This window comes from Streptomyces radiopugnans (assembly GCF_900110735.1).
Classification (GTDB): Bacteria; Actinomycetota; Actinomycetes; order Streptomycetales; family Streptomycetaceae; genus Streptomyces; species Streptomyces radiopugnans.
In genome coordinates, this window is the sequence record NZ_FOET01000021.1 from 1 (window position 1) to 55,804 (window position 55,804).

Consider the following 55,804-nt stretch of genomic DNA (forward strand, 5'->3'; position numbering starts at 1 on the left):
ACTCGTAGGGCAGGTGCGACTGCGGCATGGCGGATCCTTGGGAAGCGGCGGAGATCGAACAGCGAGCGCCAGAACCACCGCGAGCACCGATGGGTGCTCCGCTCCCTGCGGGAGCGGAGAGGCGGTGCTACGCGGCCGCACGACTGGGAGGCTCGCCACGCACGGCAGCATCACCCCAGTCCCATGTCCGCCAACGGCCACCGCGCCACATGCCGAGACGCGCGTCCGCAGGATATCGCGCCCGAACCCGCCGCAACCGGTGGCCCCGTGCACAGCGGGCAGGACCTGTCCGGCCGGGGCCGGACACGGGGCCACGGCCGTGACCCGCGGCGCGGGCGGACCGGCGGGCAACGGCCGGGGATCCGCCGGCACCCGGGAGGTGCGCTCCCGGGCGCCGGCGCCGGTCAGCGGTTTCGGCAGCCGTGCCGGAACGCCTCTCCGCGAAGGCCCCCGCCGCTGCTAACGCTCCCCGTGCTCACCGCCGGATCCGGATGGCCGGGCTGCGGGCGTGGGCGCGGTGGGGCCGGGTGCCGGGGTGCGCGGCGCGGGGCGCAGACGGTGGATCACGGCTGCGATGACCACGAGCAGTACGGCCAGCCCCACCCACACCTGGGTCTGGGTGACGTTGAGTCCGGCGCCGGCGACACCGGGGGTGCGGCCTCCGTCCCGGCCGGTGGCGGCGACCACCAGCAGGCCGACGACGAAGGCCGCGGCGGCGACCCGTCCCGCCAGGTGCGCCGCCAGGGGCAGCGCGCCCGGTCGCCGCGAGGCGTCACGCAGTCGCAGGCGTTCACCGCTCCGGGCGGGAGCGAGCAACCGGACCAGCAGCAGGAGGGCGACGGGAAGCTGGAGCAGCCACACGGTGGTGCGGAAGACGCCGTCGTACCAGACGTTGGTGCCGTACAGCAGGGTGTGCCACACGCTCAGGACGTAGACGACGATGACGAAGCGGTGCAGGGCCCGCCACATCCGGGAACCGGTGGCCTGCCGCAGGTAGAAGGCCAGGCCGAGCGGGACGGCGAGGTAGAGGGCGAGCAGGCCGACCAGGATGGCGATCCGGCCGGTTCCCGAGGAGTAGACACCGGGGACGAAGACCTCGGCGAAGGAGGTCGCCACACGTCCCGCCCAGCCCGCCCCCTCCTCGTTCGTACGCACCAGCTCGGCGAAGAACAGGGCGGCGTGGGCGAACATCAGGCCGATGGTGGTGAGGCTGGTGGTGCGGTGCCAGCGCTCGATCCGCACCGGCTGCACCCGCAGCCATCCGGGACGGGCACTGGAGCGGATCAGGCCCAGCATGACGGTGATCCAGGCCCACAACAGGCCCGTCCAGCCGAACGCCTGGCATAACCAGTACATCCAGTACCGGCCGGCGTCCGCCAGGTCGGGCATCACCTGGAGTGTCATGGAGACGCCGGACTCCACGCGCGCGTACAGCCAGGCGAAGAGGCCCGCTGTGATCACCAGGGCGGCGGTGGCGTCGGGCAGAGCCGCCCGCAGGTCCGCCCGCAGCGCCGGCAGGTCGAACCGCTGATGTCGTTCCGCTCGGACCGGGGTCTTCACCATCGCAGGGACACCGCTTTCTCGTGGGGGAGGGGTGAACGGCCTGCCCGGCCGGGCGTCCGCACGTGGGGACACGGGTTTCGCCCACGGGCGCCCCGAGAGTAGCCAGAAGAGGCAGCCCCGGGAAGGCTCGCCGGCACGGCTCGCTTCTCGCCGCCGCCGCCCCCGTCACCTCCGTCGAGCACCGCGTCCGAAGGGGCCGGCCACCGCGTGCCCGTCGCGATCACGTCGCCCGGGTGCAGCGTCATGACGGAGGAGGTGTGGGCGATCAGTTCGCGGACGCCGAAGATCAGGTCGGCCGTACTGGTGCGCTGCCGGGTGATGCCGCCCACCTCGCAGCGCGGCCAGCAGTGGCCGGACCCCGCCGTCCAACAGGTCCACTTCGCGCAGATCCGCGCCCTCTTCGCCGACGCCACGGACGTCGACGGCGCACTGTTCGCGCTCGACCGCGCCTACCGGGAACACCGCTGATACCGACTGTCCGTCCGCCCGCCGGTGGGGACGGGGTACGGCGGGGCGGGTTCTCCGGCCGGGCGGGGAGCCGGGCGGCGCCGCGCCGGTTCCAGGCGGGGGCCGGTATCAACCCGCCGAGCGGGTGCCCTGGTTGATCGCGGCCGGGGAAGCGGCGGAGGTGATGCGGCCACCCTGCGACCACCAGGGCCCGAAAACGACGAGGGCCACTCCCGCCGTCCGGCGGAAGCGGCCCTGCGACCTGCGATATCGCTGGTCGGGACGACAGGATTTGAACCTGCGACCCCTTGACCCCCAGTCAAGTGCGCTACCAAGCTGCGCCACGTCCCGATGCTCTCCCGGTTCGGGATCTTGTCCCTCGCCGTTCGCGCACAGAAACCATACCGCATTCCGGGGGGTGCTCGCTCACCCCTCAGGGGGCGGCGACGGAAGATCACTCTCGCTCCCGACCGAGCCCTGGGTGGCGGTTCCATCACCCAGCGTGCGCAGTTGTGCGGTCGCAGACCCGGAGCGGCGTACGGGAAACCCACGCGGCGGACGGAGCCGGCGGCGGGGGAGGGACGGCGGCGGAAGGCCTGGCGGGCACCGGAGCGGGTTTGCCGGGACGCAGGCGGGAAACGCGGTTGCCCTGGTCGTTGGTCCCGAGGACTGGAGTCGCACGTGAGCCGTTCCCGGATTGTGATCGTCGGAGCCGGGTTCGCCGGTTACCAGACCGCCAGGACGCTGTCGCGGAAGCTCCGCGGGGCGGCCGAGATCGTGCTGGTGAACCCGAACGACTACTTCCTGTACCTGCCGCTGCTGCCCGAGGTGTCGGCCGGGCTCCTGGAGGCACGCCGGGTCTCGGTGTCGCTGGCCGGGACGCTGCCGAAGGTGCGGCTGGTGCTGGGAGAGGTCCACGGTGTGGACCTCGACGGGCGCTCGATCACCTACACCGACCCCGAGGGGACGGAGAAGAGCCTGGGCTACGACCGGCTCGTCCTCACCGTCGGAAGCGTGAACAAGCTGCTGCCCATCCCCGGGGTGGCCGAGCACGCGGTCGGGTTCCGGGGCATGCCGGAGGCGCTGTACCTGCGCGACCACATCAGCCGGCAGATCGCCCTCGCCGCCAACGCCGAGGATCCGGAGGAGTGCCGGGCGCGCACCACCTTCGTGGTCGTCGGCGCGGGCTACACCGGTACCGAGGTGGCCGCCCACGGCAAGATGTTCACCGACTCCCTCGCCCGCCAGCACGCCCGCAGCGCCGCAGGGATGCAGGCCGACGCCCGGCCCCGCTGGATGCTGCTCGACATCGCGGACCGGGTGCTGCCGGGCCTGGACGAGAAGCTGGCGCAGACCGCCGACCGGGTGCTGCGCAAGCGCGGCGTGGAGGTGCGGACGGGGACCTCGGTGAAGGAGGCCACCAAGGACGGAGTCCTCCTGAACACCGGGGAGTTCGTTCCCACCCGCTCGCTGATCTGGTGCGTCGGGGTGCGGCCCGATCCACTGGTGGAGCAGCTCGGTCTGCCGACCGAGAAGGGGCGGCTGATCGTCGACGAGTATCTGAACGTCCCCGGCCACCCCGACGTGTTCGCCTGCGGCGACGCCGCGGCGGTGCCGGACCTGACCAACCCGGGCCAGTACACGGCGATGACCGCCCAGCACGCGCACCGGCAGGGCAAGACGGCCGCGAACAACATCATGGCCTCCTACGGCGTCGGCACCCGCCGCCCGTACAAGCACAGCGACCTCGGCTTCGTCGTCGACCTGGGAGGGGTGCAGGCCGCGGCCAACCCCTTCGGCATCCCGCTGTCCGGCCCGATCGCCAACCTCGTCACCCGCGGCTACCACCTCGCCGCGATGCCGGGCAACCGGATCCGGGTGGCCGCCGACTGGGCGCTGGACGCCGTACTGCGGCGGCAGGCCGTCCAGCTCGGCGTGCTGGACGCATGGTCGGTGCCGCTGGACACAGCCTCGCCCGAGACGGCCCGGCTGCGCGGCTGACGGTCCCCCGTACGGCTCACGACGCGTCCGTGTCCGTGTCTGTGCCCGTGTCCGGTTCCGCGGGCCGCCGGGGGACCGGCGGCCCGTAGGGGCCGATCAGCTCGCGGTCCCACCACGCGCCGGTGGAGCGCAGTTCCCGCCAGGTGGTGAAGCGGTAGCGGTACAGCAGGGCCCGTACGTGGGCGGGCGGGGCGTCGGGGAAGGGGTTGGTGCGCAGCAGCCGCAGGGTGTCGGGGTCGTTCTCCAGCAGTCTGCGCAGCAGCCGGGTGAACCAGGGGGCCGCGTAGGAGGGTGAGAGCGCGGCGAACCACATCAGCCAGTCCAGCCGCAGGTGGTACGGCGCGTACTGGCGCGGCAGCCGGCGCACGTCCCCCGGCTTGCCCTTGAAGCCGTACTCCCGCCAGCGCGTGGCGTCGGTGATCCGCTCCTCGTCGGTGCCCTCGATCACCACCTCGTGGCGGACGCGCGTCACGCTGCCGAAGGCGCCGTAGGTGTTGACCAGGTGGAGCCGGTCGAAGGAGGCGTTCATCAGCTGGCGGCGCGAGAGCAGATTGCGCGCGGGCCGGTAGCTGAGCACCGCCACCAGCACGGTCACGGCGATGACGGCGGCACCGAACCACAGGGGCGTGGGGCCGTGGGCGGGCGCGCCGGCGACGGGGGAGCCGGCGACGGCGGAGAAGGCCAGCAGAACCGTCAGCCAGTTGAGCCAGGCGAAGTTGCCGGACGCCACCAGCCACAGCTGGGTGGCGACCACGGCCAGCCCGGCGAAGCTCGCCACCGGCTGAGGGAGGAACAGCAGGAAGGGGACGGCGAGCTGGGTGACGTGGTTGGCCGCCACCTCCAACCGGTGCAGCGGGCGCGGCAGGCGGTGGAAGAACCAGCTCAGCGGGCCCGGCATCGGCTGGGTCTCGTGGTGGTAGTCCAGGCAGGTCAGCCTGCGCCAGCACAGGTCGCCGCGCCACTTGATCAGCCCCGCGCCGAACTCCACCCGGAACAGCAGCCAGCGCAGCAGGACCAGGACGAGCAGCGGCGGGGCGACGTCCGCGTTGCCGAGGAAGACGGCCAGGAAGCCGGTCTCCAGCAGCAGCGACTCCCAGCCGAACGCGTACCAGGTCTGGCCGACGTTCACGATCGACAGGTACAGCACCCACAGCAGCGCCCACATCGCCATGGACACCGCCAGCGGCACCCGGTCGGCGGCGCCCAGCAGCACCGCCGCCGACAGCGCCGCGCCCAGCCAGGCCGCGGACGCGAAGAGGCGGTCGGAGTAGCGCAGGTGGAACAGGCTCGGTGAGGCGCGGAAGGACACCCGGCGCAGGAAGTCCGGGACCGGGGTCAGGCCGCGCTCGCCGATCAGCGCCCGGAACTGCAGCGCCGCCGAGACGAACGCGACGAGGTAGACGGCGGCCAGGCCTCGTTGGAGGACCAGGCGGCTCAGCCAGTAGTCGGGTGCCGCGAACCATTCCCACTCCATGGCGCAGATGGATACCACCGGGGCCCGCCGTCATGCGGCGGGCCCCGGTGGCGGGAGAGGCGGCCGTACGGGTGGCCGTGCGGCCGTACGCTCCCGCTCAGCGCTCCAGTACGAGGGCTTGGCCCTGGCCGACGCCGATGCACAGGGTGGCGAGACCGGTGCGGGCGCCGGTGGCGGCGAGGTGGTGGGCGACCGCGCCGGCCAGGCGGGCGCCGGAGGCGCCCAGGGGGTGGCCCAGGGCGATGGCGCCGCCGTGGGGGTTGACGACGGCCGGGTCCAGGTCGGGCCATTCGGCCAGGCAGCCCAGGACCTGGGCGGCGAAGGCCTCGTTGAGTTCGACGACGTCCAGGTCGGCGAAGGTGCGGCCGGCCTTGGCCAGGGCGTTGTGGACGGCCTGGACGGGGCCGAGGCCGAAGAGGTTGGGTTCCAGGGCGGTGGTGGCGGAGGCGCCGATGCGGGCCAGCGGCTCGCGCCCGGTGGCCTTCAGACCGGCCTCGTCGGTGAGCAGCAGGGCGGCGGCGCCGTCGTTGAGGGGGGAGGCGTTGCCGGCGGTGACGGTGCCGCCGTCGGGGCGGAAGGCGGGCTTGAGCTTGGCCAGCGCCTCCGGGGAGGTGGTGTCGCGGATGGACTCGTCGCGGGTCAGGTCGGTGCCGGGCACGGGCACGCTCTGGGCGCCGTGGACGCCGCCGGCCCAGGCGGCGGCGGCCTTGCGGTGGCTGGCCAGCGCGTAGGCGTCCTGGGCCTCGCGGGTGATGGCGTGCTTGTCGGCGACCTGCTCGGCGCCCTCGCCCAGGGAGACGGTCCACTCGGGGGGCATGGCGGGGTTGGTCATGCGCCAGCCCAGGGTGGTGGAGTACAGCTGCTGGTGGCCGGCGGGGAAGCCGCGCTCGGGTTTGGGCAGCACCCAGGGGGCGCGGGACATGGACTCCACGCCGCCGGCGATGGCGATGGAGGCGTCGCCGCAGGCGATGGCGCGGGCGGCGTGGAGGACGGCTTCGAGGCCGGAGGCGCACAGCCGGTTGACGGTGACGCCGGGGACGGTGGCGGGAAGGCCGGCCAGGAGGGTGGCCATGCGGGCGACGTTGCGGTTGTCCTCGCCGGCGCCGTTGGCGTTGCCGAGGACGACGTCGTCGATGCGGGCGGGGTCGAGGTCGGGGGTGCGGTCGACCAGGGCGCGGATGACGTGGGCGGCCAGGTCGTCGGGGCGCACTCCGGCCAGGGCGCCGCCGTACCGGCCGATCGGGGTGCGCACCGCATCGACGACATACACATCACGCAGGAGATCGTTGGCCATGGCATGGATCCTGGCAGGGCCGCACCCGGATGGCCAGAAGCGGTCGGCGGGCATGGCCGATCACACATCCGTCGCTCCGGAAGGGTGGGCACGGGCACCGTCGTCCGGCCCGCGGTCTCTCGCGGTCCCGGGACCGGCCGGGGTGGGGAGCCGGAACCGGGGCACCAGGCAGAGGAGCACGTTCCGGGCGGACGGGAGGGTGCTCGCCCGGGCCGTCCGGCCCATGGTGCGGCGGATACCGTTGACCAGGGCCGCGGCGGAACGTAGCTTTCCCGGGAAAGCGCTTTCTATAGCCTGTCGCTACGAGGGGACGGACATCCGCATGCCGCTGACCGATCTTCCGCTGGAGGAACTGCGCGCCTACCGGCCCGAGGTGGCCGAGCCAGGGGACTTCGACGCCTTCTGGTCCAAGACGCTCACCGCCGCCCGCGCGGCGGCGCCCGGGCCGGCGGAGTACCGGCGGGTCGAGGACGCCCCGCTGAGCACCGTGGAGGTGTTCGACGTCCGCTTCCCCGGCTGGGACGGCCAGCCCGTCGCGGCCTGGCTGATCCTGCCGCGCGGCGCGGACGGGCCGCTGCCCGCCGTGGTCAACTACATCGGCTACAGCGGCGGCCGCGGCCTGTACATCGAGCACCTGCTGTGGAGCGCGGCCGGCTACGCCACCCTCGTCGTCGACAGCCGGGGCCAGGGCCACGACACCCCCGACCCGGACCCGGACACCACCCCGCAGTACGTCGGCGGCTTCATGACCCGCGGTCTGGACGACCCCGCCCGCCACTACTACCGGCGGCTGATGACCGACTGCGTGCGCGCCGTGGACGCCGTGCGCGAGCATCCGGCGGTGGACCCGGAGCGGGTGGTGGTCGCGGGCGGCAGCCAGGGAGGCGGGCTGGCCCTGGCCGTGGCCGGGCTGGCGCCGGAGAAGGTGGCGGCGGCGCTGGTGGACGTGCCGTTCCTGTGCCACTTCCGGCGGGGCGCCGAACTGGCCGCGGCCGGCCCGTATCCGGAGATCGCCCACTACCTCGGAGTGCACCGGCGCATCGACCCCGAGTCCGTCTTCACCACGCTGAACTACTTCGACGGCCTGCACTTCGCGCGCCGCGCCACCGCTCCCGCGCTGTTCAGCGTGGGGCTGATGGACCCGGTCTGCCCGCCCTCGACGGTCTTCGCCGCCTACCACCGCTACGCGGGGGAGGACAAGGACATCAGGGTGTGGCACTTCGGCGACCACGCCGGGGGCCGCTCCTCGCAGCAGTGGGAGCAGTTGCTGTGGCTGCGCGGGCGCGGCCTGGCGTCCGCCTGACCCCGTAGGGAGGCCCCGGCGGCGCCCCGCGGCCCCGGCACCCCTGTTCCGGTGCCGGTGCGCCGGATCGGGGGCGCCGGGGGCGGGCGCGCGTCAGCCGCGCCCGCTCAGGATCGCGGTGATCCGCCGGGAGGCCTCGCGCGCCGCCGTCTTCGGGTCGGCGCCGCGCAGCACCTCCGTCTGGTACTTCTTGATCGGGTTGTCCGCCTCCAGGCGGCCCCACCGCGGCGAGTTGGGGGTGGCGCGCCCGTTGCGGGCGCCCTCGGCCATCGCCGCGGCGCCGGGGTCGTCCTTCAGCGCGTCGGCCAGCTCGGTGCTGTTGGGCACCACGCTCATCGTCCGGGCCAGCTTCCGCTGCCACTTCTCACCGGTCAGCAGCTTGACGAAGGAGTACGCCGCGGCCGGCTCGGCGGCCCGCTCCGGGATGATCAGCACGGAGCCGCCGGTGAAGACCGCGCCCGGTTCCTTCGCGTCCTTGCCGGGGATGGGGAAGAAACCGAGTTTGCCGGCCAGTGCGGGGTTCTTCTCGACGATCAGCTCGGCGGCGCCGGGCACGTCGATGATCTGGGCGATCTCGTTCCCGGCGAAGAACTCGCGCTGCTCCGGCTTGGACTCGTCGGAGTCGACGGGGCCCCGGCCGTGGGACTGGAGCTCCTTGTAGAACTCCATGCCGCGCAGTGCCTCGGGGGTGTCGAGCGTGCCGGCCCACCGGCCGCTGCGCTCGACGGCGAGGTCGCCGCCCTCGTCCCAGACGAAGCCCGCCAGCACGTACCAGTTCTGCCCCGGCAGGTAGATGCCCTGCCGTCCGGACCGGTTGAGCCGGGAGGTGACCTCGATCCACTCCTCACGGGTGGCGGGGGGCTTCGTGATCCCGGCCTGCTCGAAGAGGTCCTTGCGGTAGACGACGACGCGGTTGGCGGCGTAGAAGGGGACGCCGTACTGGTAGCCGTCGATCTTCCCGGGCTCCTCCAGACCGGGGACCCAGTGGTCGCCGCCGAGGTCGAAGACCCTGATGGTGAGGTCGGACACCCCGCCGGCCTCCACGTACTGGGCGACCTGGGTGTTGCCCACCTCGATCACGTCCGGTGCGTCGTCGGAGCCGAGGGCCGCGGTGACCTTCCTGTCGATCCCCGGCCAGTCCTGGACGGTGACCTCCACCTCCACGCCGGGATTGCGCCGCTCGAAGTCCCGGACGGCGGCGTCGGTGAGCTCCTCGGAGAGGCTGCCCCGCATCAGCCAGACGTCGAGGGTCCGCTCCTGTTCCCGGTCGCCGGTGTCGGCGAGGACGCCGCACCCGCTCAGCAGCAGTGCGGCGGACAGGGCGGACGCGAGGAGGCGGAAAGGGCGGCGGACTGGCATGGCTGTCCCCTGGGAGGTTGCCGACGGTACGGGCGTGGGGGGGAGCGTGGGGTCTGCACAGATTTGGCACAGACCAATTGGGGAGTCAAGGTCTAGTCCACAGAAGGGTCGAATAAACCGGTTCGGAAGGCCCTTCGTGATCGAAGGGTGACCGAAGTGCCGCACCCCGGCCGGTGGACGGGGGCGGGAGGGGGGTGATGCGGTGCGCATCCCTCTGCGGTTTAATTGCAAGCTGTTTGCAACAAGGACTGCTCGGCAACAAGGGTGTGGACCATGAGACTGCGGGTGATACGGACGGCCGCCGCCATGACGTTCGGCGCGGTGCTGGCCGGAGCGGCGGCATGCTCCGCGCCGTCCGACGGGAAGGGGGGCGCGGGCGGCGGTACGGGAGACTCCCTGGTGGTGGGCATCGCCCAGGAACCGGACACCCTCAGCCCCCTGCTCGGCTACGGCAAGGACGGCAACTCCAAGATCTTCGACGGCCTGCTGCGGCACGACGCCGACATGGAGCTGGAGCCCGCCCTCGCCGCGAAGCTCCCCGAGATCGGCGACGGCGGCCGGACCTACACCTACACCCTGCGCGAGGGGGTGACCTTCAGCGACGGCACCCCCTTCGACGCCGAGGACGTGGTCTTCACCTACGAGACCATCCTCGACGAGAAGACCAACAACCCCTCCAAGGGCGAGCTGGACGCCCTCGACAGCGTCACCGCGAAGGACGAGGACACCGTCGTCTTCCGTCTCAGGTACCCCTACGCCCCCTTCGCCGAGCGCACCGTGCTGCCCATCGCCTCCAAGGAGGCCGCCGCCGGACAGGACGTCAACACCGGCCCCTACAACACCGAGCCGGTCGGCACCGGCCCCTATGTCCTCACCGGCTGGAGCCGCGGCGAGAAGCTCACCTTCGAGGCCAACCCCGGCTACTGGGGCGGCGCTCCGGAGGTGGAGAGGCTCACCATGGCCGTCATCAAGGACGACGACGTACGCGCCACCCGGCTGCGCTCCGGCGACCTCGACGCCGCGGTCCTGCCGCCCGCCCTCGCCGACACCTTCGCGGGCGACGACGGCCGGCGCGTGATCCGGGCGAGGACCGCCGACTTCCGGGCCGTCACCCTCCCCACCGCGGGCCCCGTCACCGGCGATCGCGCGGTGCGCCGCGCTCTGGACACCGCCGTGGACCGCCAGGCGATCGTCGACAGCGTGCTCGGCGGCGCCGGCCGGGCCGCGTACGGCCCCGTTCCCACCGGCAGCCCCTGGTTCGCCGAGGGCACCGAGCGACGCCACGACCCGCGGAGGGCGAAGGAGATCCTGGAGGACGCCGGCTGGAAGGCCGGGGAGGACGGAGTGCGCCGCAGGGACGGCCGCCGCGCCGCCTTCACCCTCTGGTACCCCTCCGGCGACCGGCTCCGCCAGGAGCACGCCCTCGCCTACGCCGCCGACGCCGAGGAGATCGGCATCGACATCACCGTCGAGTCCGGCACCTGGGAGGTCATCGAGCCGCGCATGAAGGACGACGCAGTCCTCTCCGGCGGCGGCAGCCCGGCCGACCCCGACTTCGACCTCTACCCCCTGCTGCACTCCTCCCTGGCCCTGGACGGCTTCAACAACATGGCCGCCTACGACAACCCGGACGTCGACCGCGCCCTGGAGGAGGCCCGCCGCACGAACGACCGCGCCGCCCGCGCCGAGGCGTACGCCGCCGTCCAGCGCGAACTGGCCGAGAACCCCGGCTACACCTTCCTCACCCACATCGACCACGTGTACGTGATGGACGACGCCTGGCAGGGCGTCACCACCCAGGTCGAACCCCACGACCACGGCCTGGGCGCGGGCCCCTGGTGGAACGTCGAGGACTGGCGGCCCAAGAAGTGAGGACGGCGCTGCGCGCGGGGCCGCCCTGGGCCCCGCTGGCACGCCTGGCGGGACGGCGGGCGCTGGCCGCCGTCCCCGTCCTGGCCGCCGTGACCCTCGGCGTCTTCGCGCTGGCCGCCGCGTCCCCCTTCGACCCGGTGCGCCAGTACGCCGGGAGCGCCGGGCTGCGCGCCTCCCAGGACACCCTCGACCAGCTGCGCGAGAACCTCGCCCTGGACGGCCCGTTCACCGAGCAGTGGTGGCGCTGGCTCACCTCCGCCGCGACCGGGGACCTGGGGCAGTCGGTCTCGCTGCGCCAGCCGGTCGCCCAGGTCGTCGGCGAACGCCTGGGCTGGTCCGTGCTGCTGTGCGCGCTCGCGTTCGCCGCCGCGGTGGTGCTCGGCACCGTGCTCGGCACCGCCGCCGCGCGCCGCCGGGGCGGATGGCTCGACCGCTGCGTCACCGGCGGCTCCTACGTCCTCCAGGCCGCTCCGCCGTTCTGGCTCGGACTGCTGTCCGTCTGGCTCTTCGCCCTCCAGTTCGGCGTGCTGCCGGCCGGAGGACTCACCGACAGCGGCGAGGACACCGTCACCGCCGCCTCGCTGGCACGCCATCTGGCGCTGCCGGTGGCCGTGCTCGCCCTCTCCCAGCTGCCGTGGTTCGCCCTGTACGTACGGCAGGGCGTGGCCGACGCGCTCCACGAGGACCCGGTGCGCGGCGCCCGCGCCCGCGGCCTGCGCGAGCGGACGGTACTGCTGGGGCACGCCCTGCGCTCTGGACTGCTGCCGGTGCTCACCCTCGTCGGCACCCGCATACCCGAACTGATCACCGGTGCCCTGCTGGTGGAGACCGTCTTCAGCTGGCCCGGCATCGCCTCGGCCACCGTCCGCGCCGCCACCGCCGCGGACTTCCCGCTGCTGGCCGCCGTGACCGTCCTGGCCACCGCCGCCGTGCTCGCCGGGAACCTGCTGGCCGATCTGCTCTACGTACTGGCCGACCCCCGGATCGACCCGGAGGAGATGTGACCGCCCCCGCACAGGCCCCCGCCGAAGCCCCCGGCAAGGTTCCCGTCCCGGCCTCCGCTTCGCGGCGCGGCCCCGGACGCCCGTCCGGCGCCCGCGCCTGGCGCACCCGCGCCTCGGCCGCTCTCACCGCCGCCACCGTCCTTGCCGCGCTGCTGGTGCCGGTGGTCTTCCCGCTGGACCAGCAGGCCGTCGACCTCACGGCCAAACTCCAGCCCCCCTCCTGGGAGCACCCGTTCGGCACCGACGAACTGGGCCGCGACCTGCTGCTGCGCTGTGTCCACGGACTGCGCGTCTCACTGCTGGTCGGTGTGGTCGCGGCCCTGGCGGCCACGGTCGTCGGCATCGCCGTCGGCGGCCTGGCCGGGGCGCTGGGAGGGCGCACCGACCGGCTGGTGATGCGGGTCGTGGACGTCTTCGCCTCCGTGCCCCACCTGCTCCTGGGCATCTTCATCGTGGCGATGTTCCGGCCCGGCGTCTGGCCCGTCATCGCCTCCGTCGGCATCACCCACTGGCTCTCCACCGCCCGCATCGTCCGGGCCGAGACCCACTCCCTGCGCAACCGCCCGTACGTGGACGCCGCGATCTCGGGCGGCGCCTCGCGGTGGCGGGTGGCCGTACGCCACCTGCTGCCCGGCGTCCTGCCGCAGGCCGGACTCGCGGCCGTGCTGATGGTGCCGCACGCGATCTGGCACGAGTCCGCGCTGTCCTTCCTGGGCCTGGGCATCCCCGCCCACCAGGCCAGCCTCGGCACCATGACCGAGGCCGCGCGCGGCTCGCTGCTCGCCGGCGCCTGGTGGCCCACCCTCTGGCCCGGTCTGTTCATCATCGTCCCCACCCTCGCCATCGCCGGACTCGCCGGCGCCTGGCGCGAGCGGATCAACCCGCGCGTCCGATCGGAGCTGACGCTGTGACGGCCCGGCTGTCCGTACGGGAGCTGTCCGTGCGCTTCCCGCTGCGCGGCGGTCGCACCGTCGCCGCCGTGACGGACGTGTCCTTCGACCTCGCTCCCGGCGAGTGCCTGGCCCTGGTGGGGGAGAGCGGCTGCGGCAAGTCGGTGCTGGCCTCCGCGCTGCTGGGGCTGCTGCCCGGCAACGCCCGTGTGCGCGGCGCGGCCCGGCTGGACGGCCTGGACCTGCTCACCGCCGGGGAGGCGGTGCTGGCCCGCCGCGTGAGGGGCCGCCGCATCGCCCTCGTACCGCAGAGCCCCGCCTCGCACCTCACCCCGGTGCGTACCGTCCGCTCCCAGCTGGAGGAGACGGTGCGGGAGCTGACCGGTGCACGCGGGCCCAAGCTGCGCGGTGAGGCCGAACGGGCCGCCGAGCGTGCCGCGTTCCCCGCCGGCCACCTCGACCGGTACCCGCACCAGCTCTCCGGCGGCCTCGCCCAGCGAGCCGCGACCGCCCTCGCCCTCGTCGGCGGGGCCCCGCTGCTGATCGCCGACGAACCGACCACCGGCCTGGACCGCGACCTGGTGGACCGCACCGTGGACGAACTGCGCCGCCAGGTGGACGCGGGCCACGGTCTGCTGCTCATCACCCACGACCTGGCCGCCGCCGAGCGCATCGCCGACCGGGTGGCGGTGATGTACGCCGGACGCGTCGTCGAACTCACCGGCGCCGCGGGCTTCTTCGGCACACCAGGACCCCGGCACCCGTACGCCCGCGGCCTGCTGGAAGCCCTGCCCGAGCGGTCCTTCACCCCCGTCCCCGGCATGCCACCCGAACTGGACGCCCTGCCCGGCGGCTGCGCCTTCGCCCCGCGCTGCGACCGCGCCACCGGCGCCTGCGCCGCCGTGCCCGCCCTGACCGGCGCCCGCGCCGGGGCGGTGGCCTGCCACCACGCGCACTCCCACGCCCCGGAGGCCGCCGATGCCTGAACCGGCACCTGAGCCGACATGTGAAACGGCACCTGAAACGACACCTGAACCCGCTCTGGAACTGCGCGGCATCACCGCCGGATACGACCGCCGCGAACCCGTACTGCGCGAGGTGTCCCTGACCGTGGGCGACGGCGAGGCCGTCGGACTGCTCGGCCCCAGCGGCTGCGGCAAGTCCACCCTCGCCCGGGTCGCCGCCCTGCTGCACCGGCCGCAGGCGGGCACCGTACGACTGGCCGGACGGCCGGCGCACGGCTTCCACCACCGCGCCCCGCGCGAGCTGCGCACGACCGTCGGCGTCGTCTTCCAGCAGCCCCGTCTCGCCGCCGACCCCCGCCTGACCCTCGCCGACCTGATCGCCGAACCCCTGCGCGCCACCGGGCGCCGGGCCGAGGTCCGCGTGCGGCTGCCCGCACTGGCCGCCTCCGTCGGTCTCGGCGGTGATCTGCTCGCCCGCCGCCCCCACGAGGTCAGCGACGGCCAGCTCCAGCGCGCCTGCCTGGCCCGCGCGCTCGTCCTCCGCCCCCGTCTGCTGGTCTGCGACGAGATGACCGCGATGCTCGACGCCTCCACCACCGCCGCCCTCGTCGCCGCCGTGGAGGAGTACCGCCGCGAACACGGCACGGCGCTGCTCGCGGTCGGCCACGACCGGGTGCTGCTGGAGCGCTGGTGCGACAGGACGGTGGAGTTCAAGACCCTCCTGCCGCGGTGACGCACCGCGGGCAAGGAGGGCCGCCGGGAGCCGCGGCCGTACACCGCGGCGGCGTCACCCCAGGACCAGACCGACCGCCAGGGCGAGCATCACGACGCCGATCACCAGGTCCACCGCCCGCCAGGTGCGCGGGCTGTCGAGCACGCCCGACAGCACCCGGGCGCCGTAGCCGAGGGCGGAGAACCACACCACGCTGCCCGTCACCGCCCCGGTGGCGAACACCCACCGGGCGTCGGGGCCCTGCTGGTTGGCGAGGCTGCCCAGCAGCACCACGGTGTCGAGGTAGACATGGGGGTTCAGGAAGGTCAGGGCCAGGGTGGTGGTGATCACAGATCTCCGCGACCGGGCGGCCCCGGCTCTCAGGGAGGCGGGTTTCACAGCGGAGACGAAGGAGCGCACCGCCCACCACGCCAGGTAGGCGGCTCCCGCCCACCGCAGTACTTCCAGGGCGTCGGGGAAGCGGGACACCAGCGCCCCGATCCCGGCGGTGCCGCCGAGGATCAGCACCACATCGCCGGCCGTGCACAGCATTACCACCGCCCCCACGTGCTCCCGGCGGATGCCCTGCCGCAGAACGAACGCGTTCTGCGCGCCGATGGCGACGATCAAAGCCAGGCCGGCCGCCAGCCCGGCACCCCATATAGCCCACATGGCCCTGACGGTAGCCAGCCCTCCGTTTGCAGACAAATGAAGGGAACGACGGATGCATTAGATTTGCTTCATGAACTTCGAGCACCTCCGCGCCCTGGCCGCGATCATCGACGAGGGGACCTTCGAGGCCGCCGCGGACCTGCTCAAGATCAGTCCCTCGGCCGTCAGCCAGCGCATCAAGGCCCTGGAGAACTCCGTGGGGCAGGTGGTGGTGCGCCGGGGCGTGCCCTGCGCCCCCACCGAGGCCGGGGCGGTGCTGCTGCGCATGGCCCGCCAGGTGCAGGTCCTGGAGGCGGAGGCCCGGCACGCGCTGGGCAACGGGGTCTCCTCCCGGAGGGTGACACCGGTGGCCGTCAACGCGGACTCCCTGATCACCTGGTTCGTGCCCGTCCTCCACGACGCCGCCGGCTGGACGGACACCACACTGGACCTGCACGTGGAGGACCAGGACCACAGCAGCCGGCTCCTGCGCCAGGGGGACGTCATCGCAGCCGTCACCGCCGATCCCGCACCGGTCAACGGGTGCCGGGTCGAGCGGCTGGGCTTCATGCGCTACGTACCCGTGGCAACCCCCGCGCTGCACCGGCGCTTCACCACCGGAGCCGGCGTCGACTGGTCGGGCATGCCCATGCTGGAGTTCAACGCCAAGGACGACCTGCAGCGCCAGGTACTCCGCTCCCGAGGCGTCGACCGGCCCCCGCCCACGCACACCATCCCGTCCTCCGAAGGGTTCCTCGCGGCCCTGAGAGCCGGCCTGGGGTGGGGCATGATCCCGGAGATCCAGCTGGGGACGGAACTCGCCGACGGGACGCTGGTCCTGCTCGAGGAGCACGCCCATCGCGACGTCGCACTCCACTGGCAGACCTGGTCGCTGGAGTCCGAACGGCTGAACCGCATCACCGCGTCCGTCCGTGCGGCCAGCCGGCGGCGGTTGCGCACCACCGGGCGGGACGGGCGGGCGACCGCGCCGAAAAGGCCGTGACCGGCGGCACACCCGGCGGCACACCCGGCGCCGCACCGGGAAGGTGTGGCGACCGGGAGGGCGTGGCGGAAGCCCGACGCCTCACCGGCGCGGTGGGACACCTGCTCAGGGCCGTCCGCCCATGCCGTCGACCCGGCTCGCCGGCCCGGAAACCGGCTCAGGACACGGTCGTGACCACGGTGATCGTCGTGGCCACCGCGACCGCGGCCTGCACGTCGCGGATCGCCCGGCGGACGCTGTCGCCCACCCGGTTGCCCTCGGCGATCCCGGCCATACGCGGCTCGACCCGCTTGCGGGGCAGACCGGGGAACGCCTGCCGGTACAGCCCCGCCGCGTGCAGCAGGGCCACCAGGCCGGCGGTACGTTCGTCGGGGTCCGCGCCGCCGACGACCACGGACTCCAGGCGTTCGCGCACCTCCCGCTCCACCGGACCGTCCGCCTCCGGATAGCGCCGCACCGGGAAGAGGCCCAGGACGCGGACCCGCTCCTCGGTGACCAGACCGCGCCCGCACAGGCTCTCCACCGCCGCCCGGACGGACTTCGCCTGGTCCTTGGCCAGCCAGTCGGACGCCTTCTTCCGGTTCCCGCCCCCGGCCCAGCCGGCGATCCGCTCCAGGCGCCCGTCGAGCAGGGGGACGCCGGTCGGGTTGCGGTCGGCGACCTCCAGCCGTCCGTCGCGGACGGTCACCCGTCCCGCCAGCACCAGGTCCAGCAGGATGCCGCCCGCGACGCCCCAGCCCGTGGAGGACCAGTCCTTCGCCGCACCGGAGACGTCGTCCAGCGACAGCAGCATGATCTCCTCGCCCAGCGTGACACCCACCGGCGGCTCCCCGTTCTCCGTGTTCCCTGCCCGCGTCGTTCGCTCCTTCAACGCAGGACGCCCAAGCGCCCGGGTGGGGTTGCCCGGCAGGGCGCGGGAATCCCGTACGGCCGCGGTTGTTGGAAGGTACATGGTCAACGACGCGCTGCGCACCGTCCGGCTGTCGGTCCTGGACCGGTCCCTGACCAGGGAGGGGGAGGGCGCGGACGAGGCCCTGCGCGCCACCGTGCGCTTCGCCCGGGAGATCGAGGCGCTGGGCTACCACCGCTTCTGGGTGGCCGAGCACCACGGGGTCCCCGGTGTGGCCGGGTCCGCGCCGACCGTGCTCGCGGCGGCCGTCGCCTCGGCCACCACCGGCATCCGGGTCGGGACGGGCGGGGTGATGCTGCCCAACCACCGGCCGCTGGTGGTCGCCGAGCAGTTCGGGGTGCTGGAGTCGCTCTTCCCGGAGCGGATCGACATGGGGCTGGGCCGCTCGGTCGGCTTCACCGGCGCGGTGCGGCGGGCGCTGGGGGCGGAGAAGGAGGCCGCCGGCCGGTTCGGCGACGACCTGGACGAACTGCTGGGCTGGTTCACCGGCGACGGCGCGCAAGGGGTGCGGGCCGTGCCGTCCCGGGGGCTGAGGGTGCCGGTGTTCGTGCTGGCCACGGGCTCGGGGGCGCGGGCGGCGGCCGAGCGGGGGCTGCCGCTGGTGATCGCCCCGGCGCGCGGCGAGGAGCGGATGCTGCGCGCGATCGACGGCTACCGCGCGGCCTTCCGGCCCTCCGCCACGGCCCCGGAGCCGTACCGCAGGCCGTACGTGGTGGTCTCGGTGAGCGCGGCGGCGGGCGCCACCGCCGCCGAGGCGGAGGCGATGCACGCGCCGGAGGCGTGGGCGACGGTCGTCTCCCGCACCCGGGGCGTCTTCCCGCCGCTGGAGCCGGCGGAGAAGGTGCTGGGGAGGGAGATGAGCGAGCGCGAGCGCGCCCTGTTCGCCGAAGCCCGCGACTCGCGGATCGGCGGGACCGGGGAGGAGGCGGCCGGAGCGCTCGCCGGGCTGGCCCGGCGCAGCGGCGCCGACGAACTGCTGCTCACCCTTGGCACCCACGACCACGGGCGGCGCCTGGACTCCTACCGCCGGCTGGCCCGGTCGGCGGGCCTGACGGGCCCCGCGGGCCGGTGACCGGGGGCGCGGGGCCCGCCAGGCCCGCGCCCCGGGAACGGCTGGGGCGGCGCGTCGGCGCTACGTCCGCACGATGCCGCGTGCCACCCCCAGGTCCACCAGGTCCTGCGGGCGCAGCCGCAGGTCGCCGGCCGTCGCGCGGACGTGCTCCGGGCCGCGCTTGAGGATGGCCGCGGCCGACTCCGGGGCGATGACGGAGAAGTAGCAGTCCGGGGTGACCCAGGTGTTCTCCGGCGCCGCCAGCGCCAGGGCGCCGCCCGAGCCGCCCTCGCCGACCACCAGGGTCGTCACCGGAACCTGTGCCTCGGCCACCGCCGCGAAGAGGTCCGCGATGGCCGCGCCCGCGCCGGAGCGCTCCGCCGCCTCGTCGTTGGCCGCGCCCGGGGTGTCCACCAGGGTGAGCACCGGGATGCCCAGCCGGTCGGCCAGCCGGATCAGCCGGGTGGCGGTGCGGAAGCCCGCGGGCAGGGTCGCCGTGCCGCACTGGGCGGCGTAGGCGATCGTACGGCCGCCCCTGCGCCCGAAACCGCAGCGCATCCCCGGGTCGGTGCCGCCGCAGCGGTCGCCGGACATCTCCTCGCGGGTCTCGAAGTAGGCGTCCAGATAGGCGTCGGCGCGCGGTCGGCGCGGGGAGCGGGCCCGCTCCACCGCCTCCCAGCCCGTCTCCGGCAGGTCCGGCGTGCCGCCCGCGCCGCCCAGGGCACGCGGCGGTTCGGCGGGGGTGCGGGCGGTGCCGGGGGCGCTGCCGGGGGAGCAGAGCAGGGACAGCCAGCGGCCCAGGGTGCCGGGCAGCTCGTCCGGTGCCACGATCCGGTCGACCTGCCCGGCCGCCAGTTTCTCCTCGGCGCCGTACGCGGCCGGGTCGGCGCCCGGCGGGCGCACCCGGGAGCCGGCGAAGGCGACCTGGGCCCCCGGCAGGGCCAGCACCACGTCGGAGCCCGCGCCCAGCGTCGCCCAGCCGCCGCCGGTCGTCGGGTCCCGCACGACGGCGATCTGCGGCAGGCCCGCCGCCCGGGTCAGCGCCGACTGCCGTGCCACGCGCTGGAGTTGGACCAGGGCCCGCATGCCCTCCTGCATACGGCTGCCCCCGGTTGCCGTCAGGGACACCACCGGCAGCCGCGCCCGGCGGGCGTGCCGGTGGGCGGCCTCGATCCGGTCGCCGGTGCGCTGCCCGAGCGAGCCGCCGAGGAAGGCGAACTCGAAGGCGATCAGGACCGCGGGGACGCCGCCGACCGTGCCGGTGCCGCACACCACCGACTCGTGCTCGCCGGTGCGCTCGTGCGCGCGGGCGCGCGCCAGTCCGTAGCCCTCCCAGGCGATCGGCCCGTCACCGTAGGCCGCGTCGTCGCCCACGCCGCCTGTCCCGCCCTCGGCGCCGCCTGCCCCGGACAGCTCCGCGAAGCCGTCGGCCACCGCGTCGATCACCGCGCGGGCCGGCAGCCGCCCGCCCGGCCCCTCGGGTCCTCCTCCGGCCGGCCGCTCAGCCACGGCCCAGCTCCCGCTTCACGACCTTGCCCATGTCGTTGCGGGGCAGGGCGTCGGTGAAGCGCACGACCCGGGGCCGCTTGTGCGGGGTGAGCCGCCGTGCCACATGGTCGATCAGCTCCTGCTCGGCCGGCGGCCGCCCACCGGCCGGCACCACCCACGCCACGATCCGCTCGCCCAGGTCGGGGTCGGGTTCGCCGACGACCGCCGCCTCGGCGACGCCGGGGTGGCCCAGCAGGCAGTTCTCGATCTCCCCGGCGCCGATCCGGTAACCGCCGCTCTTGATCAGGTCCGTCGCCCTGCGGCCCACGATCCGGTAGAAGCCGTCGGCGTCCTGGGTGGCCATGTCGCCGGTGCGGAACCAGCCGCCCGCGAAGGCCTGCGCGGTGGCGTCCGGCCGGTGCAGGTACTCGGTGAACAGGTTGGGCCCGCGCACCTGGACCTCGCCGACGGTCTCGCCGTCGCCGCCCTCGATGCGCCGGCCCTCGTCGTCCACCAGCCGTACGTCCACACTGGGCAGCGGGACGCCCACGGTGCCGGCGCGGCGCTCGCCGTCCGCCCGCACACTGGTGATCATCAGCGTCTCGGTCATCCCGTAGCGCTCGACGACGCGCTGCCCGGTCGCGGCCGTGATCCGCTCGTGGTCGTGCAGGGGCAGCGCGGCCGAGCCGGACACCAGCAGCCGGGCCCCGCGCAGGGCCGCGGTCAGCCGGCCGCCGTCCTCACCCCCACCGCCGCTCTCCAGGGCCTCGGCCAGCCGGTGGTACATCGTCGGCACCCCGAACACCATGGTGCCGCCCTCCTCCAGCGCCGCCGCGACGGCCTCGGGCGAGAACCGGCCCAGATGGCGCAGCGTGCCGCCGCGCCGCAGCGGGCCCAGCACGCCCAGGACCAGCCCGTGCACATGGAACAGCGGCAGCGCGTGCACCAGCACGTCGTCACCGGTCCACTGCCAGACGTCGGCAAGGTCGTCCAGCGTGCTCGCGATCGCGCGGCGCGGCACCACCACGCCCTTGGGCGGCCCGGTGGTGCCGGAGGTGTAGACGATCAGCGCCGGGCCGTTCTCGTCGGGCGCGGACGTGGTGCCGTCGGGGCGGGGGGCCGCCTCCGGCTCCAGCGCGACGTCGGTGCGCGGGAGCGCGTCCAGTGCCGGCGGCAGCTCGTCGCCGGGCGCGGCCAGCACCCGGGTGGGCGTGCTGTCGGTGAGGATGTGGGCCAGCTCCTCCTCGCCGATGCGCGGGTTGACGGGGACGGCGGGGACCGCGGCCAGCAGGGCGGCCAGGACGCCGACGCAGGTGTGCGGCGAGGGGGTGGCCCACACCGCGACCCGGCCGGCATCGGCGATCTCCAGGGCGAGCGCGTGCGCGGCCCCGGCCAGCCGGCCGTAGTCGATCACCCGGTCGCCGAAGCGCAGCGCGGGCTTGTCCGGCGCCTGGTACAGCCTGGGGAAGAGTGCGGGCACCCGGGGCTCCTCGTCTGGTCACGGCCGTGCGGTCGGTCTCCAGGGTGCCTACCCATCCGGCCGCACGCAGCCCGGGGTGCACGGTGTGATCTCGGTCGCCCGCCTCCGTTCCCCGGGTGACCACCCCACCCGGCCGGCCCCCGGGCGCGGGCGCCCGGGCCGGTTCAGGCGCGGTGGGCCAGCGGGTCGTCCAGGACCGCGCGGACGACGGAGTGGGCCGCGCCCAGCAGCGGGCCGTCGGGGCCGAGGCGGGAGACCGACACCGGCGGGGGGCCGGCCAGGCGGCGGCCCAGCTCGTGCTCCAGGGAGGGCAGCAGCCAGGGCGCCAGCCGGGCGAGGGCGCCGCCGAGGACCACGGTCTGCGGGTCGAGCAGGTTGACGGCACCGGTCAGGGCGGTGCCCAGCGCGCTTCCGGCCTCGGCCAGCGCCCCCAGCACCGCGCGGTCGCCCTCCCCGGCACGGGTGGCGAGCAGGTCGATGCGGGCACCGGGGCCGGGGTGCTCCGCTGCGGTGGCGCGCGGGTCGAGTCCGGCGGCCCGCAGGACGGCCTCCTCGCCCGCGTACTGCTCCAGGCAGCCGATGCCGCCGCAGGCGCACGGGCGGCCCTCCGGGCGCACCGGCACATGGCCCAGTTCACCGGCGAACCCGCGGGTGCCGCGCAGGAGTTCACCGTCCACCACGATCGCGGCGCCGATGCCGATCTCGGCCGAGACGTGCACGAAGTCACCGGACGGCGGGGTGTGGCCGCCCAGCCACAGTTCGGCCAGGGCGCCGAGGTTGGCCTCGTTGTCGATGGAGCACACGGCCGTGCCGCTGCCGGTGAGGGCGCCGGTGCCGAGCGCGTTCCCGGCCAGGTGGGGGGCGAGGTCCAGGTCCGTCCAGCCGAGGTTGGGAGCCTGGACGACGGTGGTGGTGCCGCGGGCGACCAGGCCGGGTACGGCCACGGCCAGCCCGGCCGGGCGCAGCCCCAGCCCGCGGGCCTCGTCCGCGACCTCCTCCACCAGGGAGGCCAGCCGGCCCAGCACCGGGCCGGGGTCGCTGTCGCGGTTGGCCGCGTCCATCGCCGTGCGGGCGCGGACCTCGCCGCGCAGGTCGACGGCGCACACGGCGAGGTGGTCGACGCCGATCTCGGCGCCGATCCCGCAGGGGCCGCGGTCGCTGAGCGCCAGCGCGGTGCCCGGCCGCCCGACCGCGCCGGAGCGGCCCGGCCCCAGCTCCACCAGCAGCCCGGCGCCCAGGAGCTCGTCCACGAGCGTGGAGACGGCGGTACGGGTGAGCCCGATCCGCGCCGCGACGGCGGCCCGTGACCGGGGGCCGCCGTCGGCCACCGCGTGCAGCACGCGCGCCAGGTTCCGCCGCCGCATCTCCTGCTGGGTGTTGGGCGCGGGTGCTGCCATCGGTGGCGTACTCCTCAGGGATGTGCGGATGGAGCCGCGGACGGTGGTGCCGCGGCACGGTGCTGCGCGGTGGGGCTGTGCCGGGCGGGCTGCGCGACGGCGTCGCCGGTCAGCGCCGCCGCAGCAGCGTATCGGCGTCGCTCAGGGTGGCCGCCAGGCGGGTCAGCGCCTCCTCGTCGCGCTCCACCGCCTCGTACGACGGGCCCTCGGCGGTGGACCAGCGGCGGGCGACCGCCGCCGCGTCCTCGCCCAGCACCAGGGCGGCGGCCTGTGCCGCGGCGCCGAGCGCGACCAGCTCCTGCGCGCGCGGCACGACCACCGGCCGTCCCGACAGGCGCCGCACCGTCTCGCGCCATGCCGTGCCCTTCGCGCCGCCGCCGATCAGCAGGATCGGGGCGTCCGGCTCGGCGTCGTCGTCCAGGACCAGGTCCAGGGCGGCCAGCAGCGCGTAGACCGCGCCGTCGTAGGTGGCCTGGAGGATCTGGCCCGCGGTGGTGTCGTGCCGCAGGCCGGTCAGGGTGCCGGAGGCGTAGGGGAGGTTGGGGGTGCGCTCGCCGTCCAGGAACGGCAGGACGGTCACGCCCCCGCCCTGCTCGACCGCCTCGCGATCCAGGCCGAACAGGGCCGCGACGCGGTCCACGGCCAGGGTGCAGTTGAGGGTGCAGGCCAGCGGCAGCCAGTCGGTGCGGGCGTCGGCGAAGCCGGCGACGGTGCCGGTGGGGTCGGTGGGGCGGCGCGTGGAGACGGCGTAGACGGTGCCGGAGGTGCCCAGGCTCAGCACCGGCCGGCCCGGTCGCAGGCCGAGGCCGAGGGCGGCGGCCATGTTGTCGCCGGTGCCGGTGGCCACCAGCGTGCCCTGGGGCAGCGGCAGCCCGTCCTGCGGCCGTACCGTGCCGGCCGCCTCGCCGTGGCCCAGCACGCGGGGCAGCAGCTCGGGGGAGAGGCCGACCCTCCCCAGGACCTCCTCGTCGTAGGCCTGGTCGGCCGTCGACCACCAGCCGGTGCCCGAGGCGTCGCCCCGGTCGGTGGTGCCCTGGCCGGTCAGACGCTCGGTGAGGTAGTCGTGCGGCAGCCGCACGGCCTTCACGGCGGCGGCCGCCTCGGGCTCGTTCTCGCGCAGCCACTGCCACTTGGTGACGGTGAAGGAGGCCGCCGGGACGCTGCCGAAGCGCTCGGCCCACGCCTCGGGCCCGCCCAGCTCGGCCACCAGGCGGTCACGCTGCGGGGCCGAGCGCACGTCGTTCCACAGCAGGGCGGGACGGACCGGGCGGCCCTGGCCGTCCAGCGTCACCAACCCGTGCTGCTGGCCGCCGATCGAGACCGCGGCGGCCCGGTGGACGGCCGGCCCGCACTGCTCCAGCGCCTGCCGCAGCGCCTGCCACCACTGCTCCGGATCGCTCTCGTGGTCGGGCGAGACGGTGTGGGGCGCCTGGCCGCGCGCGACCACCTCGCCGGTGGCGGCGTCGACGACCAGCGCTTTGGTGGACTGCGTCGAGCTGTCCACACCGACAACGAGCGGACCTTCGGGTGCGGCCATGTCGCCTCTTCCTCTCTGGGGCTTCTGGGCGCATACTAATTTGTCAACGGGCCTGACGAAATACCCGAGAGGCATGACATGAGCTACGAGCCGGCACCCGAGCACAAGTTCACCTTCGGTCTGTGGACCGTGGGCTGGCAGGGGGGCGACCCCTTCGGCGACGCCACCCGCCCCGCCCTCGACCCGGTCGAGACCGTCCAGAAGCTCTCCGAGCTGGGCGCCCACGGCGTCACCTTCCACGACGACGACCTGATCCCCTTCGGCTCCTCCGACGCCGAGCGCGAGGGCATCGTCAAGCGCTTCCGCCAGGCGCTGGACGCCACCGGCATGAAGGTGCCGATGGCCACCACCAACCTCTTCAAGCACCCGGTGTTCAAGGACGGCGCCTTCACCGCCAACGACCGGGACGTGCGCCGCTACGCGCTGCGCAAGACCATGCGCAACATCGACCTGGCCGCCGAGCTGGGCGCCACCACCTACGTCGCCTGGGGCGGCCGCGAGGGCGCGGAGTCGGGCGGCGCCAAGGACGTGCGGGTGGCGCTGGACCGCCTCAAGGAGGCCTTCGACGTCCTGGGCGACTACGTCGTCTCCCAGGGCTACGACCTGCGCTTCGCCATCGAGCCCAAGCCCAACGAGCCGCGCGGTGACATCCTGCTGCCGACCGTCGGCCACGCGCTGGCGTTCATCAACGAGCTGGAGCACGCCGACCGCGTCGGCCTCAACCCCGAGGTCGGCCACGAGCAGATGGCCGGACTGAACTTCCCCCACGGCATCGCCCAGGCGCTGTGGCACGGCAAGCTCTTCCACATCGACCTCAACGGCCAGTCCGGCATCAAGTACGACCAGGACTTCCGCTTCGGCGCCGGCGACCTGCGCCAGGCGTTCTGGCTGGTGGACCTGCTGGAGTCGGCCGGCTACGAGGGCCCGCGGCACTTCGACTTCAAGCCGCCGCGGACGGAGGACTTCGACGGCGTGTGGGCGTCGGCGGCCGGCTGCATGCGCAACTACCTGATCCTCAAGGAGAAGGCCGCCGCCTTCCGCGCCGACCCCGAGGTCCAGGAGGCGCTGCGCGCCTCGCGCCTGGACGAGCTGGCGCGGCCGACCCTGAACGAGGGCGAGACCGCCGCCGACCTGCTGGCCGACACCGCCGCCTTCGAGGAGTTCGACGTGGAGGCCGCGGCCGGGCGCGGGATGGCCTTCGAGCGGCTGGACCAGCTGGCGCTGGAGCACCTGCTGGGTGTCCGCGGCTGAAACGGCCGGCGCGGCCGGCGGCCGGCGAGGCCCCGTGCGGGGGTGCGGGTGGCGGCCCGCGCCCCCGCACGGCCCGCTGCCGCGAGGGGTGCGGCCGGCGGTGTCAGCCGTCCTTGCGGCGGCGCCACCGGCGCCCCCTGCGGCGGCCCCTGCTCCAGAACCACCCCGCCGGGGGCTCGTCCGCCCGCCACGGCTGCGGCTCGGGCGGGTTGTCCCGCCAGCGGGCCCGCAGCATGCGCGTACGCGCGGCGGGCTCGCTCACATCGGCGCCGCGTATGAAGTCCTCGTCGAGCACGACGTCGTCCCAGGGGTCTCTCCCGGCGCCGTCGCCCTCTCCCCGTCGTGCGTCTCCAGTGCCCACAACGCACCTCCTGGTGACGGAGAACGGACGACGGCTCCCGGAAAGTTCCCGCCTCCGCGGCGGGCCGGCCCGCCGCGCGGGCGGGTTCAGGCCGGGGACAGCAGGTAGACGCGCCCGGCCGCCGTCTCGAACTCCACGACCCCGTCCTCCGGCCGTACGCTCTCCACCGGCCGCCCGTCGCATGAGACCGCGACCTCGCCGGCCGTGCGCACCCGCGCCCGGCGCCCGGCGCGGGAGAGCAGCTCCGCTCCGGCCAGCGCGCCGCCGCGCCAGATGAGGCCCACCTCGAAACCGCCGCGCGCCAGCAGTCCCCGCACCGAGCCCTCGGGCAGCGCGGGCGGCAGGGCGGGCAGCAGGTGGATCTCACCGGTGTGGCTCTGCACCAGCCACTCGCAGATCCCCGCGGTGGCGCCGAAGTTGCCGTCGATCTGGAAGGGCGGGTGCAGATCGAAGAGGTTCGGGGCCGTGCGCTCGGGGGTGAGCTGGTCGGCCAGCAGCTTGTGGGAGCGCGCGCCGTCCTCCAGCCGCGCCCAGAAGTTGATCTTCCAGCCGAGCGACCAGCCCGTGCCCGCGTCGCCCCGCAGCTCCAGCGTGGTGCGCGCCGCCTCGAACAGCTCGGGGGTGCCGCGCCGGGTGATCCGGCCGCCCGGGTGCAGCCCGTACAAATGCGAGACGTGCCGGTGGCCGCGCTCCGGCGCGATCGCGTCCCAGTCCTCGCGCCACTCCTGGAGCTGCCCCAGCTCCCCGATCCGCATCGGGGCCAGCCGCTCGCGCGCCGCCCGCACCTCCTTCACCAACTCCTCGTCCACGCAAAGCAGTTCGGCGCTCGCGGCGGTGGCCTCGAACAGATCCCCCAGGATCTGGTTGTCCATGGCCGGGCCCGCGCACAACGAGCCGCCGGGGCCGGGATGGTGGGCGTTCTCGGGGGAGATCGACGGACAGGTGACCAGCTCCCCCGTCTCCGGGTCCTCGACCAGGCAGTCAAGGAAGAAACGCGCCGCGCCGGCCAGGACCGGATAGCGCTCCCTCAGCTTCGCCTCGTCGCCGGTGAAGCGGTGGTGCTCCCAGACCGACAGCGCCAGCCAGGCGCCCCCGGTGGGCCACATCCCCCAGAACGCCCCGTCCACCGGCGCGGTGCCGCGCCACAGGTCGGTGTTGTGGTGGGCGACCCAGCCGCGTGCGCCGTACATGGCCCGGGCGGTGCGGGCGCCGGCGACCGCAAGGTCGTCCAGCAGGCCGAACAGCGGCTCCCAGCACTCCAGGAGGTTGGCGGGGGCGGCCGGCCAGTAGTTCATCTCGGTGTTGATGTTGATGGTGTACTTGCCGCCCCACGGCGGGTCGGTCAGGTCGTTCCACAGTCCCTGGAGGTTCGCGGGCTGGGTGCCGGGGCGGGAGCAGGCGATGAGCAGATAGCGGCCGTAGGCGAAGTACAGCGCCACCAGATGCGGGTCCTCGCCGCGCGCGAAGCGCGCCACCCGCTCGTCGGTCGGCAGCGCGGCGGCGGGCGTGACCGGCAGTTCCAGCCGTACGCGGTCGAACAGCGCGGCGTGGTCGCGGACGTGGCGGGCGCGCAGCTCGGCGTAGGGCCGGGCGGCGGCCGCCTCCACCGGTGCGGCGGCGCGGGCGGCCGCCGCGCCGGGGTCCTCCTCCACGCCGCGCCAGTCGCGGTGGTTGGTGGCGGCCGAGACCAGCAGGGTGACGGCGGTCGCCTCCTGAACGTGCAGCTCCCCGCCCACCGAGCGCACGGCGCCCCCCTCGGCGACCGCCCGTACCAGGCAGCGGAAGCGCAGCACGCCCGCGATGCCCTGGGCGTCGTCGCCGGAGCCGTCCAGGGCGACGGTGTGCGGGGCGGGGGAGGAGGAGGCGGAGCGCAGCGGGCTGTCGAGACGTGCGGTGAAGGAGACCGCGCCGGGGGCGTCGGCGGTCAGCCGGACCACGATCACCTGGTCCGGCGCGCTCGCGAACACCTCGCGGCGGTGGCGCACCCCGCCGCGCGCGTACTCCACCGAGGCGACGGCGGTGGCGAGGTCGAGTTCGCGCCGGTAGCCGGTGGTCTCGCCGTCCCCGGGGAAGGACAGGCGCAGGTCGCCGACGGTCTGGTACTGGAGCTGCTTGACGGGGACGCCCATCAGGTCGGAGTCCACCAGGGACTGGGCCTCGTCCCAGCGCTCCTCGAACACCAGCCGGCGGACCTCGGGGAGGGAGGCGAGGGACCGGGGGTTGTCGTAGTCGTGCGGGCCGCCGGCCCACAGGGTGTCCTCGTTGAGCTGGAGCCGCTCGCCGTCCGTACCGCCGAACACCATCGCTCCCAGGCGGCCGTTGCCCACCGGCAGGGCCTGGAGCCATTCGGCGGCGGGGCGGGGGTACCACAGGCGCGGCGGCTCGCCGGGGGCCGGACTGCCGGGGTGGGCGGGGCGGTGGTCCGTGCTCACTTGCGGCTCCAGAACGGGGAGGCGGGACGGGCGCGCGGTCTGGCAAGCGCTTACCGTACACCGGTGGCCTCTGGTTGGGGATCGCCGCGCTCGAGACGGGACCGCCCGGCCTCCCCCGCCAAGGCCGGGCGGTCCCGCGTCACGGGGCGGAGGGGCCGAAGCCCAGTTCCGCCCAGACCATGTGGCCCCTGCCGCCGGCGCCCGGCCGTACCCCCCAGGCCTCCGCCAGGGCGCTTACCAGCAACAGCCCGCGTCCGTTCTCCCCCTCGCCGCGGGTGTCCGCGGGGGCCTCCGCCGCGCCCCCGGCGTGCCGGGCGTTGCCGGACCCCTGATCGGTGACCGCCAGCCGGAGCCGTACGCCCGTGACGCGCAGTTCGCAGTCGACCCTCTCGCTGTCGGTGTGCCGCACGGCGTTGGTGAAGAGCTCGGAGACGACCAGTTGCGCGTCGTCGCGGATCACCGTTCCGATGTCCCACTCCGTCAGCCGGGCGAGGACCCTTCTGCGGGCCTCGGCCACGGAGGCGCCGATGGCCGGGAGACGGAACGCATCCCGCAGGGGCCTGTCGACGGACCCTCCGGTGCGCTCCAGCGGGCGAACATCGGAAAAGTAAGCCACGCCCTCAGTGTGAGGGGTGTGGACAACATCTGGCAAGGATCAATCTGTTGTTTGCAGAGACGTACATGCCACCCTGTCGGGGTGATCAGACGGCATGACAAACTGCCGCTGCCGGCAAGACGGTTGGAGTGCGGAGGGGTGCTGTGGCTGACACCAGGGCGGGCGGCGCCCCCACGGTCCTGCGGGTGGTGCTCGGCAGACGGCTGGGCGACCTGCGGCGGCGGGCGGGGCTGACCTACGAGCGGGCCGCCGAGGCGCTCGACGTCACGCACGCCACGATCCGCCGGATGGAGCGGGCCGAGGTCGGCCTGAAGATCCCCTACGTCGAGAAGCTGCTGCGCACCTACGGCGTCACCGAGCAGTCGGAGATCGACAGCTTCCTCTCCCTCGCCCGCGAGGCCAACCGGCCCGGCTGGTGGCACCGTTACCGCGACGTGCTGCCCGACTGGTTCAGCGCCTTCGTCAGCCTGGAGAGCGAGTCCCACGTCATCCGCGCCTACGAGCCGCACTACGTGCCCGGACTCCTCCAGACCGAGGAGTACGCCCGTGCCGTGCTGCGCGCGGGCATGCCGCACGCCCGCGAGGAGGAGATCGAGCGCGGCATCGCCCTGCGGCTGGAACGCCAGCGGCTGCTCGCACGCGACGAACCGCCCCTGCTGTGGGTGGTGATGGACGAAACCGTGCTGCGCAGGCCCATCGGCGGGGCCGAGGTCATGCGCGGGCAGATCTCCCGCCTGATCGAGGCGTGTTCGATGCCGACGGTGCGCCTGCAGGTCATGCCCTTCGCCGCCGGGCCGCACCCGGCCATGTACGGGCCCTTCCACATCTTCCGGTTCCCCATCCCGGAACTGCCCGACGTCGCCTACAGCGAGAGCCTGGTGGGCGCCGTCTACTTCGACCAGCGCGACGACGTCTCGGCGTTCCAGGAGGCGCTGGACCGGATGTGCGCACAGGCGGCGCCGGTGCGACGGACCGAGGCCGTCCTGGACGGCCTGCGCAAGGAGCTGTGAACCACCCCATGAGGAAACGCGTCTACAACGGCATGCCCGCCCGGCAGTTGGGGAGTGAGGGCTGGCACAAGCCGTGGAGCGGCGGCAACGGCGGGAGTTGCGTGGAGGCCATGCGGCTGGCGGACGGAAGGGTGGCGCTGCGCCAGTCCACCGACCCCGACGGACCCGCTCTGATATACGCCCACCACGCGATGGCGAGGTTCATCCAGGGCGTCAAGGCGGGGGAGGCCGACTTCCTGCTCGCCCAGGAGCCCGCACGTTCCGCACCGCGGCCCGCACATCCCGTATCCCCCGCGCAGAGCCCGTGTTGAGGATCGACGAGACCACGACGAGGACGGCGACGGCATGACCGACCAGCCCCATCGGACCCACCAGGCGCACGAGGGCTTCACGCCCGAGCAGATCGACACCAGCAGGCCGCACCCGGCCCGCATGTACGACTACTACCTGGGCGGAAGCGACAACTACGAGGTGGACCGCGAGGCCGCCGAACGCCTGATGACGATGGCCCCGGACGTACGGGTGAGCGCCCGGGCCAACCGGGACTTCCTCGGCCGCGCGGTGCGGACGGTGGTGGGGGAGCTGGGCATCCGCCAGATCATCGACGTCGGCACCGGCATCCCCACCTCGCCCAACACCCATGAACTGGCCCGGGCCGCGGCCCCCGACACCCGCGTGGTGTACGTCGACAACGACCCCATCGTCTCCGTCCACGCCGACGCCAAGCTCACCGGCGCGGGCAACGCGGAGTTCGTCCTGGCCGACGCCCGCAAGCCCGAGGCCGTCATCGAGCACCCGGCCGTCCGGGAACTGATCGACTTCGGCCGGCCGGTGGCCCTGCTCCTCGTCGCCGTCCTGCACTTCGTCAGGGACGAGGAGGACCCCGCCGGACTCGTGGCCGCGCTCGGCGGCGCACTGCCCCCGGGAAGCTGTCTCGTCCTCACCCACGGCACCCCGGACTTCCACGAGAAGCAGCGGGTGGAGGAGGGCGCCGACGTCTACCGGAACGCCACCGCCCAGGTCAGCCTGCGCAGCCACGCCGAGATCCTGTCGTTCTTCGACGGCTGGGACCTCGTCGACCCCGGGCTGGTGCAGCTTCCGCTGTGGCGGCCGGACGGACCGGTGCCCGAGCCCGGCGAACTGCGCCGCGTCGCGCTCTACGGCGGGGTCGGCCTCAAGCGCTGAAACGGTGCGGCCCCGGCCGGTGGGGGCCGGGGCCCCGCGAGTTCTGCCTCCCGGAGGGACATTCCGTCCGTTCCTCACGGAAACGCTCATCCCGTGCGCGCCCCGAGGGGCCCGGCCCGGCCGGGAGTGAGCCGACGGGCTCAAGAGGCGCGCCCGGCCGAACAGTTGACCATTTGTCGGGAGACGGGCCGTTACCTGGGGCGATGCAAGCCGGTTGTTCAGCTGAACGTCGAATCATTTTTGGCATGGACACTTCCTGAAAGCGTTCCGCACTGCTACTACGTAGTAGGCACATCTCTTCCCCCCCACCCCTCCACACCCAGGAGGCTCCATGAAGTTGTCCCGTCTCGGGTCCGTGGCGGTCACCCTCGCCGCCCTCGTCGGACTCGGAATCGGCGGCGCGGGCGTGGCATCCGCCCAGGAAGCCGCGGCCACCTCCTACGTCGCGCTCGGCGACTCCTACTCCTCCGGAGTCGGAGCCGGCAGCTACGACAGCTCCAGCGGATCCTGCAAACGCAGCACCAAGGCGTACCCGGTGCTGTGGAAGAACGCGAACGCACCCGCCTCCTTCCACTTCACCGCCTGCTCCGGCGCCAAGACCACCGACGTCATCAACAACCAGCTCGGTCCCCTGACATCGGGCACCACCCTCGTGAGCATCTCCATCGGCGGCAACGACGCCGGCTTCGCCGACGCCATGACCACCTGTGTCCTGCAGGGCGAGAGCGCGTGCATCGCACGCATCAACGAGGCCCGTGCCTACATCTCCAACACCCTTCCGAGCAGGCTCGACGCGGTGTACAACGCCATCCGCGGCAAGGCGCCCAACGCCCGGGTCGTCGTCCTGAACTACCCCCGCTTCTACAAGCTCAGCGGCAGCTGTGTGGTGGGCCTCAGCGAGCGGTCGCGCGCGGCCATCAACGACGCCGCCGACCACCTGAGCGACACCATCGCCAAGCGCGTCGCCAACCACGGCTTCGCCTTCGGGGACGTCCGCGGCAGGTTCACCGGCCACGAGATCTGCTCCGGCGACTCGTGGCTGCACAGCGTCGACTGGTTCAACATCACCAACTCGTACCACCCCAAGGCGGCCGGGCAGTCCGGGGGCTACTACCCCGTGATGGAGAGCCTCGCCTGACACAGCCCTGACGCACCTCTGACGCACCTCCGACACAGCCCTGACACGGCCCGGCCGGACCCCCGGTACGGCCGGGCCGGGGCGGCGGCCGGTGGCGGCCCGCGGAAGCCGCGGGCCGCCACCGGCCTCGTTCTCCGCTCTCCCCGGCACGGCCTCTCCGGCGGGGGCCTCTCCGGCACGGGGGAGAGGTGCGGAACCAGACGGCCCGTACGCACGTTCCCCTGAGTGAGCGGCGGTCGCACCGCCGCCGGAGGAGGCGTGGAAGATGACCAACCGTGGAAAGATCGCCGTCGGCGGTGTGGCGGTGGGGCTGCTGCTGTGGGCGCTGACCGGCAGTTTCCTGATAGCGCTGGCGGTGGTCGTCGGCGTGCCGGCGGTCGCCTACCTGGCCCTCGACCCCTCGCAGCGGCGCAGGGTGCGGCGGGTGAGCCGCAAGGAGCTCGGGCGCTGACCCGGGGTGCGGCCGACGGCCCGCACGGCCGGCCCGGGCGGCCTCAGGCCACCGCGTCCGGCCGCACCGCCAGCTCGTCCAGGGCCTTGAGCAGCCCCGGCAGCTCCGAGCCGCGGCCCACCGGGAGCACCTCGCCGGGTTCGTCGTCCAGCAGGACGAACGCGATGTCGTCGGTCCGGGCCACCAGGCTCCAGCCGGGCCCGTCCGCGCGCAGGGTCCTGGCCTCCTCGGTGGCGAAGGCGGAGCGGATCCTGCCGGGCGGCGGCGGGGAGTGCACGTAGCCGCGGGCCTCCTCCAGCACGCGCCGCACCCTGCTGTCGGGGTTCTCGCCAGGCTCGACGAACGTCACGTCCGCGTCGACCCGGGCGCGCCAGTTCGCCCACTGCAGCGCGATCTCGTCCGCGCCCAGCCGCCGCTGCGCAGGGCCCCAGCACGAGGTGTCCGGCGGGGACAGCGGGGCCAGGCCGCCGTCCAGCTCCGGGTCGGGCTCGGGGTCGTGGGGGGCGGGGACGCCGGGCGCGGCCACCGCCAGGGCCAGCGGCCAGCCGGGCAGCACGGCGGCGATCGTCCGCTCGTCCGGGGACAGGTCGTACTCCATGCCGCAGTCCCAGGCGGCGATCGCGCACGCCACGAGGGACACGTCCTCGGTGACGACCGTCCAGCGCGCGCCCTGCCCGTCCTGGCCGAGGACGAGGCCGTGGCCCTCCGCGTACGGCTCCAGCCCCAGGGCGGCGCACGCCTCGGGGTAGTCGTCGCCGAGGACGCTCGGGAACTGCGCGGGGGTGAGCAGTGCCGCGGTCAGCACGTACAGCGCGTCGTCGCTCCCGCCGGGCGCGTCCTGTGCCTCTGCCACGTCGGCCTCCTCCCCGGACTCTCCGGACATCGTCCGCGCACCCTAGCCACGGGAGGGGCGCGGCGTCGAGAGACCGGGGACACACCGGGGCGCCTTTCGCGGCCCGTGCGCCCGCCGGGGGCGGTGCGCGCGGCGGTGCCCGTGCGCGTCGGGACCCGTTGTACGCACGCGGCGCTCAGGCGCGTACGGCCAGCGCGAGGTAGCGGTGGTCCTCGTCGGTGCAGGAGGCCAGGCGCCAGCCCGAGGCCGCCAGCAGCGGGCGGAGGTTCGGCTCGGCCCGCGGGTCGTCGTACCCCGGCGGGCGCCCGTGCCGGGCCGCCAAAGCGGCGCGCCCGGCCGGATGGAACAGCGTGAGGCGGCCGCCGGGCCGGACCACCCGGGCCAGCTCCCGCAGGCCGGCGACCGGGTCGGACAGGCGCGGCACCAGGCCGGCGGTGAACACCGCGTCCAGCACTCCGTCGCGCAGCGGCAGCCGGGCGGCGTCGGCGACGGTCAGCAGTGCGCCGCGGTGCCGTCCCGCCAGGACGGCGACCTCCAGCAGCGCCGGAGAGAGGTCGACGCCCAGCACGGTGCCCTGTCTGCCGACCGCCGCGCGCAGCGCGGGCAGCGCGCGGCCGGTGCCGCAGCCGGCGTCCAGTACCGTGTCGCCGGTGAACAGCCCCAGCTCGGCCACGGCGGCGTCATAGGCCGGGCCGTCGTCGGGGAAGCGGGCGTCCCGGTCGGCGGCTCCCTCGGTGGAGAATTCCAGCACGCGCGTCCCGTCGTACTCCGTCATACGGTCGTCATCGTCCACTGTCGGTGCCTTTCCCGGTGGCCGATCCCGGTACCCCTGCTTCCGGTTTCCTTCCGGTTCCGGCGGGGCCACGGGCGGCCGAGATCGGTGGTTGCCCCGGGGCCCGTCGTGGGTAAGGCTGGCACCGCGTGACCATGAGAAGGGGGAATCGGGGATGGCGCTGAGCAGTGAGCTGGACTGGCTGCTGGACGATCTGACACAGCGGATGCCTTCGGTGCGGCATGCGCTGGTGCTCTCGAACGACGGGCTGGTCACCGGAGCCGCCCAGAGCCTGGAGAGGAGCGAGGCGGAACACCTGGCCGCCGTCGCGTCCGGGCTGCACAGCCTGGCCAGGGGCACGGGGGAGCACTTCCACGTGGGCCGGGCGCGGCAGACGATGATCGAGTTCGACGAGGGAGTGCTGTTCGTGACGGCCGCCGGGGACGGCAGCTGTCTGTGCGTGCTCGCCGAGGCGGAGGCCGACATGGGCCAGATCGCCTACGAGACGACCCTGCTGGTGAACCGGGTCGGCGAGCATCTGGGCGTGGCCATGCGCAACGGGCGCTGAACGGGGCGGCCCGGGGACGGGCCGCCCCGCCGGGCCGTCCCCGGGCCGTCGCAGGCCGTTACCGGACACAGCCCCACCAGGGCTTTCTCCAGGTTTTCCACAGGCTCCCCGGAGCAGTTCGACGGCGGGCTACCTTCGTCGCACACGGTAGTCGTCGAGATGCGCAGGGGGATCACCATGCCGGTCGGACTGGTACGGGCGGAGACGGTCGGTGCTCGGGAGACGGACGCGGCGGAGGCCGTGCCGCTGGGCGAGGCGCACCGGATGTTGGGGATCAGGCCGAGGGAGCTGGAACTGGCGGTGGAGCTGGGCGCGCTGGCGACGGTGGCGCCGCGTCGGGAGGACCACGGCCGGTGGGTACCGGTGGCCGAACTGGCCCGGTTGCGCACGGAGGAGGGATTTCCGGCCACTTTGCGTGAGCGGCTGCGTCTGGTCGGTGCGCGGGAGGGCGCCGCACTGCTGGGCGTCACTCCGCTGCGTTTCGCGCGGCTGGCCCGGGCCGGCTGTTTCGGCCCGGTGCGCTTCTCCCTCAACCGGTACCGGGCGGTGGTCTGGCTCTACCTCGCCAGCGAGCTGCGGCGCATCCTGGCCGAGGGAGAGGACCGGCGTCCGCGCCACTGGCGCAACCGGCGGATCGCCCAGGCGGTCCGCCGGACGGACGATCCGTGGGCGGCCGCCGCCGCCCACGCCGCGGTGCTCACCCCGAAAGTGCTGGAGGAGGCCGTGCCGGATCCGGCCGAACGGGCCCGGCTGGAGGAACTGCGGCCGAGGCTGACCACCGCCCGGCCGGAGTCCCTCGCGGCCAGGAGGATCGTGCGGGGTCTGCTCACCGCCGACGGCGAGGAGGAGGTCCTCTGGCACCGTCTGGGCCTGACGCTGGCCCTGAGCACGGCGCGGTCGGCCCGCCCCCTGCGCCGGCCGGAGCGGGAGCACCGGCCGGCGCAGGGGGCGGGGGAGACGGTGGAGGGGGCGGAGGGGGTGGAGGGGGCTCAGTCCCGCTTCCTCCGGAAGAGCCCCTCCTGCATCACGGACACCAGCAGCCGCCCCCGCCGGTCGTAGATCTGTCCTCGCGCGAGCCCGCGGGCGCCGGTCGCGACGGGTGACTCCTGCTGGTAGAGGAACCACTCGTCGGCGCGGAACGGCCGGTGGAACCACATCGCGTGGTCCAGGGAGGCCATGTCGAAACCGCGCGGCCCCCACAGGGGCTCGACGGGCAGACGTACCGCGTCGAGCAGCGTCATGTCGCTGGCGTAGGTGACGGCGCAGGTGTGGACGAGCGGGTCGTCGCCCAGCGGTCCCACCGCGCGCATCCACACCGCACTGCGCGGCTCCACACCCTCGAGATCCCGCGCACTCCAGCGCAGCCGGTCCACGTACCGGATGTCGAACGGCTGGCGGCGCGCCATGCGCTCCAGGGGTTCGGGCATCGAACCCAGGTGCTCGCGGATCTCGTCGACCAGCTTCGGCAGCGACTCCGGGTCGGGCACCCCGGGCATCGGCACCTGGTGCTCGAAACCCGGCTCACCACGATGGAAGGATGCGGTCAGATTGAAGATCGTCCGGCCCCGCTGCACGGCCACCACACGGCGGGTGGTGAACGACCTCCCGTCCCGCACCCGCTCGACCTGGTACACGATCGGCACCCCGGGCACCCCGGGGCGCAGGAAGTACGCGTGCAGCGAGTGCACCGGACGCTCCCCGTCGGTGGTGCGTCCGGCCGCGACCAGTGCCTGCCCGGCGACCTGGCCGCCGAAGACGCGCTGCAGCGGCTCGTCCGGGCTGTGCCCGCGGAAGATGTTCTCCTCGATCCGCTCCAGATCGAGCAGGTCCACCAGACGCTCGGCCGGTCCGCCGGAATCGGCCGGACTGCTCGCTCCGGTCATCGGCACCGCCTCCTCGCGCGTTCCCCAGCCGCCGTCACAGCTGCCCCACGTCGATGACCTTGATCACGGCGCGGCCCTCCTCGTCGGAGGCCGTGAGGTCGACCTCGGCGGTGATCCCCCAGTCGTGGTCGCCCTCGGGGTCGGCGAACGTCTGCCGCACCCGCCACAGACCGTCCTCGGGACGCTCCTCGATCCGCAGCAGCTTCGGGCCGCGGGCGTCGGGACCGGTGCCCAGCTCGTCGTACTCCTCCCAGTACGCGTCCATGGCCTCGGCCCAGGCGTCGGCGTCCCAGCCGGCCTCGGAGTCCAGTTCGCCCAGCTCCTCGACCTTGTCCAGGGCGGCCAGCTCCACCCGCCGGAACATCGCGTTGCGCACCAGCACGCGGAAGGCACGGGCGTTGGCCGTGACGGGCTTGACCTGGTCGGCGCGGTCCTGGGCCTCCTCGGCCGTCTCGTCCTCGGGGTTGGCCAGCTGCTCCCACTCGTCCAGCAGACTGGAGTCGACCTGGCGCACCATCTCGCCCAGCCACTCGACGATGTCCTGGAAGTCCTCGGACTTCCGGTCGTCCGGCACGGTGTGCTCCAGCGCCTTGTAGGCGCTGGCCAGGTAGCGCAGCACGATGCCCTCGGTACGGGCCAGTTCGTAGTGGGAGACGAACTCCCCGAAGGTCATGGCCCGTTCGTACATGTCGCGGATCACGGACTTGGGGGAGAGGGGGTGGTCGCCGACCCACGGATGGCTCTTGCGGTAGACGCCGTAGGCGTGGAAGAGCAGTTCCTCCAGCGGCTTGGGGTAGCCGATGTCGGCCAGCCGCTCCATGCGCTCCTCGTACTCGACGCCGTCCGCCTTCATCTGCGCCACGGCCTCGCCCCTGGCCTTGTTCTGCTGGGCGGCCAGGATCTGCCGCGGGTCGTCCAGCGTGGACTCCACCACGGAGACCATGTCCAGCGCGTACGAGGGGGACTCGGGGTCCAGCAGCTCGAACGCGGCGAGCGCGAAGGTCGACAGCGGCTGGTTGAGCGCGAAGTCCTGCTGGAGGTCCACGGTCAGCCGGATGCGGCGCCCCTCGGCATCCGGTACGTCCAGCTGCTCCACGACCCCGCCGTCCAGCAGGGAGCGGTAGATGGCGATCGCCCGCCGGATGTGGCGCAGCTGGCTGCGCCGGTCCTCGTGGTTGTCCTCCAGCAGCTTGCGCATCGCGGCGAAGGCGTCACCGGGCCGGGCGATGACGGACAGCAGCATCGCGTGGGTCACCTTGAAGCGGGAGGTGAGGGGCTCCGGCTCGGAGGCGATCAGCTTCTCGAAGGTCTGCTCGCTCCAGTTGACGAAGCCCTCCGGGGCCTTCTTCCTCACCACCTTGCGGCGCTTCTTCGGGTCGTCGCCCGCCTTGGCGAGGGCCTTCTCGTTCTCGATGACGTGCTCGGGGGCCTGGGCCACGACCAGGCCCGCCGTGTCGAAGCCGGCCCGGCCGGCGCGGCCCGCGATCTGGTGGAACTCCCGTGCCCGCAGCACCCGCACCCGGTTGCCGTCGTACTTGGTCAGCGCGGTGAACAGCACCGTGCGGATGGGCACGTTGACGCCCACCCCGAGGGTGTCGGTGCCGCAGATCACCTTCAGCAGGCCCGCCTGGGCCAGCCTCTCCACCAGCCGCCGGTACTTCGGCAGCATTCCGGCGTGGTGCACCCCGATGCCGTGCCGGACGTAGCGCGAGAGGTTCCGCCCGAACGTGGTGGTGAAACGGAAGTTGCCGATCAGCTTGGCGATCTCGTCCTTCTCGGCGCGCGAGCACATGTTGATGCTCATCAGCGCCTGGGCGCGCTCCACTGCCTGGGCCTGGGTGAAGTGCACGATGTACACCGGCGCCTGGTGGGTTTCGAGCAGTTCGGTCAGCGTCTCGGTCAGACCGGTCGTGCGGTACTCGTAGCTCAGCGGCACCGGCCGGGTGGCGGAGCGCACCACGGCGGTCGGACGCCCGGTGCGCCGCGTCAGGTCCTTCTCGAACCGGCTCACGTCGCCGAGCGTCGCCGACATCAGGACGAACTGCGCCTGGGGCAGCTCCAGCAGCGGGATCTGCCAGGCCCAGCCGCGGTCCGGTTCGGCGTAGAAGTGGAACTCGTCCATCACGACCTGGCCGATGTCGGCGTCCGCGCCGTCGCGCAGCGCGATGGAGGCGAGCACCTCGGCGGTGCAGCAGATGACGGGTGCGTCGGCGTTGACCGAGGCGTCACCGGTGAGCATGCCGACGTTCTCGGTGCCGAAGATCTTGCACAGGTCGAAGAACTTCTCCGACACCAGGGCCTTGATGGGGGCGGTGTAGAAGGTGACCTTGTCCTGGGCGAGCGCGGCGAAGTGGGCCCCGGCCGCGACCAGGCTCTTGCCGGACCCGGTCGGCGTGGACAGGATGACGTTCGCTCCGGAGACCACTTCGATCAGCGCCTCCTCCTGGGCGGGGTAGAGCGTGATGCCCCGCCCCTCGGCCCAGCCGGAGAAGGCTTCGTAGAGAGTGTCGGGATCTGCGGTGCTCGGCATCTGATCGATAAGGGTCACGCCCTCCATACTGCCTGCCGCGGCGTCCCCGGTGGGAACCGGCCGACCGCACGAAGATCATCGGCACTACGCTGTGCCACCGGCACAACGGCGGAGCGAGCGCGATGGGGTGGGGACGCACATGATGGGACCGGCGCATTCACTGTCGGGAGCGGCGGCGTGGCTGGGGGTGGGAGCGGTGGCGGACGCCCTGGACCGGCCGATGCCGTGGCCGGTCCTGGTGGTCGGCGCCCTGATCTGCGCGGGCGCGGCCCTCGCACCCGACCTGGACCACAAGTCGGCGACCATCTCCCGCGCCTTCGGTCCGCTCTCCAGATGGCTGTGCATGGTGATCGAGAAACTCTCGTGCGCGGTCTACAAGGCCACCCGCATGTCCGGCGACCCGCGCCGCGCCGGAGGCCACCGCACCCTCACCCACACCTGGCTGTGGGCGGTGGCGATGGGCGCCGGTTTCGCGGCCTTCGCGATGCTCGGCGGACGCTGGGCGGTGCTGGGCATCCTCTTCGTTCACATGGTGCTGGCCGTCGAGGGCCTGCTGTGGCGGGCGGCGCGGGTCTCCAGCGACGTCCTGGTGTGGATGCTGGGGGCCACCAGCGCCTGGATCCTGGCGGACATCCTGAACAAGCCCGGAAACGGGGCGGACTGGCTGTTCACCGCACCCGGCCAGGAGTACCTGTGGCTGGGGCTGCCGATCGTGCTGGGCGCCCTGGTCCACGACCTCGGCGACGCCATCACCGTCTCCGGCTGCCCGGTCCTGTGGCCGATCCCCGTGGGAAGCAGGCGCTGGTATCCGCTGGGCACGCCCAAGCCCATGCGGTTCAAGGCGGGCAGCTGGGTCGAGGCGCAGGTCCTGATGCCCGGCTTCATGCTGGTCGGCGGGCTGAGCGGACTGTGGGCCGTGGGTTTCCTCGGCTGAGCCCTCCTCGGCCGAGCCGCCCCCGGCCGGACGCCCCGTCCGGTTCGGCTCCGTCCCGGAGCACTCCGGGACGGAGCCGAACCGGGACCGGATCAGCCGTGCCAGGACCGCCACAGCGCGGCGTAGGCGCCGTCGGTGGCGACCAGCTCACCGTGGCTTCCCAGCTCGCTGATCCGGCCGTTCTCCACGACCGCGATCACATCCGCGTCGTGCGCGGTGTGCAGCCGGTGCGCGATCGCCACCACGGTGCGCCCCTCCAGCACCCGCGCCAGCGAGCGCTCCAGATGCCGGGCCGCGCGCGGGTCCAGCAGGGACGTCGCCTCGTCCAGGACCAGGGTGTGCGGGTCGGCCAGCACCAGCCGGGCCAGCGCGATCTGCTGGGCCTGGGCCGGGGTGATCGCCTCCCCGCCCGAGCCGACCTCGCTGTCCAGGCCGTCGGCCAGCTCCCGGGCCCAGCCGTCGGCGTCCACCGCGGCGAGGGCGGCCCACAACTCGGCGTCACCGGCGTCCGCGTTCGCCAGCAGCAGGTTGTCGCGCAGCGAACCGACGAAGACGTGGTGCTCCTGGTTGACCAGCGCCACGTGCTCGCGTACCCGTTCCGCGGGCATCCGGGCCAGCTCGGCACCGCCGAGCGTGACCTCGCCCGCCCGCGGCGAGTAGATCCCCGCCAGCAGCCGGCCCAGCGTGGACTTGCCCGCCCCCGACGGCCCCACCAGCGCGACCCGCGTGCCGGGCGTGACGACCAGCGACACCCCGTGCAGCACGTCGCCGCCCTCGCCGTAACCGAACCGCACCTCCTCGGCCCGCACCTCGCGGCCGTCCGGGAGCAGCGCGCCGTCGCCGGACTCCGGCTCGATCTCCCGTACCCCGACCAGCCGGGCCAGGGACACCTGGGCGGTCTGGAGCTCGTCGTACCAGCGCAGGATCAGGCCGATCGGCTCCACCAGCATCTGCGCCAGCAGCGCGCCCGTCGTCAGCTCGCCGACCGAGATCCAGCCCCGCAGCACGAAGAACCCGCCCAGCATCAGCACCGAGCCGAGGATCAGCACATGGGTGCCGTTGACGACGGGGAAGAGGACGGTGCGCAGCCACAGCGTGTACCGCTCCCAGGCAGTCCACCGGCCGATGCGGTGCTCGGAGAGGGCGACCCGGCGCGGGCCCAGCCGGTGGGCCTCCACCGTCCGCCCGGCGTCCACGGTCTCGGCCAGGGCGGCGGCGACGGCCGCGTAGCCGGCCGCCTCGGAACGGTAGGCGCCGGGCGCCCGCCGGTAGTACCAGCGGCAGCCCACCAGCAGCACCGGCAGGGCGATCACGACGGACAGCGCCAGCGGCGGCGCGGTGGCCGTGAGCGCGCCCAGCAGCAGCGCCGCCCAGACGACGCCGATCGACAACTGGGGCACCGCCTCGCGCATGGCGCCCGCCAACCGGTCGATGTCGGTGGTGATCCTGGAAAGCAGATCCCCCGTACCGGCCCGTTCCAGCACACCCGGCGGCAACCGCACCGAGCGGACCAGGAAGTCCTCGCGGAGATCCGCCAGCATCCGCTCGCCCAGCACCGCCCCGCGCAGCCGCACCTGCCGGACGAAGACCGTCTGGACGGCCAGCGCGGCGGCGAACAGGACAACGGTGCGCTCCAGGTGCGGATCACGGGCCCCCGCCGCGAGGTCCTCCACCACACGCCCCAGCAGATAGGGGCCGACCATGGAGGCCAGCACCGCGACGGCGTTCACCGACACCAGTACGGCGAACGGCCCGCGGTGGCGCCGGACCAGCTCGCCGACGTAGGCGCGCACGGTCCCCGGCGCACCGACCGGCAGGGTCGCGGCCGACTCGGACGCGGCGGGATCGTGGGCGGGCGGTGCGACGCCGATCATGCGTTCTCCTCCATCTGCTCGTGCCGCCGCGGCTCCCGGACCCCGGCCGTACCGGCCGTGGCCCTGCCGGTGCCTGCGGTGCCGTCGGTGCCGTTGTCGTCATCGCCGCCGGCCTCGCGGGCGACCACCGCGCGGTACCCCGGCTCGTCCGCCAGCAGCTCCCGGTGCGTGCCGACGGCGGTCACCTCGCCGCCGGAGACGAACACCACCCGGTCGGCCCGGTCCAGCAGCAGCGGGCTGGAGGAGAACACCACAGTGGTGCGGCCGGCGCGCAGCCGGCGCAGTGCGCCGGCGACACGTGCCTCGGTGTGCGAGTCGACGGCGCTGGTCGGTTCGTCCAGCACCAGCACCTGTGGATCGGCGACCAGCGACCGGGCCAGCGCCAGCCGCTGGCGCTGGCCGCCCGACAGCGACCTGCCGCGCTCGGTGATCCGGGCCCGCATCGGGTCGCCGTCCGGGGCGCCCCCGGCGCGTACCAGTGCGGCGAGCACATCGCCGCACTGGGCCGCCTCCAGCGCCCGCCCGGGTGCGACCGCGCCCGACGACGGTACGTCGAGCAGTTCCCCCAAGGTGCCCGACAGCAGCACCGGGTCCTTGTCCTGGACCAGCACGGCGGTACGGGCCGCTTCCAGCGGCACGTCGTCCAGGGCGACCCCGCCCAGCAGCACCGACGGCCCGTCCGTTCCGGATCCGGTGCCGTGCCCGCCCAGCCGTTCGGCGAGCCGCCCGGCCGCGTCGGGGTCGCCGCACACCACCGCCGTCAGATCCCCGGCCGGTGCGAGCAGCCCGCTCACCGGGTCGTACAGGTCGCCGTGCGGCAGTCGCGCATCACCACCCGCCCGCGCGGCGCCCGCCCGCGTCAGGCGGCGCAGACCCAGGACCCGGGCGGCCCGCTCGGCCGAGGGCCGGGAGAAGGAGTAGGCCATGGCGATCTCCTGGAAGAGCCGCAACGGGAAGAGCAGGAAGGTCACCGCGCCGTACACCGTCACCAGCTCGCCCACGGCGACCCTGCCGTCCAGGGCCAGCCGCGTGCCCAGCCAGACCACCGCGATCAGCAGCAGCCCCGGAAGCACCACCTGCACGGCGTCGATCAGCGACCACATCCGCGCGGTCCGCACCGCCGCCCGCCGCACCTCCTGCGAGGCCCTGCGGTACCGGTCGAGGAACAGCTCCTCGCCCCCGATGCCGCGCAGCACCCGCAGCCCGGCCACGGTGTCGGCGGCCAGCTCGGTGGCCCGCCCCGCCTTCGCGCGCTGCGCGTCCGCCCGGCGGGTCGCCGGCGGCAGCAGCGGCAGTACGGCCGACACCAGCACCAGCACGCCCAGCGTCACCACGACGCCCAGCAGCGGCTCGTACACCACCAGGGCCGTACACACCCCGGCCGTGGTCAGCGAAGCGGCGCCGAAGCGGGAGACGGCCTCGACGAACCAGCCGATCTTCTCGATGTCCCCCGTGGAGACGGCCACCACCTCACCGGCCGCCACCCGCCGGGTCAGGGCGGCCCCCAGCTCGGCGGTCCGCCGGGCCAGCAACTGCTGCACCCGGGCCGCGGCGGTGATCCAGTTGGTGACGGCGGCGCGGTGCAGCATGGTGTCGCCGACGGTGACGGCCAGGCCCAGCGCCACCGTCAGGGCGCCCGCGAGGACCAGCCGGTCCCCGGAACGCTCCGTGGCGGCCTGTACGGCCATGCCCACGGCCAGGGGGAAGGAGGCGACCGCCGCCATGTGGAGCGTCCCCCAGGCCAGCGCCTTCAGCTGGCCGCCCAGCTGTGAGCGCCACAGCCAGAGCATGAGGCGGAACCCGGACCGTACGTCGGGTTCGCCGGGATCGGGATACGGAAGATCGCGAATGCGCATGACGCCCCGGAAACGGTCTCGATGGCGGAGAAGCGGAAACGACCGTGCAAGCCTTCCGTCATATCCGGCGGGAGGGCAAAGGGTTTTCCACCCGGAGGATGGGACGATGTACGGCATGAGCAGGCCCGGTACACGGTTCGGACTCGGTGCCCGGCGCAGGGCGTCGGCGGTCTGCGCCGCCGCGACGGCGCTCCTGCTGCTCGCGGGCTGCGGAGGCGGGGGCGCGGCCGGGGCCGACCCCTCCTCCCGGCCCCGGCAGGAGGCGTCGCAGCCGCCCTCCCCGTCCGGAGCCGGTGCCCGCCGCATCCCCGGCGTCGGTGAGCGCCTCCACGCCGAGATCCCCGAATCGGCCCGGCAGGTCGTCGCCGTCCACGGCGCGGGCAAGGACTCCGAGGACGCCACGGTCGCCCTCTACACCCGGCGCGGCGAGACCTGGACGCGCGAGCGCCGCTGGCCCGCCCACAACGGCAAGCGGGGCTGGACGCCGGACCACCGCGAGGACGACAAGCGCAGCCCGGTCGGCGTCTTCACCCTCTCCGACGCCGGCGGCGTCCTCCCCGACCCCGGGGCGAAGCTGCCGTACACCCGCTCCGCCGCCTTCGCCGCGCCGCGCCACTGGCCCGAGAGGTACCGGCACGACTTCGACTACGTCATCGCCATCGACTACAACCGCGTCAGGGGCACCCCGCCCAACGACCCCACCCGTCCTCTGGGCCGGGAGAAGGGCGGCGGCATCTGGCTGCACATGGACCACGGCAGCGGGACCTCCGGCTGTGTCAGCCTCTCCAGGGCCGCGATGGAGTACCTTCTGCGCACCCTGGATCCGGCACAGCACCCGGTCATCGTGATGGGCGACAGGCAGAGCCTCGCCTCCTGACCGGCATCCTGCCGCCCGCTGCCTGCCGCTCGCCGGCCGGCGTCCTGTCGGCCACCCGCCCGGGCGCGGCGGCGCCCGGGCACGCCGCGTTGGGAGGGCGACCGGCGGGCGGGCGATCGTAGGCTGGTGAGCCGGGGCCGGCCCGCCCGAGGGCCGGCCCCGCCCACCCCGCCGTCCGCCCCCCGCCGAGTGCCGGGCACCGGCCGCCGACCCCCGAAGGAGCGCATTGCACCGCGACGAACCCGACTGGACTCCACCGCAGAGGCGGAAGGGCGAGCCGCAGCCGCCCGCCCAGATCCGCCGCATCCTGCGCCTCTTCCGCCCCTACCGCAGGCGGCTGGCCGTGGTGGGACTGCTGGTCGGAGCCTCCTCGCTGGTGTCGGTCGCCTCGCCGTTCCTGCTGCGCGAGATCCTCGACGTGGCCATCCCCGAGCAGCGCACCGGCCTGCTCTCCCTGCTCGCCCTCGGCATGATCGCCACGGCGGTGCTGACCAGCGTCTTCAACGTCCTCCAGACGCTGATCAGCACCACCGTCGGCCAGCACGTCATGCACGACCTGCGCACCGGGGTCTACGCCAAGCTCCAGCGGATGCCCCTGGCGTTCTTCACCCGCACCCGCACCGGCGAGGTCCAGTCCCGCATCGCCAACGACATCGGCGGGATGCAGGCCACGGTCACCTCCACCGCGACCTCCCTGGTCTCCAACCTCACCAGCGTGGTGGCGACGATCGTGGCCATGCTGGTGCTGGACTGGCGGCTGACGCTGGTCTCCCTGCTGCTGATGCCGCTGTTCGTCTGGATAAGCCGCCGGGTGGGGCGGGAACGCAAGAAGATCGCCACCCGGCGGCAGAAGCAGATGGCGGCGATGTCGGCGATGGTGACCGAGTCGCTGTCGGTCAGCGGCATCCTGCTGGGCCGCACCATGGGCCGCGCCGACTCCCTCACCCGCTCCTTCGCCGAGGAGTCGGAGCGGCTGGCGGATCTGGAGATCCGCTCCAACATGGCCGGACGCTGGCGCATGTCGGTGATCGGCATCATCATGGCGGCCATCCCGGCGCTGCTGTACTGGGCGGCCGGTCTGCTCCTCCACCTCGGCGGTCCGGCCTTCTCCATCGGCACCCTGGTCGCCTTCGTCACCCTCCAGCAGGGCCTGCTGCGCCCGACCGTCTCACTGCTGAGCACAGGCGTGCAGGTGCAGACCTCGCTCGCCCTCTTCCAGCGCATCTTCGAGTACCTGGACCTGCCGGTGGACATCACCGAGCCCGCCCGGCCCGTGAGGCTGGAGCGGGCGCGCGGCGAGGTCCGCTTCGAGAACGTCGGCTTCTCCTACGACCCGGGCTCGGCCACCCCCACGCTCAGCGGCATCGACCTGACCGTCCCGGCGGGCAGCAGCCTCGCCGTCGTCGGCGCCACCGGCTCCGGCAAGAGCACGCTGAGCTACCTGGTGCCCAGGCTGTACGACGTCACCGGCGGCCGGGTCACCATCGACGGGATCGACGTACGGGAACTGGACTTCGACACCCTGGCCCGGACGGTCGGCGTGGTGTCCCAGGAGACGTACCTCTTCCACGCCTCCGTCGCGGACAACCTCCGCTTCGCCCGCCCCGGCGCCACCGACGCCGAGATCGAGGCAGCGGCCCGCGCCGCCCAGATCCACGACCACATCGCCTCGCTGCCCGAGGGCTACGACACCCTCGTCGGCGAGCGCGGGTACCGCTTCTCAGGAGGGGAGAAGCAGCGCCTGGCGCTCGCCCGCACCATCCTGCGCGACCCGCCCGTCCTCATCCTCGACGAGGCCACCAGCGCCCTGGACACCCGCACCGAGCAGGCGGTCCAGCGGGCCGTCGACGCACTGGCCACGGGCCGCACCACGCTGACCATCGCCCACCGCCTGTCGACCATCCGCGGCGCCGACCAGATCGTCGTCCTGGAAGGCGGCCGGATCGCCGAGCGCGGCACCCACGACGAGCTCGTCGCGCGCGACGGGCGCTACGCGGCCCTGCTGCGGCGCGACGCGGTCCTCCCCGAGTCGGCAGGTCCCGAGTCGGCCGGTCCCCAGCAGGCCGGTCCCGAGCAGGCGGGGCCGGTGGGGCCGGCCGGCTCGGGACCGGGAGCCGTCGAGACCGCCCCCGCCTGAGCCGCCGTCAGCACAGCACCAGCAAGTACTCCTCCACCGTCTCCCCGCGCGCCGCCGCGTATCCGGCGTCCTCGCCGCAGCGCACGAAGCCGCACTTCTCCAGGACCCGCAGCGAGCCGTGGTTGTCCTTGGCCGCGCGGGCGTACAGCGGCCGGTGCGGGTGTTCGGCCAGGAGAGCGGCCAGTGCGCGCCCCGCGACGCCCCGGCCCCAGTGCTCGCGGGCGATCCAGTACGTGACCTCGCGCGCGCCCGGATCGTCGTGGGAGGGGTAGACCGTGGCGCTGCCGACGACCTCGCCGCCGAGGAGCACCGTCCGGCTCACGATTCCGGGGTCGCCGAGGAACCGTTCCCAGCGGGCGTCGAAGGCGGCGCGGTCCGAGGGGTCGGCGACGGTGAAGGCCGCCATCCGGTTGGCCTCCGGGTCGAGCTGGATGCGGAAGAGGGAGGGCAGGTCGCCGGGTGCGGTCTCGCGCAGTTCCACGGCCGGGGCGGTCACGGCAGCCTCCCCTCGGCGTGCAGCTCGTCGAAGACCAATTGGTCCACCGGCGGCACCAGGTCGCGGTCGGCGTAGGTCAGCCGGCGGATCTCCTCGATCTCGCCGGCGGCGGCGAGCGTGCCGCGGTAGTCGCCGGTGTAGCAGGCCATCCGCACCACCACCTCCGGGGTGTCCGCGTCCACCGGAGCCTCGTACGTGCCCATATGGACGGCCGTGCCCGGCACGATCGCCACGGTCAGCTCCTCCTCGACCTCCCGCAGCAGGGTCTGCTCGTCGCTTTCCCCGGCGTGGCGCTTGCCGCCCGGGATGTAGAAGAGGTCCTTGCCGCGGGTACGGGCGCCCAGGACCGTGCCGTCGCGCAGATGCACCCACGCCACCGTGTCGATGAGCCTGCGCGCGGGGCCGGGCGCACCGGGTATGGAGTCGGCCGCGCCCGTCACAGCGTGGTCCCCCCGCCCGAGAGGTGCAGTCCCGAGGCGCGCGGGGAGAACACGCCGAACTCGTTGCCCTCCGGATCGGCCAGGACGTCCCATCCGCTGTCCTCGGTCTGCCGCCGCACCATGGTGGCGCCCAGGGCGAGGAGTTCGCCGGTGTCGCCCCACACGTCGAAGCGCACCCGGTTCCGGCCGGCCTTGGGGCCGGGTACCGGGTTGAACCAGATCACCGGACCGGCGTCCTGCGGATGGTGGATGGCCACCGCCCACTCCGGCGGCGGGGGAGGATGGCCCAGCGGCCTGCGGCGTTCGTACCCCAGCGCGGCGCACCACCAGTCGGCGAGCGCCTGGTGGTCGGCGGCGTCCACGACCAGGTCCTTGATGCGTGCTGGCATACCGACGAGCGTAGCCCGCGGCGGTGCCGGGCCGGGGGACCATGGAGTCATGAGCGCTGAACGGATCCTCGTCTTCACCCGGACCACCGGCTACCGGCACGACTCCATCCCGCAAGGGATCGAGGCCTTCCGCGATCTCGGCGGCGGCCTGGGCCTGACCGTCGAGGCCACCGAGGACCCCGGTGTCCTCGCCACCGCCCTGGACGGCTGCCGCGCCGTGGTCTTCCTCTCCACCAGCGGCGAGGTGCTGACCCCCGAAAGCCGCGAGGCGCTGCGGGAGTACGCCGCCGCGGGCGGCGCCTTCGTCGGCGTGCACGCCGCGGCCACCACCGAGTACGACTGGCCCTGGTACGGCGACCTGCTCGGCGCCCGCTTCGAGCGGCACCCCGAACTCCAGCCGGGGGTGGCGGTCGTGGAGGACCGCGACCACCCCGCGACCGCGCACCTGGACGCCGCCTGGCCGTTCACCGACGAGTGGTACGACTTCCGGGCCAGTCCGCGTGGCCGGGTCCGGGTGCTGCTCTCCGCCGACGAGTCCACCTACGAGGGCGGCGGGATGGGGGAGGACCATCCGCTGGCGTGGTGTCACGAGAACACCGGGGGCCGCTCCTTCTACACCGCCCTGGGCCACAGCCCCGAGGCCTACGCCGACCCCGCCTTCCGGCGCCATCTGCTCGGCGGCCTGGCATGGGCGGCCCGGCTCGTGCCGTGATCCCGGGGCCGCCGCGCCGGAGCGGGCCGGAGGGGTTCAGTACCTGCTCCCCGCCGTCGGCCCGGACCTCGGCCCGTAGGGAGCCATCTCCAGCCACCGCCCGAGGGAGGGCACCCGGGGCGCCAGCGCGGCGGACACCCGCTGGCGCAGCCGCCGTGCCCCTCCCGGACGCAGGTGCCGCAGTGCCTCGCCCGCGGCGGCCCGGTTGTGGAGCGCGGCGGTCCGCCGCTCCTCGGCGAACCGGTGTACCGGGTCCCGATCCCGTGAGGTCTCCGCGTCGGCCACGGCGTCGGCCGCCGCCACGGCGTCGGCCATGCCGCTGTTCATGCCGCGGGCGCCGAAGGGCGGGAACAGATGGGCGGCCTCTCCGGCCAGGAGCACCCGACGCCGCACGTCGGTGAAGGCGTCGGCCACCACCAGGCGGAACCGGTAGCGCGCCACCCACAGCAGATGCTCGGAGCACGGCGCGGGCAGCACGTGCGGCAGCCACTCCCGCGCCCCCTCGGGTGTGGCGAAGAAGCCGGGGTCGTCGGACTCACGGCACTGCAGGTCCACCTGGAGGCCGCCGGCGAACGGCACCAGCATCACGCTGCGCCCCGCCGCCCCGGGGTGCTCGTAGTGGAAGATCCTGGCCGACGGCAACGGGGCCCGGCCGCCGTCCGCGAGATCCACCACGACGTGGAATCCCGGCGGCCTCGGCCCCTCCATGGCGATGCCCAGGGACCTGCGCACCGCCGACCGCGCCCCGTCGGCCGCGATCACGTACGGGGCCCGCCAGGACCTCCCGTCCCCCGCCGAGACGGTCACACCGTCGGACGCGGAACGGACATCGCGGACGGGCGCGTCCCACACGATGCGCACCCCGGCCGCCGCGCAGGCCTCCAGCAGGAACCGCTCGGTGTCCACCTGGCGCAGGCTGGTGAACGGCGGGAGTCCCCCGCCCGCCGGACCCGGCGGATAGGTACGGGCGTAGACCTCCCGGCCGCGGTAGAGAGTCCTGCGCTCCGGCCACACCACGCCGTACGCGGCGATGCGGGCTCCCAGGCCCGGCGCGACGCGCTCCAGCAGGCGCAGTGTCCCGCCGTGCACGAACAGCGCCCTGCTGCCCGGCCGCCGCCTGCCCTCGGGCTCGGCCTCCAGCAGCGTCACCTCCCGGCCGCGGGCCCGCAGCGCGAGCGCCGCCGTCAGCCCGACCGGACCCGCACCCACCACGATCACGAGGCACCTCCCGCTTCGGACGTCCGCCGCGCCGTCGACCGCAGCCTGTTCTTGTCCACCTTGCCGACGGCGGTACGGGGCAGGGAGCCGATCCGCTCCACCCGGTCCGGCAACTTGAAGGCGGCCACACCCCGCTCCCGCAGGAACCGCGTCACCTCCGCACGGTCGGGGGCGTGCTCCCCGCGCGGCACGACGAAGACGCACACCCGCTCCCCGAGCAGCGCGTCCGGCGTCGCCACCACCGCGCAGTCGTGGATCCGCGGGTGGCCGAGCAGGTGGTTCTCCAGTTCTTCCGCGGCTATCTTGTCGCCGCCCCGGTTGATCTGGTCCTTGATCCGTCCCTCGACCACCAGGTGCCCCCCGGGCAGGAGCCGGACGAGGTCGCCGGTCCGGAAGTAGCCGTCCGGGGTGAAGGCGACCGCGTTGTGCTCCTCGGCCCGGTAGTAGCCGCGGATGGTGTAGGGGCCGCGGGTCAGCAGCTCGCCCGGCTCACCGGGCGCGACGTCCGCCCCCCGGGAGTCCACGACGCGTATCTCGTCGGCGGGGGAGAGCGGTCTGCCCTGTGTCGTCGCCACGACCTCCGGCGGATCGTCCGGGGCGGACTGGCACAGCAGCCCCTCGGCCATGCCGAAGGACTGCTGCAGCGAGCACCCCAGCGCCGGCCCGAACGTCCGTGCCGCCTCGGCGCCGAACTTCGCGCCGCCGACCTGGACCAGGCGCAGGCTGGACAGGTCGGCGGGCAGGGCCGCGGCGGCGTCCTTCCACAGCAGGGCCAGCGGGGGCACGAGGCCGGTGACGGTGACCCGTTCGCGCTCGATGAGCGGGAAGGTGTCGTCGATGCTCGGTGTGGGAGCGAGGACCACCTTGCCGCCCACGTGCAGGGTGCCCAGCGCGCCGGGGCAGCCCAGGGCGTAGTTGTGCGCCACGGGCAGCACCGCCAGGTACGCGTCGCCGGGGCCGAGCCGGGCGTTCTCCGCGGTGATGCGCAGGTTGTAGACGTAGTCCTGGTGCGTGCGCGGAATGAGTTTGGGCAGCCCGGTGGTCCCTCCCGACAGCAGGAACAGCGCCACGTCGCCGGGGTCCGGGGGAGGCAGGGGAACCGGATCCGCGTCGGCGTCCCCCAGGGCCGTGAACTCCTCGGCGTCCCCGGCCACCAGCACCCGTTCGCGTCCGACCCCTCCGACCCGCCGCGCCAGGGCCCGGTGGTCCTCGCCGAGATAGCGGTCCGGAACCACCAGCCAGGAGGCGGCGGACGCCTCCAGCAGATGGCGCAGTTCGCTCTCGCGGTGCGCGGGCAGCGCGAACACCGGCAGTGCGCCGAGCCGGAAGAGAGCCAGGCACAGCACCACGAGCTCCGGCACGTTGGGAAGCTGCACCACCACCCGCTCCCGCGGGGCCATCCCCCGGGCGGCCAGCCCGGCGGCCAGCCGGTCCGCGCGCCGGTCCAGTTCGGCGTAGGACCACCGTGCCCCGCCGCCGACCAGCGCGATGCGCGCCGGATCGCGCCGTGCCCACGGGCGCACCAGGTCCCCCAGCAACTCACCGCGCCAGTGGCCCGCCTCCCGGTACCGGTGCGCGAACTCATCGGGCCAGGGCACACATCCCTTCAGCATCACGGCCTCCCTTCCCCGGACACCCGGGCCTCCAGCCAGTCGGTCAGCGGTTTGAGTCCGGACCAGCCCTTCCTCACCAGGTCCAGCGCCTCCGGGCCGTGCAGTTCGGTCGGCGGATGCAGCCGCTCCGCGCCGAGCGAGCGGTACCGCAGCAGCTCCAGCCGGGGGTGGTCGGCGGGGAAACCGCGGGGCCTCGTCCTGAGCCGTTCGCCCACCAGGCTCCAGCCGTTCCGCTCCAGCTTCCGCACGATCCGCTCCAGCTCCGGGCCGTGCCGCTCGTCGTCCACCGCGTCCCGGTAGCGGCCGAGCTGCTCGGTGCCGCCGTGGAACCCGGCGCCCAGCCGCAGCCCCTCCGCGGACAACTGCGCGTAGTACCCGACGCTGTCCGCCGAGCCGGCGGTGATCCCCTGGTAGGTCTTGTACGGTGACTTGTCGTTCGAGAAGCGGACGTCGCGCTGGGGCCGCCACACCTTCACGGGGCCGTACCGCTCCTCGAGCGCCTCGGCCAGGGCCTCCACGGGCGTGCGCACACACGTGTCGTAGACGTCCTTGAGGCTGTGCCAGTACTCCTTCGAGTTGTCCTTCTCCAGACCGGCGTAGAACTCGAACGCGCGGTCGGGGAAACCCTGGAACTTCACATCGTCTCCTCGGGCGGGTGCTTCACAGCGATTCGGCGAACCGGGCCAGGACATCGGCGGTCTGCCCGGGATTGAGCCGAGGGTCGCAAGCGCTGGTGTAGCGGGGGAAGGCGACACGCAAGGCCGGGACGGGCGTGTGGTCCGGTGCGGAGACGCACTCGGTGACGTCCTCGGGGGTCGTCTCCAGATGCAGTCCGGCGGGCCACTGTCGGTGGGCGCGCACGATCCGGGCGAACACCGAGACCTCGTCCCGCACCGCCTCCACGGGCCGGGTCTTCCGCCCAGAGCGCAGCCGCCAGGTGTTGCCGTGCAGGGGATCGCACAGCCACACCACCGGTGCGCCCCGGAGTGCCACCTCGGCGACCAGGCCGGGCAGCAGCCTGCGCGCGGGACCGGCGCCCAGGCGGACGATGAACAGCAGTTTCCCCTCCACGCCCGCCGGGTTGAGGACGTGGCTGAGCCGTACGGCCTCGGCCGGGGTGATCGAGGGCCCGAGCTTGACGCCGACGGGATTGCCCAGTCCCGCCGCCCACTCCACGTGCCAGCCGTCCAGAGCCCGGGTCCGGTCACCGATCCACACCGAGTGCGCCGAGGAGGCGTGGACCCCGTCGGCTCCTCGGCGCTCCAGGGGGGACTCGTAGGCGCACAGCAGCCCTTCGTGCGAGACGTACAGCCGCCTGCCCGCCGGCCGGCCGGGCCAGGTGGCGCGCACCCGGCCGAGAACGGCGGCGGCATGATCGTACGCGGCGAGCAGCCGCCGCGGATCGCAGGAGCGGGCCGGCGGCTCGGCCTCGGGCCCGTTCACGGCGTCGCCCCGGTAGACGGGCAGCCGTACGCCGTCCGCGCGGGTCTCGGACTCGGCGGAGCGGGGCTTGGCGTACTGGCCCGCCATCCGGCCCAGCGGCACCACCGGCAGCCCGGACGCCGTGCTCATCGCGTCGGCCAGTGAGTAGAGGTACTCCGCGCGCCGGTCGACGGCGGCCGGCGCCGCGTCCGCGAACCGCTCGGCGCAGTCACCGGCCTGCAGCACCAGTGCCTCACCGCGCGAGGCACGCGCCAGAGCGTCCCGCAGCGCCGTGTACTCGCCCTCGGTGACCAGACCGGGGCGGGCGGCCAACTCGGCTTCCACCTGAGCGAGTTCGTCTCCATCGGGCCACGGCGGCTGCTGCCGTGCCCTCCTGACCCCGGCCGGTGCCGTGGGGGTCACGGCGCTATCCACTGCCGCGACCAGCCGCTGTCGGTGAGCTGGTAGCGCAGTCGGTCGGGTACGTGGTCCGCTCGGTCCTGCCAGAACTCGACGCTTTCGGGGACCAGGCGGAAACCACCCCACTCCTCGGGCCGCGGCACCTCCTGACCCGCGAACCGCTCGGCGGCGGACGCGACGGCGTCCCGCACCGCCCCGGAGCCGGACACCACGGCCTGCTGGTCGGTGGCCCAGGCCAGGAGCTGCACGGGGCGCGGCAGCCGGGTGTAGTGGTCGTCGCAGGCCAGTGGGTCAAGGCGCTCCACCGGTCCCGCCGCACGGACCTGGCGGCCCAGATCGAGCCAGCCGAAGCACAGTTGCGCCCACGGGTTCACCGCCAGGTCCAGGGCCTTGCGGCTGCGGTGGCCGGTGAAGAAGACGAATCCGTGGTCGGTGCGGGCGAGATCGACGAAACGCGCCGTCGGCCTGCCCTCGGCGTCCGCCGTCGCCAGAACCGCGGCGGCCGCGTCGTAGGGACGTGTCCGGGCCCACTCCCGGTGCCAGTCGCGGAACCGGACCAGCGGATCGCCCACCGCGTCCGCGTCGCCCATGCCCTCCCTCATCAGCCGGTCGCGCCGCTTTTCCGTACCCTCCTGGACGGGATTTCCCTCCCGGATCCTTTCCACTCTCAACGTGACATCCCTTCTTGCGTATGCTTCCTTCGGAAAAGAAAGAGGAGGAAGACTGTGGAAACGCGTGATCGTGAACGAGTAATCCGCCTCAGGGAACGCCACCGGGAGATCACCGAGCCCCGGACATTCCGTCTCGGTGGCCACGAATGGGACCTCCTTCCTGGCGTGTACGCCCCGAATCTGACACCGTCCGCCCTGCTCTACGCGGAATGGGTCCCCTATCCCGTCGGCGGTTCCTTCTGCGAGATCGGCAGCGGCACCGGATATATAGCGGTGACCGCCGCCCACCGGGGATGTGACCGTGTGACCGCGATCGACATCGGCCCGGTATCCGCCGAGAACACTCGGAAGAACGCCGAGCGGCACGGGGTTTCCGACCGGGTCACCGTGCTGTGCGGCGACATGTTCGAGCCGCTCACCGAGAACGACCGCTATGACGTGGTCTTCTGGAATTCTAATTTCGTGGAGGCCTCCTTCGGGGATCCGGCGGCCCCGGAGGGGCCGGAGGCGGACCGGGACGCCATGCTCGACCTGGCGTTCTGCGATCCCGGTTACGCCACGCACCGGAAGTTCTTCGACGGGGTCCGTGATCACCTCAATCCCGGCGGAAGAGTGCTGCTGGGCTTCACCGACCTCGGCGACGACGAGCTGCTGGAGCGGGTGGCCCGGGAGCACGGATGGTCGCCGGTGCCGCGCCGCCGTGCCGTCGGCGTCTACCCCGACGGGGAGCTGCGGTACGAACTGCTCGAACTCCTCCCCGTCTGACGTCCGGCGGGTCCGCCGCTCCCTCCCGGCCCGGCGAGCCGGTGCCCGGGGGAGCGGCGGGGGGCGGCCGCGCCGTCATCTCCTGCCGAGCCGTACCGCCAGCGGCGCCAGCACGGCGGTGGCCGCGACGACCCAGGCCAGCGTCTGCAGCACGGGCACCAGCACCGGGCCGCCCGAGGACAGTCCCATCAGCGCGCCGTGGGCGCACGACAGCGGGTTCGCGCGCACCACCGGCTGCACGAACCCGGGGAACGCCTCGGCCGGCACCAGCGTCGTCGACAGCAGCAGCAGGAGCGTGACCGGGGCGTTCAGCAGCCCCGAGGCCGTCTCCTGACTGCCGGCCGACAGAGCGGTCACCACCGCGAGCCACAGGAAGATCGAGGCGAACGCCACCACCACGAGCAGGAAGCCCACCGCGGCCACCGCGCCGCGTTCGAAACGGAAACCGAGCAGGCAGCCCACCAGTACCGTGACCGCCGTCACCAGGACGAACTTGACCAGATCGCCGGTGATGCGGCCCAGCAGCCCC

General features: G+C 73.9%; 52 protein-coding genes and 1 tRNA gene (1 of these 53 cut by a window edge). 23 read left to right on the forward strand and 30 right to left on the reverse strand.

The genetic code is table 11. From position 1 onward, the window contains the following. Positions 1-459 precede the first annotated feature (459 nt). Complete coding sequence (locus BMY40_RS25500; protein ID WP_093663147.1) at positions 460-1,563, reverse strand: ferric reductase-like transmembrane domain-containing protein; 1,104 nt, start codon at positions 1,561-1,563, stop codon at positions 460-462. After that, positions 1,557-1,892 carry a fumarylacetoacetate hydrolase family protein gene (locus BMY40_RS28820; RefSeq protein WP_245770322.1) on the reverse strand — a complete coding sequence of 112 codons (336 nt, stop codon included), beginning with the start codon at positions 1,890-1,892 and terminating at the stop codon, positions 1,557-1,559. Before BMY40_RS28820 ends, BMY40_RS25500 begins: the two co-directional genes overlap by 7 nt. Here BMY40_RS28820 and BMY40_RS28825 point away from each other — a divergent pair. Then, positions 1,807-2,031, forward strand: a complete 225-nt coding sequence (locus BMY40_RS28825; RefSeq protein ID WP_245770332.1) for a hypothetical protein — start codon at positions 1,807-1,809, stop codon at positions 2,029-2,031. The genes BMY40_RS28820 and BMY40_RS28825 overlap by 86 nt on opposite strands. A gap of 253 nt (positions 2,032-2,284) precedes the next feature. Here BMY40_RS28825 and BMY40_RS25510 read toward each other — a convergent pair. Further along, a tRNA-Pro gene (locus BMY40_RS25510) sits at positions 2,285-2,361 on the reverse strand. A gap of 330 nt (positions 2,362-2,691) precedes the next feature. Here BMY40_RS25510 and BMY40_RS25515 point away from each other — a divergent pair. Then, the gene (locus BMY40_RS25515; protein ID WP_093663148.1) at positions 2,692-4,011 is read left to right on the forward strand and encodes an NAD(P)/FAD-dependent oxidoreductase; all 1,320 of its coding nucleotides are present in this window, start codon (positions 2,692-2,694) and stop codon (positions 4,009-4,011) included. A 16-nt stretch (positions 4,012-4,027) separates the two neighbouring features. Here BMY40_RS25515 and BMY40_RS25520 read toward each other — a convergent pair whose 3' ends face one another. Beyond that, complete coding sequence (locus BMY40_RS25520) at positions 4,028-5,485, reverse strand: lipase maturation factor family protein (protein ID WP_093663149.1); 1,458 nt, start codon at positions 5,483-5,485, stop codon at positions 4,028-4,030. A gap of 97 nt (positions 5,486-5,582) precedes the next feature. Further along, positions 5,583-6,779, reverse strand: coding sequence for a thiolase family protein (locus tag BMY40_RS25525; RefSeq protein ID WP_093663150.1), 1,197 nt, complete (start codon positions 6,777-6,779; stop codon positions 5,583-5,585). A 322-nt stretch (positions 6,780-7,101) separates the two neighbouring features. Between BMY40_RS25525 and BMY40_RS25530 the strand changes: the two genes are divergently transcribed. Beyond that, the gene (locus tag BMY40_RS25530) at positions 7,102-8,082 is read left to right on the forward strand and encodes an acetylxylan esterase (protein ID WP_093663151.1); all 981 of its coding nucleotides are present in this window, start codon (positions 7,102-7,104) and stop codon (positions 8,080-8,082) included. Between the two features lie 93 nt (positions 8,083-8,175). Here the strand turns inward: BMY40_RS25530 and BMY40_RS25535 are convergent, their stop codons facing one another. Beyond that, a complete protein-coding gene (locus BMY40_RS25535; protein ID WP_093663152.1) occupies positions 8,176-9,441 on the reverse strand; it encodes an extracellular solute-binding protein in 1,266 nt (421 codons plus the stop codon). Between the two features lie 273 nt (positions 9,442-9,714). Here BMY40_RS25535 and BMY40_RS25540 point away from each other — a divergent pair, with 273 nt between their 5' ends. The 5 genes from BMY40_RS25540 to BMY40_RS25560 are packed head-to-tail and all read left to right on the forward strand — an operon-like array spanning position 9,715 to position 14,905. After that, positions 9,715-11,313 (forward strand): ABC transporter substrate-binding protein, encoded by a 1,599-nt coding sequence (locus tag BMY40_RS25540; protein ID WP_093663153.1) that lies wholly within the window; start codon positions 9,715-9,717, stop codon positions 11,311-11,313. 8 nt (positions 11,314-11,321) lie between these two features. After that, on the forward strand, positions 11,322-12,317 hold the full coding sequence (locus BMY40_RS25545; protein ID WP_093663193.1) for an ABC transporter permease: 996 nt from the start codon (positions 11,322-11,324) through the stop codon (positions 12,315-12,317). Next, entirely contained in the window at positions 12,314-13,228 is a 915-nt protein-coding gene (locus tag BMY40_RS25550) for an ABC transporter permease (protein ID WP_093663154.1), read from the forward strand. The genes BMY40_RS25545 and BMY40_RS25550 overlap by 4 nt, the downstream gene beginning before the upstream one ends. Continuing rightward, the gene (locus BMY40_RS25555) at positions 13,225-14,193 is read left to right on the forward strand and encodes an ABC transporter ATP-binding protein (RefSeq protein ID WP_245770324.1); all 969 of its coding nucleotides are present in this window, start codon (positions 13,225-13,227) and stop codon (positions 14,191-14,193) included. The genes BMY40_RS25550 and BMY40_RS25555 overlap by 4 nt, the downstream gene beginning before the upstream one ends. Then, positions 14,186-14,905, forward strand: coding sequence for an ABC transporter ATP-binding protein (locus BMY40_RS25560; protein WP_093663155.1), 720 nt, complete (start codon positions 14,186-14,188; stop codon positions 14,903-14,905). The genes BMY40_RS25555 and BMY40_RS25560 overlap by 8 nt, the downstream gene beginning before the upstream one ends. Before the next feature lie 54 nt (positions 14,906-14,959). On the opposite strand, the gene BMY40_RS25565 is transcribed toward BMY40_RS25560, so the two are convergent. Then, complete coding sequence (locus BMY40_RS25565; protein WP_177214138.1) at positions 14,960-15,556, reverse strand: LysE/ArgO family amino acid transporter; 597 nt, start codon at positions 15,554-15,556, stop codon at positions 14,960-14,962. Between the two features lie 70 nt (positions 15,557-15,626). Between BMY40_RS25565 and BMY40_RS25570 the strand changes: the two genes are divergently transcribed. Further along, the gene (locus tag BMY40_RS25570; protein WP_093663156.1) at positions 15,627-16,538 is read left to right on the forward strand and encodes a LysR family transcriptional regulator ArgP; all 912 of its coding nucleotides are present in this window, start codon (positions 15,627-15,629) and stop codon (positions 16,536-16,538) included. Positions 16,539-16,695: 157 nt separating this feature from the next. On the opposite strand, the gene BMY40_RS25575 is transcribed toward BMY40_RS25570, so the two are convergent. Then, positions 16,696-17,358 (reverse strand): GOLPH3/VPS74 family protein, encoded by a 663-nt coding sequence (locus BMY40_RS25575; RefSeq protein WP_093663157.1) that lies wholly within the window; start codon positions 17,356-17,358, stop codon positions 16,696-16,698. Between the two features lie 130 nt (positions 17,359-17,488). Between BMY40_RS25575 and BMY40_RS25580 the strand changes: the two genes are divergently transcribed. After that, entirely contained in the window at positions 17,489-18,520 is a 1,032-nt protein-coding gene (locus BMY40_RS25580) for an MsnO8 family LLM class oxidoreductase (RefSeq protein WP_093663158.1), read from the forward strand. A 60-nt stretch (positions 18,521-18,580) separates the two neighbouring features. On the opposite strand, the gene BMY40_RS25585 is transcribed toward BMY40_RS25580, so the two are convergent. The 4 genes from BMY40_RS25585 to xylB all read right to left on the reverse strand — a co-directional run bounded on the left by BMY40_RS25585 (position 18,581) and on the right by xylB (position 24,401). After that, positions 18,581-20,008, reverse strand: a complete 1,428-nt coding sequence (locus tag BMY40_RS25585) for a carboxyl transferase domain-containing protein (protein WP_218158320.1) — start codon at positions 20,006-20,008, stop codon at positions 18,581-18,583. Further along, entirely contained in the window at positions 20,001-21,467 is a 1,467-nt protein-coding gene (locus BMY40_RS25590; RefSeq protein WP_093663159.1) for an acyl-CoA synthetase, read from the reverse strand. The genes BMY40_RS25585 and BMY40_RS25590 overlap by 8 nt, the downstream gene beginning before the upstream one ends. A gap of 164 nt (positions 21,468-21,631) precedes the next feature. Then, complete coding sequence (locus BMY40_RS25595; protein WP_093663160.1) at positions 21,632-22,864, reverse strand: ROK family transcriptional regulator; 1,233 nt, start codon at positions 22,862-22,864, stop codon at positions 21,632-21,634. 109 nt (positions 22,865-22,973) lie between these two features. Continuing rightward, positions 22,974-24,401 (reverse strand): xylulokinase, encoded by a 1,428-nt coding sequence (gene xylB / locus BMY40_RS25600; RefSeq protein ID WP_093663161.1) that lies wholly within the window; start codon positions 24,399-24,401, stop codon positions 22,974-22,976. Between the two features lie 78 nt (positions 24,402-24,479). Between xylB and xylA the strand changes: the two genes are divergently transcribed. Next, complete coding sequence (gene xylA, locus BMY40_RS25605) at positions 24,480-25,652, forward strand: xylose isomerase (protein ID WP_093663162.1); 1,173 nt, start codon at positions 24,480-24,482, stop codon at positions 25,650-25,652. A gap of 103 nt (positions 25,653-25,755) precedes the next feature. On the opposite strand, the gene BMY40_RS25610 is transcribed toward xylA, so the two are convergent. The 3 genes from BMY40_RS25610 to BMY40_RS25620 all read right to left on the reverse strand — a co-directional run bounded on the left by BMY40_RS25610 (position 25,756) and on the right by BMY40_RS25620 (position 29,061). After that, complete coding sequence (locus BMY40_RS25610) at positions 25,756-26,013, reverse strand: SGM_3592 family protein (RefSeq protein ID WP_093663163.1); 258 nt, start codon at positions 26,011-26,013, stop codon at positions 25,756-25,758. A gap of 86 nt (positions 26,014-26,099) precedes the next feature. After that, the gene (locus BMY40_RS25615; RefSeq protein WP_245770325.1) at positions 26,100-28,445 is read right to left on the reverse strand and encodes a glycoside hydrolase family 95 protein; all 2,346 of its coding nucleotides are present in this window, start codon (positions 28,443-28,445) and stop codon (positions 26,100-26,102) included. A 139-nt stretch (positions 28,446-28,584) separates the two neighbouring features. Next, positions 28,585-29,061 (reverse strand): ATP-binding protein, encoded by a 477-nt coding sequence (locus tag BMY40_RS25620; protein WP_245770326.1) that lies wholly within the window; start codon positions 29,059-29,061, stop codon positions 28,585-28,587. Between the two features lie 143 nt (positions 29,062-29,204). Between BMY40_RS25620 and BMY40_RS25625 the strand changes: the two genes are divergently transcribed. From BMY40_RS25625 to BMY40_RS25645, 5 genes are all read left to right on the forward strand, one after another. Next, complete coding sequence (locus BMY40_RS25625) at positions 29,205-30,071, forward strand: helix-turn-helix domain-containing protein (protein ID WP_093663166.1); 867 nt, start codon at positions 29,205-29,207, stop codon at positions 30,069-30,071. A gap of 8 nt (positions 30,072-30,079) precedes the next feature. Beyond that, positions 30,080-30,382 (forward strand): DUF397 domain-containing protein, encoded by a 303-nt coding sequence (locus BMY40_RS25630; protein WP_093663167.1) that lies wholly within the window; start codon positions 30,080-30,082, stop codon positions 30,380-30,382. A 34-nt stretch (positions 30,383-30,416) separates the two neighbouring features. After that, positions 30,417-31,256 (forward strand): SAM-dependent methyltransferase, encoded by an 840-nt coding sequence (locus tag BMY40_RS25635; RefSeq protein ID WP_093663168.1) that lies wholly within the window; start codon positions 30,417-30,419, stop codon positions 31,254-31,256. A gap of 331 nt (positions 31,257-31,587) precedes the next feature. Further along, complete coding sequence (locus BMY40_RS25640; RefSeq protein WP_093663169.1) at positions 31,588-32,394, forward strand: SGNH/GDSL hydrolase family protein; 807 nt, start codon at positions 31,588-31,590, stop codon at positions 32,392-32,394. A 265-nt stretch (positions 32,395-32,659) separates the two neighbouring features. Then, the gene (locus tag BMY40_RS25645) at positions 32,660-32,845 is read left to right on the forward strand and encodes a hypothetical protein (RefSeq protein ID WP_093663170.1); all 186 of its coding nucleotides are present in this window, start codon (positions 32,660-32,662) and stop codon (positions 32,843-32,845) included. A gap of 43 nt (positions 32,846-32,888) precedes the next feature. Here BMY40_RS25645 and BMY40_RS25650 read toward each other — a convergent pair whose 3' ends face one another. Then, positions 32,889-33,728, reverse strand: a complete 840-nt coding sequence (locus tag BMY40_RS25650) for a hypothetical protein (protein WP_245770327.1) — start codon at positions 33,726-33,728, stop codon at positions 32,889-32,891. Positions 33,729-33,873: 145 nt separating this feature from the next. Then, positions 33,874-34,473, reverse strand: a complete 600-nt coding sequence (locus BMY40_RS25655) for a class I SAM-dependent methyltransferase (RefSeq protein ID WP_093663171.1) — start codon at positions 34,471-34,473, stop codon at positions 33,874-33,876. Positions 34,474-34,645: 172 nt separating this feature from the next. On the opposite strand from BMY40_RS25655, the gene BMY40_RS25660 reads away from it, so the two are divergent. Together BMY40_RS25660 and BMY40_RS25665 are read left to right on the forward strand one after the other, a co-directional pair. Next, positions 34,646-35,038, forward strand: a complete 393-nt coding sequence (locus BMY40_RS25660) for a roadblock/LC7 domain-containing protein (protein ID WP_093663172.1) — start codon at positions 34,646-34,648, stop codon at positions 35,036-35,038. 159 nt (positions 35,039-35,197) lie between these two features. Continuing rightward, a complete protein-coding gene (locus BMY40_RS25665; protein ID WP_245770328.1) occupies positions 35,198-36,097 on the forward strand; it encodes a DUF6397 family protein in 900 nt (299 codons plus the stop codon). Here BMY40_RS25665 and BMY40_RS25670 read toward each other — a convergent pair. Next, positions 36,028-36,921 carry an acyl-CoA thioesterase gene (locus BMY40_RS25670; RefSeq protein ID WP_093663173.1) on the reverse strand — a complete coding sequence of 298 codons (894 nt, stop codon included), beginning with the start codon at positions 36,919-36,921 and terminating at the stop codon, positions 36,028-36,030. The genes BMY40_RS25665 and BMY40_RS25670 overlap by 70 nt on opposite strands. Positions 36,922-36,955: 34 nt before the next feature. Then, entirely contained in the window at positions 36,956-39,469 is a 2,514-nt protein-coding gene (locus BMY40_RS25675; RefSeq protein WP_093663199.1) for a DEAD/DEAH box helicase, read from the reverse strand. A gap of 121 nt (positions 39,470-39,590) precedes the next feature. On the opposite strand from BMY40_RS25675, the gene BMY40_RS25680 reads away from it, so the two are divergent. Beyond that, the gene (locus tag BMY40_RS25680; protein ID WP_093663174.1) at positions 39,591-40,385 is read left to right on the forward strand and encodes a metal-dependent hydrolase; all 795 of its coding nucleotides are present in this window, start codon (positions 39,591-39,593) and stop codon (positions 40,383-40,385) included. 92 nt (positions 40,386-40,477) lie between these two features. Here the strand turns inward: BMY40_RS25680 and BMY40_RS25685 are convergent, their stop codons facing one another. Then, positions 40,478-42,259, reverse strand: a complete 1,782-nt coding sequence (locus BMY40_RS25685) for an ABC transporter ATP-binding protein (RefSeq protein WP_093663175.1) — start codon at positions 42,257-42,259, stop codon at positions 40,478-40,480. Continuing rightward, positions 42,256-44,115 (reverse strand): ABC transporter transmembrane domain-containing protein, encoded by a 1,860-nt coding sequence (locus tag BMY40_RS25690; protein WP_093663176.1) that lies wholly within the window; start codon positions 44,113-44,115, stop codon positions 42,256-42,258. The genes BMY40_RS25685 and BMY40_RS25690 overlap by 4 nt, the downstream gene beginning before the upstream one ends. 115 nt (positions 44,116-44,230) lie before the next feature. Here BMY40_RS25690 and BMY40_RS25695 point away from each other — a divergent pair, with 115 nt between their 5' ends. After that, positions 44,231-44,992, forward strand: coding sequence for a L,D-transpeptidase family protein (locus BMY40_RS25695; RefSeq protein ID WP_093663200.1), 762 nt, complete (start codon positions 44,231-44,233; stop codon positions 44,990-44,992). A 226-nt stretch (positions 44,993-45,218) separates the two neighbouring features. Beyond that, positions 45,219-47,129, forward strand: a complete 1,911-nt coding sequence (locus tag BMY40_RS25700; protein WP_093663177.1) for an ABC transporter ATP-binding protein — start codon at positions 45,219-45,221, stop codon at positions 47,127-47,129. Between the two features lie 7 nt (positions 47,130-47,136). On the opposite strand, the gene BMY40_RS25705 is transcribed toward BMY40_RS25700, so the two are convergent. Genes BMY40_RS25705 through BMY40_RS25715 form a run of 3 tightly spaced genes read right to left on the reverse strand, consistent with a single transcriptional unit; the run spans position 47,137 to position 48,454 of the window. Further along, a complete protein-coding gene (locus BMY40_RS25705) occupies positions 47,137-47,625 on the reverse strand; it encodes a GNAT family N-acetyltransferase (protein ID WP_218158321.1) in 489 nt (162 codons plus the stop codon). Then, positions 47,622-48,065 carry an NUDIX hydrolase gene (locus tag BMY40_RS25710; RefSeq protein ID WP_245770329.1) on the reverse strand — a complete coding sequence of 148 codons (444 nt, stop codon included), beginning with the start codon at positions 48,063-48,065 and terminating at the stop codon, positions 47,622-47,624. The genes BMY40_RS25705 and BMY40_RS25710 overlap by 4 nt, the downstream gene beginning before the upstream one ends. Then, positions 48,062-48,454, reverse strand: a complete 393-nt coding sequence (locus BMY40_RS25715) for a VOC family protein (protein ID WP_093663178.1) — start codon at positions 48,452-48,454, stop codon at positions 48,062-48,064. The genes BMY40_RS25710 and BMY40_RS25715 overlap by 4 nt, the downstream gene beginning before the upstream one ends. Positions 48,455-48,503: 49 nt before the next feature. Between BMY40_RS25715 and BMY40_RS25720 the strand changes: the two genes are divergently transcribed. After that, entirely contained in the window at positions 48,504-49,166 is a 663-nt protein-coding gene (locus BMY40_RS25720; RefSeq protein WP_093663179.1) for a ThuA domain-containing protein, read from the forward strand. A gap of 36 nt (positions 49,167-49,202) precedes the next feature. Here BMY40_RS25720 and BMY40_RS25725 read toward each other — a convergent pair whose 3' ends face one another. From BMY40_RS25725 to BMY40_RS25745, 5 genes are read right to left on the reverse strand one after another with little or no spacing between them, the layout of a single operon-like run. Then, positions 49,203-50,384, reverse strand: coding sequence for an FAD-dependent oxidoreductase (locus BMY40_RS25725; RefSeq protein WP_093663180.1), 1,182 nt, complete (start codon positions 50,382-50,384; stop codon positions 49,203-49,205). After that, entirely contained in the window at positions 50,381-51,997 is a 1,617-nt protein-coding gene (locus BMY40_RS25730) for a (2,3-dihydroxybenzoyl)adenylate synthase (RefSeq protein WP_093663181.1), read from the reverse strand. The genes BMY40_RS25725 and BMY40_RS25730 overlap by 4 nt, the downstream gene beginning before the upstream one ends. Continuing rightward, the gene (locus tag BMY40_RS25735) at positions 51,997-52,635 is read right to left on the reverse strand and encodes a DUF2461 domain-containing protein (protein ID WP_218158322.1); all 639 of its coding nucleotides are present in this window, start codon (positions 52,633-52,635) and stop codon (positions 51,997-51,999) included. Before BMY40_RS25735 ends, BMY40_RS25730 begins: the two co-directional genes overlap by 1 nt. A 22-nt stretch (positions 52,636-52,657) precedes the next feature. Further along, positions 52,658-53,854: a 3-deoxy-7-phosphoheptulonate synthase gene (locus tag BMY40_RS25740; protein ID WP_218158323.1), complete on the reverse strand. Its 1,197-nt coding sequence runs from the start codon at positions 53,852-53,854 to the stop codon at positions 52,658-52,660. Continuing rightward, a complete protein-coding gene (locus BMY40_RS25745; RefSeq protein ID WP_342745092.1) occupies positions 53,839-54,654 on the reverse strand; it encodes a pyridoxine/pyridoxamine 5'-phosphate oxidase in 816 nt (271 codons plus the stop codon). The genes BMY40_RS25740 and BMY40_RS25745 overlap by 16 nt, the downstream gene beginning before the upstream one ends. A 21-nt stretch (positions 54,655-54,675) precedes the next feature. On the opposite strand from BMY40_RS25745, the gene BMY40_RS25750 reads away from it, so the two are divergent. Continuing rightward, on the forward strand, positions 54,676-55,275 hold the full coding sequence (locus tag BMY40_RS25750) for a methyltransferase domain-containing protein (RefSeq protein WP_218158325.1): 600 nt from the start codon (positions 54,676-54,678) through the stop codon (positions 55,273-55,275). A 75-nt stretch (positions 55,276-55,350) separates the two neighbouring features. Here BMY40_RS25750 and BMY40_RS25755 read toward each other — a convergent pair whose 3' ends face one another. Next, positions 55,351-55,804 carry the 3' portion of an ABC transporter permease gene (locus tag BMY40_RS25755; protein WP_093663185.1) on the reverse strand. Its footprint extends 299 nt past the window's final position, so only the last 454 of its 753 coding nucleotides appear in the window; the start codon falls outside the window, past its right edge; the stop codon is at positions 55,351-55,353.

Excerpts from the sequence above, each read along its gene's own strand:
- BMY40_RS25500 (WP_093663147.1), bottom strand. The coding sequence starts at position 1,563 with ATGGTGAAGACCCCGGTCCGAGCGGAACGACATCAGCGGTTCGACCTG.
- BMY40_RS28825 (WP_245770332.1), top strand. The coding sequence starts at position 1,807 with ATGACGGAGGAGGTGTGGGCGATCAGTTCGCGGACGCCGAAGATCAGG.
- BMY40_RS25520 (WP_093663149.1), bottom strand. The coding sequence starts at position 5,485 with ATGGAGTGGGAATGGTTCGCGGCACCCGACTACTGGCTGAGCCGCCTG.
- BMY40_RS25525 (WP_093663150.1), bottom strand. The coding sequence starts at position 6,779 with ATGGCCAACGATCTCCTGCGTGATGTGTATGTCGTCGATGCGGTGCGC.
- BMY40_RS25530 (WP_093663151.1), top strand. The coding sequence starts at position 7,102 with ATGCCGCTGACCGATCTTCCGCTGGAGGAACTGCGCGCCTACCGGCCC.
- BMY40_RS25535 (WP_093663152.1), bottom strand. The coding sequence starts at position 9,441 with ATGCCAGTCCGCCGCCCTTTCCGCCTCCTCGCGTCCGCCCTGTCCGCC.
- BMY40_RS25540 (WP_093663153.1), top strand. The coding sequence starts at position 9,715 with ATGAGACTGCGGGTGATACGGACGGCCGCCGCCATGACGTTCGGCGCG.
- BMY40_RS25560 (WP_093663155.1), top strand. The coding sequence starts at position 14,186 with ATGCCTGAACCGGCACCTGAGCCGACATGTGAAACGGCACCTGAAACG.
- BMY40_RS25565 (WP_177214138.1), bottom strand. The coding sequence starts at position 15,556 with ATGTGGGCTATATGGGGTGCCGGGCTGGCGGCCGGCCTGGCTTTGATC.
- BMY40_RS25570 (WP_093663156.1), top strand. The coding sequence starts at position 15,627 with ATGAACTTCGAGCACCTCCGCGCCCTGGCCGCGATCATCGACGAGGGG.
- BMY40_RS25580 (WP_093663158.1), top strand. The coding sequence starts at position 17,489 with ATGGTCAACGACGCGCTGCGCACCGTCCGGCTGTCGGTCCTGGACCGG.
- BMY40_RS25595 (WP_093663160.1), bottom strand. The coding sequence starts at position 22,864 with ATGGCAGCACCCGCGCCCAACACCCAGCAGGAGATGCGGCGGCGGAAC.
- xylB (WP_093663161.1), bottom strand. The coding sequence starts at position 24,401 with ATGGCCGCACCCGAAGGTCCGCTCGTTGTCGGTGTGGACAGCTCGACG.
- xylA (WP_093663162.1), top strand. The coding sequence starts at position 24,480 with ATGAGCTACGAGCCGGCACCCGAGCACAAGTTCACCTTCGGTCTGTGG.
- BMY40_RS25630 (WP_093663167.1), top strand. The coding sequence starts at position 30,080 with ATGAGGAAACGCGTCTACAACGGCATGCCCGCCCGGCAGTTGGGGAGT.
- BMY40_RS25635 (WP_093663168.1), top strand. The coding sequence starts at position 30,417 with ATGACCGACCAGCCCCATCGGACCCACCAGGCGCACGAGGGCTTCACG.
- BMY40_RS25640 (WP_093663169.1), top strand. The coding sequence starts at position 31,588 with ATGAAGTTGTCCCGTCTCGGGTCCGTGGCGGTCACCCTCGCCGCCCTC.
- BMY40_RS25645 (WP_093663170.1), top strand. The coding sequence starts at position 32,660 with ATGACCAACCGTGGAAAGATCGCCGTCGGCGGTGTGGCGGTGGGGCTG.
- BMY40_RS25650 (WP_245770327.1), bottom strand. The coding sequence starts at position 33,728 with ATGTCCGGAGAGTCCGGGGAGGAGGCCGACGTGGCAGAGGCACAGGAC.
- BMY40_RS25655 (WP_093663171.1), bottom strand. The coding sequence starts at position 34,473 with ATGACGGAGTACGACGGGACGCGCGTGCTGGAATTCTCCACCGAGGGA.
- BMY40_RS25660 (WP_093663172.1), top strand. The coding sequence starts at position 34,646 with ATGGCGCTGAGCAGTGAGCTGGACTGGCTGCTGGACGATCTGACACAG.
- BMY40_RS25665 (WP_245770328.1), top strand. The coding sequence starts at position 35,198 with ATGCGCAGGGGGATCACCATGCCGGTCGGACTGGTACGGGCGGAGACG.
- BMY40_RS25670 (WP_093663173.1), bottom strand. The coding sequence starts at position 36,921 with ATGACCGGAGCGAGCAGTCCGGCCGATTCCGGCGGACCGGCCGAGCGT.
- BMY40_RS25680 (WP_093663174.1), top strand. The coding sequence starts at position 39,591 with ATGATGGGACCGGCGCATTCACTGTCGGGAGCGGCGGCGTGGCTGGGG.
- BMY40_RS25685 (WP_093663175.1), bottom strand. The coding sequence starts at position 42,259 with ATGATCGGCGTCGCACCGCCCGCCCACGATCCCGCCGCGTCCGAGTCG.
- BMY40_RS25690 (WP_093663176.1), bottom strand. The coding sequence starts at position 44,115 with ATGCGCATTCGCGATCTTCCGTATCCCGATCCCGGCGAACCCGACGTA.
- BMY40_RS25695 (WP_093663200.1), top strand. The coding sequence starts at position 44,231 with ATGAGCAGGCCCGGTACACGGTTCGGACTCGGTGCCCGGCGCAGGGCG.
- BMY40_RS25715 (WP_093663178.1), bottom strand. The coding sequence starts at position 48,454 with ATGCCAGCACGCATCAAGGACCTGGTCGTGGACGCCGCCGACCACCAG.
- BMY40_RS25720 (WP_093663179.1), top strand. The coding sequence starts at position 48,504 with ATGAGCGCTGAACGGATCCTCGTCTTCACCCGGACCACCGGCTACCGG.
- BMY40_RS25730 (WP_093663181.1), bottom strand. The coding sequence starts at position 51,997 with ATGCTGAAGGGATGTGTGCCCTGGCCCGATGAGTTCGCGCACCGGTAC.